Origin of the sequence: Emergencia timonensis (assembly GCF_900086585.1) — a bacterium.
Taxonomy (GTDB): Bacteria; Bacillota; Clostridia; order Peptostreptococcales; family Anaerovoracaceae; genus Senimuribacter; species Senimuribacter timonensis.
The window spans coordinates 1,557,131-1,614,801 of sequence record NZ_FLKM01000009.1; the positions used below are offsets into that span (position 1 = coordinate 1,557,131).

The window sequence follows — 57,671 nt, forward strand, 5'->3', positions numbered from 1 at the left end:
TACGCCTGATTTGTTTGCCGCATATCCGGACGCCTTTGCCCTCGGCGATGCAGATCCAGAAGAAGTCAGCAAATACATAAAGCGAATCGGCATGTACAAAACCAAATCAAAAAATATCGTCAATATGGCCAAGGTTTTGGCAGAAAAATATGACGGGCAGGTTCCTGACGACTACGATAAGTTGGTAGAACTGCCGGGTGTCGGCAGAAAAACCGCTAATGTAGTGCTGTCGGTAGGCTTTGGACATCAACGCATCGCCGTTGACACCCATGTCTTCCGGGTTGCCAATCGAATCGGGCTCGTCAATGCAAAAGACGTGCTTAAAACAGAGCTTGCTTTGATGGAAGTTTTGCCGGAGGATCGCTGGTCCAGGACACATCATTCGCTGATTTTTCACGGCAGAAATTGCTGTGCGGCTAGAAAGCCGGACTGTGAGAACTGCAGTATCGCAGAATACTGCGAAAAGCATCTGTAAAGATGAAATGGGTATTGGGGAAATAAGTTAAAATCTTTGTTCAATTTTTAAGGAGAACATATGAAGAAAAGACTTTTCATTTCCCTGATGGTAGTCGTATTGACGGTTATTGCCTTGCCGTTCAATACGGAGGAAGTACAGGCAAATAGTGAAAGTGCGAATTTTACGGGGAGCGCTTGCACAAGCGACGACAATGCGGCGGCAACGATTGATTATGTCAAAAGCGAATATAAGCATATGAGTCGTTACAACGGCCCCGGGCAGTGTTGGGGTTATGCAGAAAAAGTGAGAGAGATGCTGGCAAGTTCCAGCAGCACAAAATACTACACTGGTCTGAAAAACACCGCATCTAATTTTAAGAAGAAGTGTCTGGGCATCAAAGCCGGCTCTCATATTCGGTTTTCCCATGGAAGCAGTTTTAACGGCTGGTCGGGGCATTCTGTCGCATTATTGAAGGTCTCCAAAGATCAGGTGATCTGGGCGGACAACAATTACTACAGGAGCAATATCGTCTCCTATTATAAAGGGTCGATGAATGACTTCATGAAATGCTATGGGCAGTACGGCTATATCAATATGGTATCTGAGACGACAAAGTTTAAAACTTATACGACGCCCAAGTTATCCGTCGCAGCCAATCATTCTGCCGGTAAGATCAAACTCACCTGGTTGGCATCCACTGGGGCAGAGCGATATGAAGTATATCGAAGTTATTCCAAAAAAGGTGATTATACAAAGATTGCAGAATCAGCGTCCACAAACTATGTCGATGATTCTGTAAAACGCGGCGTCAAAGTCTATTATAAAGTGAAAGCTGTTAAGAACAACCAAAGTAAATATGGAAACGTGGAAAGCATCAGCTTAAAAGACAAGTAAAATCATAATATAAGGACTTGTCTAAAAATGAAAAACTGCGTACAGGACGATATTGAAAGGTTTCTGTACAGCTAAAAAGGGAACTGGCCCCATTAACGGAAGAAATCGTTAATGGGGCCAGTTCCTTTTGCTATACAATCTAAAAACAATCCCTCGATAAGAAGGTATTGACGATTGGACTACAAAATGTTATTATAACTATGGACTACAACTTGTAGTTAAAGGAGGATGAAAGAGAAAATGATAGGACAGGTATCTGATTCCGAGTTGGAATTGATGAAAATCATCTGGGCTGAGGATGGCAAGGCTCTATATGCCCAAATCATGGACGCACTGGCGGAAACGGGTAATCATTGGCAGAAAAACACGGTTATTACGTTACTCTCCCGATTGGTAGAAAAGGGGCTGTTGAAAACAAACAAAATAGGCCGGCGCAACGAATACACTGCTATCGTTACCGAAGCAGACTATCAGGCGACACAGGCGAAAGCCTTACTTGATAAACTGTATGAAGGTGATGCAAAGGGGCTTGTATCTACACTGATACAGAGAGAAATGCTTACCGCCACGGATTACGAGGAGTTGAAAAAGTTTTGGGAAGGCGGAAACGGCAATAGATGAATGAGATACTGAAAATTTTTTTGTCTCTGTCCCTATCCGGATCGCTGCTGATTCTTGTTCTTCTTCTTTGCAGGCCCCTATTTAAGAACAAGGTCAGTAAGAGTTGGCAGTATTATATCTGGCTGGTAGTCATTATTCGTCTGCTGCTTCCTTTTGCGCCAGAAACAAGTCCTATTGGCTCCTTATTTCAAACAATAGACAACACGACGATTCAGATAGACACCGCTGACAGTCCCGAACAAGATATCGTGTCATCGGTGCAATCAGGAAACACTATGGCAACAGAAAACGATGCTGTCTCACAGCAAGAAGAACTATCCACAGACATCACGTCATTAACAAAAAAAATTTTTGCAGGTTTGATGAGAAATCTCTGGCTCGCCTGGCTGGTAGTGGCTCTAATCTTGATGATAAGGAAAATTACAATCTACCAAGATTTTATAAAATATATCAAAGCCGGACATATGGAGATTTCCAACACAGCACTTTTAGATCGGCTGGCGATAATCGGCAAGCAATCTGGAGTTAAAAAACCCGTGGAGTTATACACAAATAGCCTGATTTCCTCGCCAATATTAATTGGTTTTTTCCGACCATGTATCGTGCTGCCCACTGCCGACTTATTGGATGCGGACTTCCAATATACGATACTTCACGAGCTGACACACTACAAGCGCCGAGATATGTTTTATAAGTGGCTGATTCAATTTACAATCTGCCTGCATTGGTTTAACCCTCTTGTTTATGTTATGGGGCGGGAAGTGGGGCGGATGTGTGAGCTTGCCTGCGATGAAGCGGTCATAAAAACATTGGACGCAAAGGGCCGTCAAGACTATGGAAACACACTGATAAACGCCATTGGAATCGCAGGGAATTACAAAGATACTCTTGCATCTGTGACGTTAAACGAAAGCAAAAATTTACTGAAAGAAAGGTTAGAAGCAATTATGGTTTATCGTAAAAAGACAAAATTGATTATGATTATTACCCTTGTATTGACAATGTCCTTAATATATGGAGCAACAGCGATGGGTGCTTATGCAATATCATCAGGTCCAACTTCTGACAAAGAAGCGAAGCAAATTGATAGCAAATCAAAATCTACCGAGGACGAATACTTAAAATGGAAAATTAAAAAGAAAAAAGACGCTTATTATTATCGAAATCAACGCATTCGAATTTTTATGGACATGAGGGCAGATCGTTCTTTTGAGAATTTTAACTATGACGAATTGGGGAAGATAGATCTTCGGTTAGTACGAGCACAGGACAATACCATAGAAAAGGTCGGATACCTTCCAAAAGCAGAGGTCAAGAAAATCCTGAAGGATTTGGATATCAAACAAAAAGAGGATGGTAAGATAAAAAGGCTGTCAAAAAAGGCGGTTTCCAAAGAAGTCCTAAATGTTATAAATTCCTGTGAGACTGGAACGTGGTATGCTATTGTAGATAACAGATATCAGTATATCTATTACAGAAATATGCCACATAATTATGCATGGACGCCAAAGCTTAACAAGAAAAGCGCAGCAATTGACATATTTGATTTAGGTAAATCATCAGGCACTTACGTACTTCTAAAGGTTCCTAAAAATTTAAAACTGACCATTCACTACAACTCTAAAAAAGTCAAATACACAAAAGTTCATATCTGATAAGGTTCTATTTTGGGTCTGCCGCATTAACGTTTTTTCCGTTAATACAGCAGACCCTGCAGCAATTCATTAGCTGTTATTCATTTTTTCCGCAGCACTTCTTATACTTTTTACCGCTGCCACATGGGCAAGGGTCGTTTCTGCCGGGCTTCTTTTCTGCGTGCACTGTCTTTGAACGTTTGAACTCTTTGATGATTTCGATGCGCTTCTCTTCGCTGAGTACGCCGTCCCAGGCAGGGAGGGTGAACAAATATTCAGCTTCGGCTTTGAGCATGTTGAAGAACAGTTTTTCGAAATCGATATCGAGATCGATGGCAGTTTCTTCTGTTACTGCATCCAGATCCATCTCAGTCTTTAAACTGGAGTTGATGCCGTCGAGGAAACCGACGAAAATCGTCTTGTTGCACTCGAACTTTGCCACTAATTCATCAACCGTTCCAGCCAGGTGTTCCTGATGATGTTCTAAAATATGCGTATAAATCTTTGTCTCTGTTTCGGAGTATTCTTTCCAAAACCCCTCAAAGGTGTCTTCGGTCTGATTCTCCATCAGTTCTTTCCAATCCTGAAATAGGCTCATCTGTCGTACCTCCTCTTTATAATGCTTTTGCAATTGCAAGAATGTCACCTACGATAGCGCTGCCTGTCGGGAGGGCGCCGGCGCCTTTGCCGTAAAACATGACTTCATCGACAGCATTTCCTGTAACGTAAATCGCATTGAACTCGTTGGATACGCCAGCGAGAGGATGTGCGTTTTCAATTTCCATAGGCTTTACATTGTATTCAACAGAATCGCCGACTTTTTTAGCCTGAGCGATCAGTTTGATTTTGCAGCCTTTGGCTTTTGCAGCCTCGATGTCGTCCATGGTGATCTTGCTAATTCCCACAGTTGGGATTTCTGTCGGCGGAACGTATTTATCGAAAGCCAGAGCCATCAAAATAGAGAGCTTGTTGGCCACGTCGATGCCTTCAACGTCAGCAGTCGGATCAGCTTCTGCAAAACCTTTTGCTTGTGCATCCTTGAGCACTTCGTTATAATCGAGGCCAAGATCTGTCATCTTGGTCAGGATGTAGTTGGTCGTGCCGTTGAGGATTCCCATAACTTCACTGAATTCGTTGCCGGCAAGGGCTTCTGTAATGGCAGTCAGGGCAGGGATGCCGCCGCCGACACTGGCTTCAAATCTGAATTCTACGTTATTTTCCTGCGCTGTCTTGTGGAGCTTGTCAAAATTTGCCGCTACGGCAGCTTTGTTCGGCGTAACGACTGACTTGCCGTTTTCCATGGCTGTCAGCATGAAAGTAGTGGACGGCTCAATGCCGCCGAGTGCCTCTACGACAATGTCAATTTCCGGATCCTTTAAAATATCATCAGGATTCTGTGTGGCCTGGCTTTCGTGGAGCCCGAGTGCTTTCAGTCTATCCATATTTTTTTCTAATACTTTTTCGACTTTGATTTCTCTGTCGATTCTTTTTTCAATCAATTCTCTGTTCATATCCAGAATCTCGTAAGTTCCACCGCCTACGGTTCCCAGACCTAGTATTCCGATTTTTACTGTTTTCATAACAGCCTCCTTGTACATATTTTTACATTGATAAAAATTATATACCAAAATTTCATTTTTGTCTTTAAATTTTAACAAAAAACCTTTATTATTAAGAAGTAAATGTAAGAGAGGTAAATAAAATGTCATTACACATCGTATTTGTAGAACCGGAAATTCCACCTAACACTGGAAATATAGCCAGAACCTGCGCGGCAACCGACACAGTATTACATCTTGTGGAGCCGCTGGGGTTTTCCATAGATGAAAAAGCGGTCAGAAGGGCGGGACTGGATTATTGGCCCTATGTAAAACTGAAAGTTCATGAGAGTTTAGACGCTTTTATGGAAAAATATGAAGGACGTACCATGTACCTGGCTACCACCAAAGGCGGGAGGATCTATACAGAACCAGAATATAAGGATGAAGATATGTTTCTCTTTGGCCGAGAGACTGCGGGTTTGCCGCGGGATTTCATCGAAGCCCATCAAGAAAAGGCAATTAGGATTCCAATGAGTGAGGATACGAGGCTTCGTTCTTTTAACCTTGCAAATTCCGCAAACATTATTTTATTTGAGGCATTAAGACAATTGGACTTTCCAGGCTTGAAATAGACTGATTCAATATGGTATACTATTTGCATAAGGAGATAGGAATTATGAAATTAGGATACGAGCTCACAATTGAACAGACCCAGAAACTATCCATGACTCCTGAATTGATTCAGGCAATACAGATATTGCAGTTCAACAACCAGGAGTTAGTTGATTATGTCCAAAATGAATTGCTTGAAAATCCTGTGCTGGAGGCCGAAAAAGAGTATGACACACAGGAAGTCGACATCAGAGAAAAAATCAGAGAAGCTGATTATGAAGAAGAGAGCTTCAAGCAGTGGGAATATTCACCGGATGAAGACGACGATTATACATACGAGCAGTACGTCTCTGAAGAAGACACTTTGACGGATTATCTCTTTATGCAGCTCCAGTTTTCCAATCTCAAGGGAAAACATGCGGCCATCGGCAAGTATATTATCGAAGCTGTCGATGACAACGGCTATCTGACCGCTTCTGTAGAGGAAATTGCCCAGGCTGTGGATGCCGAAATTGAAGATGTAGAAGATACGCTTAACTTTATCCAGACCTTTGATCCGGCCGGCATTGCGGCTAGAAACCTGAGAGAGTGCCTGATCATTCAGCTTGCCTCAAAGGGACTTTTGACAGACGAGATTGAATACATCATAGAAAACATGTTGGAGGATCTGGCGGACAACAAGATTGCACATATCGCAAAAACGCTGAACATGAAGAATCAGGAGGTTCAGCAGATTGCAGATCTGATTAAGACGCTGGAACCAAAGCCAGGCAGGCTTTTCTCATCAGGTGAGACGACCAGATATGTTATACCAGACATCTTTGTTGAAAAAATTAACGACGAATTCGTGGTTACCAACAACGATACCAGTGTGCCAAAGCTGATGGTCAGCTCCTACTATAACAAATTGTCGGCGGAAGCAGACAAAGACGAAGAACTGAATAAGTATTTAAATGATAGATTTAATGCGGCAGTATGGCTGATTAAAAGCATTGAACAGAGAAAGCAGACGATCTATAATGTAGCCAGTGCTGTTGTGAAGTATCAGCAGGATTTCTTCGATAAGGGAGAAAAGTATTTAAAGACGCTTACCCTGAAGCAGATTGCCGAAGAAGTGGGTGTGCATGAATCCACGGTAAGCCGCTCCATCAACGGCAAATATATGCAGAGTCCGAGAGGTGTTTTTGAACTAAAGTATTTCTTTTCCAGCGGCGTCTCAGGCGGAGACGGGGCCGGGGTTTCTTCCAACAGTGTAAAGTCTATCATCAAAGAAATTATTAACGGAGAAGACCCGCGAAAGCCTTACAGCGATCAGGATATGGTCGAAATTCTCAAAGAAAAGGGAATCGATATTTCCAGAAGGACTGTGGCAAAGTACAGAGAAGGCATGAACATCTTATCTTCCTCAAAGAGAAGAAGATTCTGATGATTCCGGCGGCAATATGCAGTTGGAACAAAATCTGACAAACGATATTGATTAAAATGATTAATATATTATTGTAAAACTTTAATTTTTATAAAGAGAGATATGGAGGTAAATTATGGCAATTAAAGTTGGTATTAGTGGATTCGGAAGAATTGGCAGAGTGGTGATCAGGGCGGCAATGGACATGCCGGAGATCGAAATAGCAGGGATTAATGTCCGCAACGCGGATATCGATTATCTGATCTACATGCTGAAATATGACAGTACATTCGGAAGATTCCCTAAATCACTTGAAAAGTATGAAGACGGAATTATGATGGACGGCAAAAAGGTTCCTGTATACAGTGAATCTGAAGCGAAGAACATTCCGTGGGATAAATGCGGAGCAGAATACATAGTTGAAGCGACAGGAGCTTATACTACTACTGAAACCGCGATGGATCATATCAAAGCAGGCGCTAAGAAAGTAGTCATTTCAGCTCCTGCCAAAGATAAGACGACGCCTACCTTCGTCTATGGTGTCAACTCAGACGAATACACGAGCGACATGCTGGTCGTTTCCAATGCATCTTGTACTACGAACTGTCTGGCGCCGCTTTGTAAGGTGCTTGAGGACAATTTTGGAATCGAACAGGGATTGATGTCAACCATTCACTCGGCTACAGCAAAGCAGAAAGTTGTTGATGCTCGATCCATGAAAGACTGGAGAACGGGAAGAAGCGTATTCGGCAATGTGATTCCTTCCACTACTGGAGCAGCCAAGGCTGTAGGGTTGGTGATTCCTTCCCTGGCTGGAAAGATGACAGGAATTTCTTACAGAGTTCCAATTGCAGACGTTTCTGTGATCGATCTGAATGTCGTATTGAAAAAATCCGCATCTTATGAGGCCATCTGCAGAGCAGTAAAGAAGGCTTCTGAGACGACCTTGCACGGCGTCATTGAATACGTCGATGACGAAGTAGTATCTGGTGACTTTGTTGGAGATCCGCATACTTCCATCTTCGATGCAAGAGAAGGTATTGAGTTAAACGATAAGTTCTTCAAGCTGATCGCTTTCTACGACAATGAATTTGGATATTCCAGCAAGACTTTAGAACTCATTAAGCATATGTACGAGGTAGACAACGCAAAATAACTGATACGAGAGGAAATACCGGCTAGACCGGTATTTCCTCAATATGAAACAATGAGGGGTCTAAAAAAATGAAAAAAACAATCAAAGACATCGATGTCAAAGGAAAGAAAGTTATTGTAAGATGTGATTTTAATGTACCACAGAAGGACGGCGCAATTACTGACGATAACAGAATTAAGGCTGCGCTGCCAACCATCACCTATTTAGTCGAGAAGGGGGCAAAGGTTATTTTGATGTCCCACCTGGGCAGACCAAAGGGCGAACCGAAGATGGAGTTCACATTAGAACCAGTAGCGGACAGACTGCGTCAGCTCCTAGGAAAAGAAGTCAAATTCAAAAGCTGCCCAGAGGTGATCTGTGACACGATCAAAGAAATGGCCGATTCTTTGCAAGATGGCGATGTGATGCTCCTAGAAAACGTTCGTTTCCGAAAAGAAGAAACAGAAAACGGTGCAGAATTCGCCAAAGAATTAGCTTCTTTAGGAGAAGTCTTTGTGCAGGAAGCTTTCGGCACAGCACACAGAGCCCATGCTTCTACAGCAGGAATCGCGGATTATCTGCCGGCAGTATCCGGTTTCCTGATTGAGAAGGAAGTGAAGTTTCTCGGCGGCGCAGTAGAAAACCCAGAGAGACCGTTCGTAGCAATTATGGGCGGAGCGAAAGTTGGCGATAAAATCCCAGTCATCGAGAGCCTGCTGAAAAAAGTAGACACTTTGATTATCGGCGGCGGTATGTCCTATACCTTCTTCAAGGCCATGGGACTTGAAATCGGCACATCTATTTTAGATGAAGAGAATATCGGTCTGGCGAAAGAGCTATTAAAAAAGGCCGAAACAGCGGGCGTCAAGCTGCTGCTGCCTGTGGACGTGGTCTGCGCAAAGGAATTTGCCAATGAAACAGAAACAGTAATTGTTGATAGAGAAAATATTCCGGCAGACATGATGGGACTGGATATCGGACCTAAAACCATTGACCTGTACAAAAACGCTTTGGTGGAAGCCAAGACAATTGTATGGAACGGTCCGGTAGGCGTCTTCGAAATGCCGTCCTTTGCCAAGGGAACGAAAGCCATTGCAGAGATTTTGGCCGAAAGTGATGCTGTGACAGTGATCGGCGGAGGCGATTCGGCTGCAGCAGCCGAGCAATTCGGTCTGGCAGACAAAATGACGCATATTTCAACTGGCGGTGGCGCTTCTCTGGAATTCCTGGAAGGCAAGGTATTGCCAGGTATTGCGATTATAGAAGAGAAATAAACATGAGTGGTTGACGATAAACGTCAACCAGCTAAAGGCGCATTAGCGACTGGAGCAGTGAACAAAGCGAACGATGAACCGTACGGAAATACGTCCCTTGGACGTTATTTTCGTACGGTATAAAAAGGAGTAAAAAAATGAGGATTCCGTTTATTGCAGGAAATTGGAAAATGTACAAGACAAAAAAAGAAGCGCTGGAATTTGCGGAAAGCTTCAAACAGTTATATAAGGATACCGACATCAGAGCGGCAATCTGCGCGCCGTTTACACAGCTTGAAATACTGGTGGAAGCTTTTGAGGGCACCGGCATCGGCGTGGGGGCACAAAACGTTCATTTTGAAGACGAAGGAGCCTTTACCGGCGAAATTTCAGTGGCTATGCTGAAAGAAATCGGTGTGGATTACTGTATCGTCGGTCATTCAGAAAGAAGACAGTATTTTGCAGAGACGGATGAAACCGTCAATCTCAAACTGAAAAAGCTTTTAACAGACAGCGAAATCAGACCGATTCTCTGTGTCGGAGAGACTCTTCCGCAGCGTGAAGCCAGGAGAGAGAAAGAAATCGTTGCGACACAGATCAGGAATGCTTTTGACGGCATCACAAGGGAACAGGCTGAACAAGTCGTTGTCGCATATGAACCAATCTGGGCTATTGGTACGGGTAAAACCGCTAGTCCTGAACAGGCAGAAGAAATGTGCGCTTTGATCAGAAAGGTCATTGAAGAGCTGTACGATGAAGATATCTGTGATAAAGTGATTATTCAGTATGGCGGCAGCGTAAAACCTGAAAATGCAACAGAAATTATGAATATGGATGAGATAGACGGAGCCCTTGTCGGTGGCAGCAGCCTGATTCCCTCTAAATTTATGGACATAATTAACTTTTAGCGTGAAAACTACTTGATTTTTACCATTTCTTATGATAAAGTTAAATGGTTGAAATTTAAGCAGTCAACCCTTAGCCAATCGAGCTACGCGCGGTGAGCTTGCTCTCTTGGAGGGTGGTTGCATAAGGTCTCCCCACAATTTGCGGGGCAAATTGGGACGAGAACCATTAAGCAGTCAACCTTTATCTTGTGAGACAGGCTAGCAGCCTGACTTTCAGAAGGGTTTTGCATAATCAGTTTTTATAACTGTGACAAGTCTATTAAGGAGGGATGAGATGAAAACCGCTCTAATGGTACTATTAGCAATTGCCAGCATCATTATTATTGCCAGCGTGCTATTACAATCAAGTAACAGTGACGGACTATCCGGCTCTATTGCAGGTGGTGCAGAACAGCTGTTCGGAAAAAAGAAGAGTAAAGGTTATGAAGCTATTTTGAGCAAGATAACTGTTGTATCTGCAATCTTGTTTATCGGTCTTTCATTAGCGATTGTAGCTATTTTTTAATGTGTTTATATTTAAAATTTAAATATTCGCTTGATAGTAAGAGGTGCTGATACAGTGCCTCTTAAACTTGTTCTATAAGTAAGCGAAAGAGGAGGTATTATAATTATGGAAAGCTTTATAAGCTTTGTTGCTCCTATCGCAGCTGTAGTTGGTCTAATCGTTGCTTTTTGTTTAGCATCATGGATCGGCAAAGCTGACGAAGGAACAGACAGAATGAAGGAAATTGCAGGCTTCATCAGAGAAGGTGCTATGGCATTCCTCAGAAGAGAATACAAGACGATGGTTATCGTAATCGTCGTGTTATTCCTGCTGATCGGATTTGGTCTTCAGAATTGGACAACCGCTGTACTGTATGTAATTGGCGCGCTGTTATCTGTTTTGGCTGGATTCTTCGGAATGAATGTAGCGACAAAAGGTAATGTAAGAACAGCAAACGCTGCAAAAGAAGCAGGTATGCCGAAGGCCCTAAAAATCGCGTTCAGATCGGGTGCGGTTATGGGACTTTGCGTATCAGGTCTTGGACTGTTAGGACTTGGTATCGTATTCTGTGTTCTGGATCTTGCACAGGTTGTAGATTGTGTCACAGGCTTTGGTCTCGGTGCATCGTCAATGGCGCTGTTCGGCAGAGTAGGCGGCGGTATCTACACAAAGGCTGCTGACGTTGGTGCCGACCTGGTTGGTAAAGTTGAAGCTGGAATTCCAGAAGACGACCCTAGAAACCCTGCAGTTATCGCAGATAATGTAGGCGACAACGTAGGTGACGTTGCTGGTATGGGTTCCGACTTGTTCGAATCCTATGTAGGATCCATCATTTCCGCTATCACTCTGGCAGCAGTAGCAGTCGCAAATGCACCTGAGCTTGCAACATTCTCAGAAGCAACTGCAGCTGTATTCCCTCTGATTCTTTCAGCAGTTGGTATCGTTGCCTCAGTCATCGGTATTTTGCTCGTAAGAGGCGGAGAGAATGTAAACCCTGCGAAAGCCCTGAACATGGGAACCTATATCGCAGGTGTCATCGTAATCATCGCTGCTCTAATTCTGAGTAAGCAGATGTTGGGCGATTTCACATATGCCTATGCAATTATTGCTGGTCTTATTGTCGGTATCGCTATCGGTAAGATTACAGAAATATATACATCTGCTGACTACGGTTCAGTTAAAAAGATTGCTGAGCAATCCCAGACTGGCGCAGCAACTACGATTATCAGTGGTCTTGGTGTTGGAATGATGTCAACCTTATGGCCGATTATCTGTATCTGTGTTGGTATCTTTGTTGCTTATCAGTTCGCTGGCGTATATGGTATTGCGCTTGCAGCAGTAGGTATGCTTTCTACAACAGGTATGACCGTTGCAGTAGACGCTTATGGTCCAGTATCTGACAACGCTGGTGGTATCGCCGAGATGGCAGAACTTCCAGAAGGTGTGAGAAACATTACGGACAAGCTTGATTCAGTTGGTAACACCACTGCTGCAATTGGTAAGGGTTTTGCGATTGGTTCCGCTGCTCTGACTGCTCTGGCTCTGTTCGTATCCTATGCGACTGTTGCGCAGATCAGCATCGTAAGCTTACTTGATCCAATCGTCATCGTCGGTCTATTTATCGGAGCGATGCTGCCGTTCCTGTTCTCAGCCATGACTATGAATTCTGTAGGTAAAGCTGCGAACCAGATGATTGAAGAAGTTAGAAGACAGTTCAGAGAAGACAAGGGCATCATGGAAGGAACATCTAAGCCTGACTATGCTAGATGCGTAGACATCTCAACTGGCGCTGCTCTGAAAGAAATGATCATCCCTGGTCTGATGGCCATTGCGGCTCCACTTCTCGTCGGTTTCGTTCTCGGTGCTGAAGCACTGGCTGGAATGCTGGGCGGTGCACTTTCTGCCGGCGTATTATTAGCTATCATGATGGCTAACGCTGGTGGCGCATGGGACAATGCTAAGAAATATATCGAAGAAGGTAATTATGGCGGAAAAGGTTCAGAACCTCATAAGGCTGCAGTTGTCGGCGACACAGTAGGTGACCCGTTCAAAGATACTTCTGGTCCATCCATCAACATCCTGATCAAGTTGATGACAATTGTATCAGTTGTATTCGCACCAGTATTTGGTTCCGGATTATTAGGCTAATCATATAAGTATTTCAAAAAGGCTTCGCTTCGGCGGAGTCTTTTTTGTGTTGATAGATGCGGCTGCTCCTTTAACCTTTTCCAGCGCTTGCAAAGAAATCTAAGGCTATGGTATACTAATTACAGTTTATAAAGGAGAAGAAGTGACGTTATGGCAAAAAAAGAAAAAGAACCAAAGACCAACGCAGTACGGATTGTAGCAGCGAAAAAGATTTCCTACGAGCTTCATACTTATGAGGCACCCGACGGCTTTTTAGACGGCGTTTCCGTTGCAGCCCAATCCAATCTCGATCCAAATAAAGTTTTTAAGACCTTGGTACTCATGGGGCATAGCAGAGAACACTACGTCTGTGTCATTCCCGTTGCTTGTGAATTAGATCTAAAGAAAGCCGCTAAATTTTTCGACGAAAAAAATATAGAGATGATTCACGTGAAAGAGATTACCCCTCTTACCGGATATATCAAAGGCGGCTGTTCTCCTGTCGGCATGAAAAAACAATTTAAAACAGCCATCCACAAGAGTGCACAGGAGCAGGATACCATCTGTGTCAGCGGCGGCAAAGTTGGTTTACAGATGGAGCTTTCACCACTTGAATTAGCTGAGCTGGTTAGCGCTGAATTCACCGATTTAGTAAGAGAAGGGTGACGATTGGAATCAGAATCAAACCATCAGGGAAGGTAGGTAAGGATGAAAATTAGAACTGCGACCATATTGGATTTGGAGAGAATTTTAGAAATCTATGCCTACGCCAGAACTTTTATGGCACAGACTGGGAATCCTACCCAGTGGGGAGATGGATATCCAAAGAAAGAACTATTGACCAAAGACATCGAACAAGGACAATTGTATGTCATGGAGGAAAAAAATGAAATTCACGGTGTATTCGTATTTATCATCGGTGCGGATCCTACTTATGAGGTGATTGAGGATGGTGCGTGGCCTGATAATTCACCTTATGGTACCATCCATCGGATTGCAGGAGATGGACAGGTAAAAGGACTTTTGCAGCTATGCGTAGCATTTTGTAAGACGCAAATTAAAATCTTACGCATTGATACCCATCATGACAATCGCATCATGCAGCGAGCCATAGAAAAAAACGGTTTTCAGAGGTGCGGTATCATCTATACTGCCAACGGAAGTCCAAGAATCGCTTATCAGAGCAACAAGGAGTGAAAATGGGTTTATCCGGCATTCCTGTCTGACATAGGCTAATAGAAATAACGTACAGCGTACCGTAAAGCGGTGCGTTGTTTTTCTATTTATGAACTTGATTTTTCCCACATATTCGGCTATAATCATCTTAAATACTTTTTATATTTGAAAGTATTTAAGATGAAGAGATGAAACGGAGGAAAAAACAATGGGTTTATTTGGAAAATTATTTGCCGGTCCGCAAGTTGATATGGCAAAGAGTGATGCCAACCGTAAGAAGATGCGCGAGTTGTTCAATGAAGTGGTAGAAAATGGGCAAGATTACAAGTTGATTTTCGGTTTTACCGAGGATATAGGCTGGTTTAACTATGGTTTTGTACATGGCAGTAAAACTAAAATCGGAAATCTGATCGTCGGTTGGAACGATAACAGTCAAACGATTGTTGTAGTCCCAACCGTTCCAGACCTGTCTGGCTGCGGTGATGCGACTTTTTATCGCCGCAATGAAATCCGCAAGGCATATCAGAGTAAATATCCGACAGATGCTTTTATTATCTATCCAGATCGAAAAGGTTATATTGGTATCAATGTCTGTGACTGGCTGGAAGATGAAAAGCTGTACGTCTACGTCTCCCAAGAGGAGGAAGTAAAAGAATTTACCGATTTCTTCCTAAAACGGTTTCAAACGAAATAGGGAGGCGATATCATGCCATTTGGACAGGTCGGCGCGGTACTGCTTGTTTTGGTAATCATATTTGCTGTCGGCAATGTATGGTTTCATTTTGTTGAAGCCGTAGTAAAGATTCTGAGAAATTTGTTTATTAGAAATAAGAAGCCGGCAACATGGCACACCTTGTCATCCAAAGAGGAAAGAGAGAAAAAATCAGAATCTGCGAAAAAATAGGACTGACGAGATTATCAATGATATTACATAAAAAGCAGACAGTTGATTCATAGGGATATACTGCCTGCTTTTGTTTTTGTTTATACAATGATCAAAGTTTCCGCTCTCCGTTGAAAGTTTTTTTCTAACATGGCTTTGTGGGAGAGAAAGGCCGGATCGTCAAAGTATTTGGCGTTTTCCGGGCATTTGTGTACACATGCATGGCATTTAATGCAGATGCCGGTGACTTCAGACGGTTCTTCCGGACTGATGGAACCCATAGGACAGTTTCGAGCGCAGATTCCGCAGTTCGTACACTTCGTCGTATCCGTCTCAGGTTTTGCCTTTAGAAATACGGCAGGCTGTCCGTCCAGCCCCAGAGGTCTGTAATATGCTGCTTCCGCATCTCCAGGCACGGACACGGGTTGCAGTTCGCCATCAGCAGCAAGTTTTGCGGCGGTTTTCACAGCTAATTCAGAAAGTAATTTCAAATCTTCTTGGTCTGGGCGTCCTGCCGCCAAAGAATCCGAGAAGGCATGCTGAGAAGCTACGGCAGCTGCAGAGATGATACGGAATCCATTATTTTTCAAACTCTGCGTCAGTTCTGCTAGTCCATTATCAAAACTGCGGTTTCCAAAGGTGACGACGGGAATTGCCGCGGCGCCGTTCCCCTTGAAACTGTTTTGAATAAAAGGCAGAAGCTTGTTCGGAACCTTTCCGGCATAAACCGGCGTGCCGAAGACGACCAGATCACCTGCAGCAAAGGCAGGCACTGCTTCCCGTGACGCAGGCAAAGTAAAATCGTATTTTTCGATGGGACATTTCAGCTTGTCACGGAGCGCGTCTGCTAGATGGCTGACTGCTTGATCTGTATTACCTGTAGGACTGAAATAGACTTTCCAAATTCTCGTTATATTCATTTCTGTAACCTCCTATTGAGTAGTTCCGGCAATCTGTAGAGCAAATTACTGGGAACGATATCTTAATTTTACCACAGTTTTAGAGAAAAAGGTATCGCAGTCCATATACAACACACGGCAAAAGCATGAAATAAATTGCGCGCCTTCATTAAATTAAATGCAAGGGATTATGGCACAAAACGCTCTCCGGTCCAGCATTTGCGCCTTCATTTTTGATTTTCTTGAATTTACTTGAGTGACTCCCTTTGCAAACGTGTGAAAAACAGGCATATTTGTCTTTTTCATTGGTCTGCAGAACTGCGTATGAGATAGAATATCCCACAAATGGAATATATAGTAATTTTATTCGTCCCCAATTTTTGAAATGCGTAAGAAATACGCAAGTAATCGAAAATAATTTAAAAATGAAGGCGCATTGGTTTACAATAATCAAAAAATCCGCCAGATACAAGCAAAAAAATGAAAATGAAGGCGCTTTTTTAGTCTCAACTGTCACAGCGTTATGAAAAAGGAGAACCGGATCGATTATGAATTTAGCCCAAATACGTACCCGGAATAACTGTGTTTAATAGATCTGGTTACAAAGCATTCTTTCATTGACAAATATTCAATCAAAGCGTAATATAGAACGTGAGGTGATAAAGTGCGTATATCAAAGGACCCGGAAGTAAGAAAACAGGAAATCATAGATACAGCCATGGGGATTTTTTCTGAAAAAGGCTTTGAGGCAGTGACCATGAAGGATATCGCTCAGGCAGTGGGCGTGGCTGCTGGCCTCTGCTATCATTATTTTCCTAATAAACAGGCGCTCTACGAAACGGCTGTCAGCCAGTATGCAGAAGTTTGCAGCCGTGGTTTTATCGAGGTATTTCAGCAGACAGACTTGCCCCTCGAAGCTTGTTTGAATCAACTTTGGCAGGTATGGCAGCAGGCGGAGACGACTGGGGCCTATACTTATGCCGTTTTTTTTCATAAAGAAGGAAATGAGTTTTTTCACGCACAGCTGGATACGGCGATGGCAAGAAAAGTATCTCCTTATGTGGAAAAGTATCTGAAGGCATTACAGGATAGAGGAGAAATCCGTGTTTCTGATCCTTCCGCTGCAGCAAAATTCATCATCGGCGGCCAGGCTCTGATCATCAACGATCAAAGCCTTCCGTTGGAAGAACGATTTGCAGCTGTACAGCAGCTTATTCGCAAAGTTTTAAATTAGGGCGTTTAAAATAATCCGTCAATTCAGACGGGTTTTCTTCAAAATTGTTATTGAATATGTATCAATGAAAGAAATTCAATGAGGTGTAATGATGAATTCAAGAGAATATTTCGATCGTACAGCGAAAGAATACGACGAAGGCCACGACGGGCGTTTTGTTAGATGTATGTATCCTGAAATTGTACGCCAGGTGAAGGAACTGCAGGGAGAAAATATTCTGGATATCGGCTGCGGAAACGGAAATGTCATAAAAATGTTGGAAGCACAGCGGCCTGGGCATTATCATGGGGCAGACTTTTCAAGAGAGATGCTTAAGGAAGCAAGGAAGCGGGTTTCAAAAGAAGTGGTGCTCAAATTAGCAGACGCGGTCGACTTGCCCTTTGACGATGAGAGCTTTGACATCGTCATCTGTAATGCGTCCTTTCACCATTATGAAGAACCTGAAAAGGCCATCAGCGAAATGAACCGCGTACTGAGGCCAGGTGGAGCTTTGATTTTAGGAGACCCGACCTTGCCACTGTTTCGCAGGCTTTTCAACTGGGCGCTGAAATGGGGCAAAGCTGGTGACGTTTGGATTTACGGCAAAAAAGATATCCTGCCATTGTTTAGGAGCGGCGGATTTGATATACTGAAATGGAAACGTATCAACTACAGAGCTTTTATATTTCAAGGGAGAAAGAGGGAGAATCATGAAGGTAAATAGATTACTCATACACGACTTGCAGCCGGGGTTTGCACAGAATGGCAATTTTGATGAGATTGTAGAAGATATCGGAACAATTAAGAGCTGTATCGGCTGCTTTACCTGCTGGATCAAAACGCCCATGGAATGTGTTCTGAAAGACAGTTATGAACACATGGCAGAAAAGCTGGCGGCGTGTGATGAACTGACCATCGTCAGTAAATGTACCTACGGCGGTCCATCTGCTTATGTCAAAAACGTTTTAGATCGAAGTATTCCTTATATGCATCCTGATTTTGTGATCAAAAACGGCGAGATGCATCATAAACAGAGATTTCCGCAGCACATTGCAATGAAAGTTATATTCTACGGAGACGGTCTTTCGGAAACGGAAAAAGAAACTGCTGAAGAATGGTCCGAAGCTATGGCGGTGAATTTTGATGCAGCTGCAGTGGAAACTACATTTTGCAGAGATGTTATGGAAGTCTGTCAGATGCTGTCTGAGCAGGGAATCCCACAGGATACGATCTGCGATGAAGAGCAAAAGAAAGCCTGCTTACCGCTGAACAGACAAGAAGAAGGCACCATGGCGCTGATCAGTGGCAGTCCCAAGAAGAAGTACAGCACTTCGGGACAAATGCTAGAAGAGTTGAAATCTCTCTTGTCCAAAGATCAGGCAGTGACAGAGCTTCGTTTTTCGGACAACGGATTAGCGGAGAATCATCTGCAGGCTCTCGCAAAAGCGGAGACCTTTGTAATCTCCTTTCCGTTATATGTGGACAGTATCCCGAGTCATCTGCTGCGGTGTCTGACAGAGATAGACACTTATTTTGCTGGGCAATCCTGTACTAAATCGGTTTATGCTATCATCAATTGCGGATTTTACGAAGGAGAACAGGCGAAGACCGCTATGAAAATGGTAGAAAACTGGTGCGTGCGCTGCGGTTTTACTTTTCGAGGCGGCCTCGGCGTCGGCGCAGGGGGCATGTGGCACTCCATCAAAGACGTACCGCCGGGACATGGACCGAAGAAAGACTACGGAAAACACCTTTCGGAGTTAGCAGAGAAAATGGAACAACAGGAAGATTATGGATGTGTTTTTACCACAGTCAACTTCCCGCGATTCGCTTACAAAATGGCTGGAGAGTCTGGATGGAAACAGGCTGCCAAGAAGAACGGAATCACACTGTAGTTTCCATCAATTGCTATCCGGACAGTACATAAAATGAGAGGTAAAACTCCTTTTGCTATGATACAATGTTCTTACCTACAGAGCTTAGAGCTTATGGTGCAATAAAATATCATGAAAAAAGGGGAAAGACCATGAAATGGAATGAAAAACTGCAGAGGATCATCGACTATGTGGAACTGCATCTGCAGAGGAAGCAGGAGAAGGTTGATATGGCGGAAATCCAGCGGATCGCTGGCTGCTCCGGTTCTTTTTTTCAAAAAGTATTTTCCTATACTACAGGCATCAGTTTTGCCGAATATCTTCGCTTTCGGAAGATGACTTTGGCTGGTTATGATTTGCAGAGCAGCGATATCAAAATCATCGACTTGAGCTACCGATACGGCTACGATTCACCGACATCCTTTACCAGGGCGTTTCAGCAGTTTCACGGCGTTTCGCCAAAAGATTCAAGGGCTGCCGGTGCTAAGCTGCGAGTATTTCCAAAGATGCAAATTGCTTGCGAAGAACAGTATGCGTGGGAAATCAGACGGATGCCGGAACTGCGCATGGTCGGTAAAAGCATCACAATTACTAGAGACGACGAGCACAATGCTACAAAGATACCTGGGTTTTGGAATACATGCCAAAGGGATGGCAGTTTTTCAACAATGATCGCCATGGATCAGGGAAATCCCAAAGGGCTGTTCGGTCTCTTTGAGTCCTGCGACGAAGGCGCAGAGGAAGAGCAGTATTTCATCATGACAGCCACCGACTATGAGACACCGGAGGGTTTTGTTGAGAAACTGCTGCCAGCCTCCACTTGGGCCGTATTCGACTGCATCGGCAGCGTTCCAACTGCCATCCAGAAAGGATGGAGGTATTTGGAGCAGGAGTGGATTGTAAAATATCCATTTCGCCATGGCGCTCTCCCCGAAATTGAATGGTATAGCGACGGAAATCCATATGCCAGAGACTATCTGAGTCAGATATGGATTCCGATTATAGAGGAGGAATGATAAAATGGTGCATTTAGTATATTGTGATAATACGGGCAAAAAAGGGGAACGAGTGCTGGATAAAATTCTGAATGGGACGAAGACCATGGTAGTGCGGGGTGCTGCTGGAAGAAAAATTCCTCACAGCAGAGTCTTTGCCGGTGAGACCCTATACTTTATGGAAAAGGGGAGTCTCAAGATCACGGCTTCTGCGAAGGTGAAGGACGTGAAAAATTATGTAAAGCTTACAGACGAAGAGATTACAGCTGTGCTGGAAGAAAATCAGCCAAAACTCAACTTATCTGAAAAGCAGAAAACCCGTTGGCACAAGAAATGTCTCTGCCTTGTGGAATTTGAAAATGTACAAGCGATAGAGCCGATGGACTTTGATCACCAGGGCAACATGGACGACTGGCTCATCATCGAAAAAATCGAGGATGTCGTCGTGGGTACGAGCATTGACTACAATTATGAAAAGTCTAAGTTCAAGAAATAATCGAGTCCTTGTCTTCAAACTGAACTTTTGATATAATTTTCTGTATTAGAAAACGATTTGGAGGTTTGAAGAGATGGAATACGGTCTGATTGCGTGCATTCCGATGATCGTCCTGATTGTCGGGGCGCTGGTAACAAAACGAATTGCGGAAATGATGGTACTCGCTTCCTTCATTGCCGCAATTTTGGTATATAAGGAACAATTTTTTACCGGCTATATCGAACTGATGTATGGTGTTCTGTCAACGCGTTCCTACCAGTTTGTACTGATCGTTTTGATGGGATTCGGCGGTATGATCAGGCTGCTGCAGCATTCCGGAGCCATCGTCGGTTTTGGAAATCTGCTGACTAAAGGCGCAAAAGGGCAAAAGCGAACCTTGATGACTGCCTGGATCATGTCCTTTTTGATTTTTGTCGACAACTATCTGAGCACACTGACCATCTCTTTTTCTATGAGAGAAGTGACCGATCGAAACAAAATTCCCAGGGAACATCTGGCTTTTCAGGTCAGCACCATGGCATGCTGCCTATGTGCGCTGATTCCTTTCTCCAGTTGGACGGCCTATACGGTAGGGCTGATTTCAGAGCATGGTCTGACCTTTGCTGATTACACAGCAGCGATTCCTTACATGTTCTATCCCCTCATCATCGTCATAACCTGTATTTTGCTCGATGCCGGCATGTTACCGAAGATTGGCGCTCTCAAAGAGTCCTATGACAGAGTGGCTGGCGCAGGTCCTGTGGTGATTACTGAAGAATCCGGAACATCCATGGTAGATATGGAAATGCCGGAGGAGGACAAGGAAACTTCGCCGCTGAATATCATCATTCCCATCGTCACCTTTATCGCGGTATCCCTATACTTTGACAATGACTTGACCTGCGGTATATTTGCGGCCATCGGGGTGCAGGCGGTCTTGTATCTGGCGCAGAAGATCATGACATTGACGGAATTTGTAAATCACATATTTGACGGCGCAAAATCCATGACAAACCTGGCCATCGTCATCTGTTTTGCCTACATGCTCAGTTCAGCCAACGAATCCCTGGGTTTTCTGGAATTCCTGATTGGCGGCATCAGCAGTATGGTATCTCCAAAACTGCTGCTGGCTTTGATTTTTCTCGTCGTGGGCTTTGCTGTCTTTGCCACAGCAGGATACTGGAGCATACAAGTTATCGCTATTCCGATCTTCATACCCCTGGCGCTTTCCATGGGCGTCAATCCTTCCCTGGCCATTGCAGCAGTGATGTCAGGCATCGTCTTTGGATGCAATATCTGCTTCTATGTGGATACGGTGTTCATGACCTCTGCAGGAACCGGCGTTTCCAATCTGCGGCAGATCAAAGTGACGGCGCCCTATGCCATTGCCGGGGCGGTCCTTACGGTAATCGGGTATCTTATCGTCGGAATTTTTGTAATATAACTAGTTAAAAACGAAAAGCAAGGAGAGATTATGGCACTCAAAGTCAGAGAGATTCCAGATTTAATGGATAAAAATAAAATTACGTTAGTTGCAGGCAGAAATGGTCTCGAAAGAGATATCTTTTCAGTGGGCATTGCCGATTATGAATTTTTAGATGGGTTTGACTACAGTGTTGAGGATGAGTTTGAGCCGGATTGTTTTGTCATATCCAGTCTGATTTTCGCACAGGGGCACCCGGAGAAAATCCTTTATGCATTGAAGATTCTTTTTCATAGCGGTGTATCAGGTCTTGCTTTTAAAGAGGCTCTTTTTCAGAAACTGCCGCCGGAAGCAATCTCTTTCGCGAATGCCAATGATTTTCCTATTTTTTCTTTTCGCAAAGACGTGCACTCTGAGGATTTTATTTTTCAGATTACAGAGGCTGTGCTGAAAGACGATCACCAATTGTTGTCTGAAGAGAATTTGGAGCTGATGATTCAAAAGAGACTTTCAAATTACGACTTACAGAAAATAACTCGTGGCATTTCACTCATTCTAAAGCGCTATGCGATGGCGGCATATATTACTTCTATGGATAGTATGAATATCGGCCGTATCCTGCGCAGTGTCTATATGAGTAAACAGATTCGATCAAAAGCGATAATGGCAAGATACGGAGATGGGATTTTTCTCATCGTAACCGGGCAGGCAAAGGATGAAAAACAGTTTGACATTTTGATGAAAAATGTTTTAGAAAGCTGTCCAATCGATGCAGACAAAATCAGTATTTATCAAAGCAGTATACATTCTGCCCATGAAGAACTTGATGATTGTATTCGTGAAAGTTATCATGCATATACCGCCAGTGCAGCTTCTGGGAAAAAGTTCGAGAGCTATAGCAAAATCGGCACGTACAGTTATTTGATCCCTCTTCTTGAAAGCACTGCGTTAGAAAGCTTTTCTAAGAGAATATCTGATGCAATTGCAGATAAAAAGGAGCTGCTTGAGACTGCAGAAGCTTTTATTCTGAAAGGGGGAGAAGTAGCCGCAGCCGCTGCGGAGTGCGGCTGCCATCTGAATACCATACGCTACCGTCTGGGCCGGATACGTGAGATTACAGGAATGGAAGAGATGACGGACTTTGAGTTCTACGAAGCCTTGTCGACCGCAATCAAGGTTCGCTGCCTGAAAGATTTGTAGGAAACACAAAAACTGATTTGTCTGCTTTGTGAATCGTATAAAAAAGACATTGAATATTCCGATTATAATATGGTTAAACAGTTATAAAGGAGGATATTCAAATGGATTATGGAATAATCAGTTTACTTCCGGCAGTCATAGCCATAGGTTTGGCGATTGCAACAAGGCAGGTTGTCATATCCCTGCTGACAGGCGTGTTTGTCGGCGCCCTGATTATCGACAATGGAAATGTTGTCAACGCATTTATGGATACTTTTGCAACCTATGTCACAGGTGCAATTACAGATGCCAGTCACGCTTCCATTTTGATCTTCACTTTGACCATTGCAGGCATGGTAGCGATTTTAAATCTGACTGGTGGAACCAGTGCCATTGCCGCTTCCCTGAGCAAAAGGGTAAAGTCTTCTCGTGGTGCACAGGTAATCACTTCGCTGATTGGCTGTCTTGTATTCTTTGACGACTATGCAAATATTCTTATCGTAGGTCCAACGATGCAGCCACTTTGTGACAGGCTGCACGTATCTAGGGAAAAGTTGACGTATATCGTACATACCACAGCCGGCATTGTAGCGGGTATTGCACTGATGACCACCTGGATTGGCTTTGAGATTGGCCTCGTAACGGATGCATTTAGCAATATGGGATATGAAAACGTCAATGGCTTTATGATGATTGTAAAAAACATCTCATATATGTTTTACAACATCATGGCCATCATCATTTCTTTTGCGGTGGCACTGATGATGCGTGACTTCGGCCCAATGTATAAGGCTGAACGAGCTGCAAGACTGGGGAAAAAACTGGAGCCAGGTGATTCATCAAAAAACGTTGCCGAGGATAACACTGTTGAGATTGGGGAAAATGGAAAAGTTTGGTATGCGCTAGTTCCAATTTTAACGATGGTGCTTACAATCTTCTTTGGCATTTGGTACAGTGGTGCAAAGAGCCTGGGCAGTGATGTCGATCCGTTTACACTGACTGGCTTCAGAGATTGTATCGGGGAAGCTGACCCGATGCCGCCAATTGTATGGGCAGCCATGTTGTCAACCCTGGTGGCTTCTGTAATTGCAAAAATATTTGTAAAAGTTCCTATTAAGAAAGTCTATAGCACATGGCTCAGTGGATTCTTTGGCTTATGTGAAGTGGGTATCGTCATTGTCATAGCCTGGTCTCTGGGAATGGTAATTACAGATCTGCACACTGCTGATTTCTTGGTAGGCATCGTGTCAGACGGTGTTGCTGTCGGCGTTCTGCCAGCATGTGTTTTCTTGATTTCCTGCATTATTTCCTTCTGTTCAGGAACATCCTGGGGAACGATGCCAATTGTATTCCCAATCGCCATTCCTTTGGTGGCTGCTTTTGTGGAGGATCCTGCCAACTCTCACCTTGTAATTGCAACGATTGCGGCAGTTCTATCGGGAAGCACCTTTGGCGATCAGACCTCACCGATTTCAGATTCTTCGATTTTGTCATCGGCAACTTCGGGATGTGATGTGATTTCTCATGTCAAAACACAGATTCCATATGCACTGGTTCCGGCCAGCATTGCATTCATTGGCTATCTGCTGATTGGATTTATGGACATCGGTGCTTTATTGCCTCTGATTGGCGGTGCGGCTGTCGTGCTTCTCATCGTGCGCTTTGTGGGAAAATCCACGGACCCTAAGGATCTTTTAGAAAGTGAACAGCGCTAGAAAGGATGGGTGCGGTGATGAATCAGTTCACATCTACGGATGTAGTAGATGCATATGCAAGAATTGCAAATCTAATTTATCAGACTCCACTGGAGGAAGCGCTCTATTTGGGTGATGGCAGCAGGAAGTATTATTTTAAGCTGGAATGTCAGCAGAAGAAGGTAAAGGCGTTCAAACTTCGCGGTGCGCTGAATAAAATGGCGACCTTGACAGATGAGGAGAAGAGTAAGGGCGTTGCGACGATTTCCTCTGGAAATCATGGAGCTGCAGTGAGTTATGGAGCAAGCCTCATGAATATTGAAAAAGCTGTTATCGTCGTTCCGGAAAATTGTCCGCAGTCAAAGGTGGATAAGATCAGAAGATATGGCGGGCAGGTTGTGAAGCTAGGCCGGAATTATGATGAAGCCCATCATCTGGGTCTGCAGTACATCGAAAATCAACAGATGACTTATGTCGATTCCTATGACAAGGATCCTTTGGTATATGCAGGGCAGGGCACAGTAGCTTTGGAAATACTGAAGCAAAATCGCGAAATTGACACCATTGTTGCCCCAGTAGGCGGTGGTTCCCTGATCACGGGTACGGCTGTGATTGCGAAGTCTATAAATCCGGATATTCGCATCATCGGCGTTCAGACTGAAGCCTGTCCTGCTATGATTCGCTCCATCGAGGACAAATGCTGTTATAGAGAATACCCGATGCTCGAAGAGTCGGTTTGTGACAGCCTGGTAGGCGGTGTGGGAGAACTTGCCTATGCCATGCTCCCTCAGCATTTGAGTGGTATGATTTCTGTTAGCGAAGAATCCATTCGCCGTGCTGCCAAATACATGATGTCAAGAGAAAAAATCATCGTTGAAGGAGGGAGCGCTACGGTGGCCGCTGCCGTGATGGAACATCCCGAAGAGGTGGGGGGCAAAAATGTAGCTCTCATCATGAGTGGCGGAAATATCGACGAAGACCTTATGATAAAGCTCCTTTGTGAAGCATAGACATCAATCGAACCTAAAGCGGGTGTTTGCTTAAAATAGTACGAGCTGCCAGTTCCGATGAATGCCATCGAAACCGGCAGCTCGTTTTGATTGATTATAGAAAGAATGCTTCCACTGCGTAGACAGCGATACAGGAGGATAGTGCCACCTTGAACAGGTTGCCGTCGATCCAGGCGACGATGATTGCAGTAACGAAGGCCACGGTTCCCGAAATCCAGCTGCTGGTAGCAGAGATGATTGCCGGAAAGGTCATGACCGAAAGGGTCACATAAGGTACATAATAGAGGAAAGAACGAATAAATCGATTCTTAATTTCTTTCTGTATCAGAGTGAGTGGCAGGGCGCGGATGGCGAAGATGGTCAGTGCCGCCACCAGCAAGTAGATATAGGTATTATTGCTCACCGCTGCACCTCCTCTTCGTCCTCAGCAAGCTTCTGCCCCAGTTCTTCGTGAGTCTCTGCCTCGTCCAGCTGTCTGTCGTCTACAGGGCGGACGATGGCAGCAATGGATGCGATGACGATGGTCAAAATGATGATCCTGGTGCTGGCTGCAAAATCTTTGATAAAAGGCATCGTGGAAAAACCCAGGCTGCCGATCATAGAAATCACCACCACTGCGGCGATGGTCTTGTCCTTCTTTGACGGAGGAATGACCACGGCCAGGAACATGCCGTAGAGCGCTACGCTGAGGGCGCTGGACAGGCTGCCCGGCAAGATGTTTCCGATGGCGGCGCCGAGCACCGTGCCAAGAATCCATCCCGGAGATGCGATGGTGGCCGCACCGAAATTATAGAATGGATTCAGGGGTTCTTTTTTGGAGACAGAGATACCGAAGATTTCGTCTGTGACAAAGTAGCCCAGGAGGAGCCGCTTTGGCAGAGAAGTGTCTCTGTCGATTTTCTGTGATAAGGAGCAGGCCATCAAAAAATAGCGCATATTGATGACAAGCTGTGTGATAATCATGGACAGATATCCCGATTGGCCTGCGATGACGGTAAGCACTGCAAATTCGCCGGCGGACGCGTGCATGGTTGCAGACATCAGTCCCGCTTGGAAAGCTGTCAGCCCCATGGCCTTGGCAGCGATGCCTAAGGTAAAGCCTACAGCAAAATACCCCAGGGAAATCGGGGTTCCATCTCTCAGTCCTTGTAAGTAGTTTTTCTTGTTTTGCATAATTAAAATCGCCTCTTTAGTTTTGTATGTCGTATACTATTGTAATATATCTTTTTGGCGTAGTAAACCGATAATTCACAGTATTTCTGTAAGATTTTTTGTGCAGGCGTCAGGCTCTAGCGGGATTTGCGGCTTTTTGCGAACTGGCTGCGGCTCTCATCGATTTGATAGCTGTAGGTTGCAGCCGGCCTGCCAAAAATGTCCGGGCAAGGTGTTTCCTTAAAAACAGCAATATCTTTTTCGATGTCCAGCATCATCTCCTCGTAGGCCTTTGCCGCGGCTTTGTTGTACTCATCTATGGGGTCAAGTCCGCCGAGGATGACCAGATGAATACTGTTTCTGATATTTTCCATTGTCTGGAGGTAGTCGCTCCAATGTTCATTGATACAATGAAGGGCAGCCGCCTGCGGCATTGACGGCTGGGCAAAGAGAAGGTTTTCACGGTATTCTGTAATCTGCTGTCGGTGCAGTTCCTGTACGTGAGAATATTTATCAAGCAGATACCGGTATTCTGCATTTTTCCCTTCCAATATACGTTGTGCATGGCGGGGATTCATGTTGTACAGCGGACTCAATTTTACATCTTCCAGACTGATGAAAAACTGGCTTATGCCTGGGTCACCCTGCCTGCCGCTGCGGCCGGCAAGCTGCTTGTCGATGCGGCGGCTTTCGTTGATTCCTAGCCCCATGACAGATAGGCCGCCGGCGGCTCGGGCTTTGTCATCTAATCTGATATCCACACCTCGTCCTGCCATGTTGGTAGAGACGGTGACTGCAAAGGCTCTGCCCGCATCTGCGATGATTGCCGCCTCTTGTTCATCGTTACAGGCGTTGAGCACCTGGCAGGGGATGTTCTTTTCTCTGAGAAGCAGCGAGAGCTTCTCTGATTCCTCCACGCTCTGTGTTCCGACCAAAACAGGCTGCCCTTTGCTGTGGCAGGTGGTGATTTGTCTCAGAATTGCCAGGTCCCTGGCGGCATCTGTATCAAAGATTTGATCCGGCAGATCCTTTCGAACGCAGGGCAGGTGGGGAGGGATGATTTCCACCTTTAATCCATAAGAGAGAGCAAGAGATTTTTCCGCATCTTCTGCTGTTCCAGTCATTCCACAGATTTTATCGTACTGCATGACAAAAAAACGCAGAGGCATGGAATTGCAGACGGTCGTAATCTGTCCCGGCTGTAAATGCTCCTTTAACTCTACAGCCAGGTGAAGCTGTGCCGGGAATCTCCGGTTTTTTGGTGTACGCCCTGTAGTCTGGTCAACGACGAAGATCTGTCTATCTTTGATAATATAATCGACGTTTTTCCTCAATCTGTAATGTGCTTCCAGCGCATCGTTTATGGCGGTAAGCAGCTCGATATTTTCTAAGGCATATAAGTTGTCAACCTGGAAGAAGGCTTCGGCTCTGTTGATACCGCTTTCTGTAAGGGAGAGTGCGGCAAAATCGAGGTTCTCTTCATCCAGATCTCTGACAAAGGAATCGGCCTGTACCGCAAACTGCTGCGAAGCAGTGCTGTCTGCGGCGATAACCAGAGGTATAGCCGCTTCATCGATCAAAATAGAGTCTGCTTCGTCGATAAGTACCATATCGAAGGGATTTCTCAAATAGTCACAGCGATCCATACAGAGAAAATTTCGAAGGTAGTCAAAGCCTGCTTGCTTTGCTGTGATATAGAGAATTTCGCTTTCGTATGCTTTTTTCTTATCTGATAAGCTGGACCTCTCGATAATACAGCTGCTGGTAAGACCGCAGCGGCAGAAAATCTCACAGCTTGTCTCGTAATCCCGTATTGCCAGATAATCGTTGACTGTAAAAATGTGCACATGGCGGCCCTGCAATGCCGACGCTGCGGCTACCAGTACGGCAGCCAGTGTTTTCCCTTCGCCGGTGGGCAGTTGGGCGATTTTACCGCTTTGCATAGCGTATGCGGCAACGATTTGGGAATCGAAGAGGGTGAAACCGGTCATTCTTTTGATAATCTCTATGATGAGACTGTAGAGCAGAGGTAAATCGGATGGTTCGGCTTGCCTGAGCCTGGCGGACAATTCGTGTACATCAAAAGTATCCCAAGAGTAGCTGTGTACCTTGGAAAGGAATTTTTTATATATTCTTTTCATTTTTTATTTCTCCTTTGTATTTGTCAGTTTACAAGGGAGAAATCATTCGATTTTACATACCGTTCGCAGGGAGAATAGGAAATTAGAATGAATTGCCGTTAGAATGGCAAAGAGAAAGAGCACAGTGATGAGGGCGGGAAGGAAAAAAACATAGGCAGGAAAAAGAAATGCAAACGCAAAAGCGACTGCAATCAGCAAATTGAAAATATGATGTAATCTCTTTCTGTTTTCCCTTTTCATCTCTTCACCAGCTTTAGAAATCTTTGCGTTCAGTATACCATAAAGTAAGCTGAACGCAAAGAGCTTTTACAGGTTAGTTTCATTTCGGTCTCCTTTTTCATCCAGGCGCTGGCGTATCTGCAGTTTTGCTCTGCAAGGTCGTGAAGGATCTGATGAATCTGCAGGGCAGTTTCTTTACTGACAAAGGCTGCTTCCAAACTTTCTGTGGTTGAGGCTGCTTCATCTGGTAATGCGCCTTTTCTCTTTTCTTTCTCTAAATACGTAAAGTAGCAATTTTTGGCAATCTGACAGAGCCAGACTGATAATTTACATTGCCCTTTAAAGGTATTTAGATTTTTCAGTGCTTTGAAAAATGTCTCCTGTGTAATCTCATCTGCAACGCACCCATCCCTAGAAAGTCCAAGTACATACCGATATACAGTATCAAAATAGTCGGTATATACTTTTTCGATGTCTGTCATTTATTTCACCTCTTTTCAATGATAAGACCGGGATCATGAGAATTCGTTACATATAAGTTTAACATATTTTAAAAAATGTGATACACTTATGGGAAGGAAGGTGATACTATGCTGAAATATTTTGATATGCTGAAAGAAGCAGGGTCTGTAAAAGCGGCTCAAATTGACACGTCAACCATTGTAACCGCACCGTGGACAATCTATAAATGTAGATATGGCTGCGATTTCTATGGAAAGAGTTATTGCTGTCCGCCTCACGTGCCGACATGGAAAGAAACGCAGGAAATCATTGACTGTTATCATTATGGGATTCTTTTTAATTTGAATGAGGACAGCTGCACAGGTGTCACACCCTTGGCCGTAGAAATAGCGAGAGAAGCTTTTCTTGACGGCTATTATAAAGCGATTGCTTTTGGCAGCGGTCCCTGCTGCATCTGCAGAGAGTGTGCGCTGGAAAACTGCAGATTCCCGAAAAAAACAGTACCGTCAATGGAAGGCTGCGGTATTGACGTATTCAAGACCGCGAGAAACAACGGATTCGAGATTCAGACCATCAGAGAGCGGGAAGAAGTACATAATTATTTTGGACTTGTTTTATTCGAATAATTAAAACAGTCTCATTGTATTTGTAACAATAAAGGTGTATCCTCACTACAGAAAGCGGAGGTGAGGAAATGGCAAATGAAGATAAAAAAGACTTTAACGCAATGCTGAAAAGAGATAACGGTATGCCGAAGATTCAAGTTGTAACAGACCCAAAGACTATAGAGAAATACGGCGGTGAAAAAATGTATTTTGCACCGCCCACGGATTATGACAAGATAATGAAGACAATTCCTTTTGGCAGAGTGGTGACAGTGGGAAAGATTAGGGAATACTTTGCAGCACATAATGACGCTGACTTTACCGATCCTATTACGGCGGGTATTTTCGTTTCAATTGCTGCTTGGGCCAGCTACCAGCGCAGAGAAGATGAAACACCTTATTGGCGGACGCTGAAGGCGCATGGAGAACTGAATCCGAAGTATCCCGGCGGCGTTGCTGCGCAGAAAGAGAAACTGGAAGCGGAGGGACATACCATTATACAAAGAGGGCGGAAGAACATCCGCTATTATGTCAAAGACTATGAGGCGGCACAAGTAGTTCTATAGCATTCATGTTATTATTTGACTAAAACGAACTAGTCCGAAATCGGACTAGTTCGTTTTTGCTTTATATATATGCAACTTATCGAGGCTGTAATAATTTCTTAATAAAATCATTAACAAATCTTAATCTTGGGTTAAGTGGCACTTAAGAAATGTGCGTTATGATATATCTATACTAAATCAAAAGGGGATAGGATTATGAATATTATAATTTTGACAGGACGTTTCGGTATGGGGCACATCAAGGCCGCTGAAGCAATTAGAGAAGAAATTTTAAGAGATAACGAAGCAAACAATGTAGAAATAATTGATTTTATGGATTATATGTTTCCAGCAATCAGCAAATATATTTATAAGGGATTTAATTTCCTGGTAAGCAGCTGTTCTGGCCTATATAATTCGCTGAACAAGGCTGCGGGCAATAACGGTACCGTCCCTCTAAAGGTTGCCGTTACGAGAAAGATTGACAGACTGATTTCGCAGCACGAGGCAGATGCCATCGTAGTAGCTTTCCCGGTTTGCTCCCAGTACATTTCAGCATATAAGAGAATGAGACGATGCAGTATCCCTCTTTACACATACGTGACAGACATTACTGCTCATGAAGAGTGGATCGCACCTGGAACTGACAAATATTTTGTAGGGGATACCGTAACAAAGAATGCTTTGATTTCAAAAGGGGTTTTGGAGGAGAAAATTATTGTTAGCGGTATTCCAGTCAGACAGTGCTTTTACACAGGCCATACGCAAAAGAAATCCTCTCAAAAAGAAATCCTGATTATGGGTGGAGGATTGGGACTCATTCCTTCATCCGGGGATTTCTTAAGATCCTTAAATGACAATCCTGATATCAAGGTCACTCTCATCGCGGGTAAAAACGAAAAATTGCTTACGTCTATCAGAGAAAAATATGACCATATCGAAGCGATTGGCTACACGGACCGAGTTGACTATTATATGAAAAAAGCGGATATTATTGTGACCAAAGCCGGAGGCATCACGACCTTTGAGGCTATCGCATCAAAGACGCCGCTTTACGTCATCAAGCCATTTCTGGAACAGGAATTCGGCAATGCAAAATACATTGAAGAACATAATATCGGCAGAGTTCTTTGGAACAAAGATAGTGATGAAATAGAGGACATTGTGAATCTAATTCATAACGACAAATTATTAGAGACTATGAAAGAAAATATGTCCAAACTCATTGAAGAATTTGAGCATAGCGACCTATACAAAGACACAAAGAAGGAGATGGAAAAATGCAGCTAAGTAAGACACAAAAGGGCATAATCGGCCTGCTTGCCGTTGCAGCGGCTGGATACAGCTATATTCCTTCAGTCTGCAGCAAAGCAAAATACTTTTCTTTGCCAGGGGAAAAAGATAAAACTTTATACCTGACCTTTGACGACGGTCCCAGTGCAACTCATACAGGAAAACTTTTAGATTTGTTGGCGGAGTATCATGTAAAGGCGACATTCTTTGTGGTTGCAGACTTTGCAAAGAAAAACCCGAAGCTCATTGAGCGGATGAAAGCGGAAGGCCACCTGATTGGACTCCATTCTCTCGAACACAAGAGCGCCATGTTGCAGACGCCGTTTTACACTGATTATGAATTTAAAGAAAGCATCAAAATCATGAAAGCGCTGGGCGTTGATGTAAAGTATTACAGACCCCCTTGGGGCCATGTGAATTTGTTTACACTGAGAAATCTAAAGAAGTACAATCTGAAAAAAGTCATCTGGCATGTGATGGCAGAGGACTGGGAAGAAGATACGACGGAAGAAGAAATACAATATAAGTTACTGAAGAGAGCTGGAAAGGGCGACGTCATCTGCCTTCACGATGGAAGAGGCAAAAAAGAGGAAGCGCCAGAGAAAATGATTGCGGCATTGGAAAAGACCATTCCGATCTGGCTGGAGGAAGGCTATCAGTTTAAGCTGATCGACGAAAAGGAAGAACATGAATCATAAAATATTACAGATTTTGAAAAACGGCGGTCTATTTGTACTGCTTTTGGGGCTGACTTTCTATATCATACTGAAGGACAACAGTCTCAGTCAGATTGCCAGCGCAGTTTCTGACGTGGAGCTGCCCTATATTTTTCTAGGAATTGGGGCAATGGCAATCTTCCTGTCCTGTGAAGCGCTGAATATCATGCGATGTCTGAAGCTCTTCGGTTATGAAGTCAGCCCGCTTTCTGCAATGAAATATGCAGCTGTCGGGTTCTTCTTCAGTTCCGTGACACCTTCTGCGTCCGGTGGACAACCTATGCAGGTGTACTATATGTATAAAGATCACATCGAGGTATCCCATTCCACTTTGGCACTGCTCTTTGAACTGCTCAGTTTCGAGACAGTAACCGTCACATTGTCGATCATCGGTTTTTTGTATCAAAGAAATACAATCTCGGCATCTATGGGGAATTTAAAATATCTGCTGCTCATTGGAGTAGGGCTGAATTTAATAGTAATGCTGCTTTTAATCATGGCTATTTTTTCGAGAAATGCCATCAAAAAAGCGGCAAAGGCAGTTACACGCCTCGTTGGCTTTTTCAGCAAAACCAAGGCAGATGTCTTGGAAGAACTGTTTACAGAACAGATTACAGAGTATCAGCAGAGTGCAAGATACTTTAAAGAGAATAAGATGATTTTTGCCAAGACGCTGACAACGACATTAGTTCAAATTATGGCTATGTACAGCGTTCCGTTTCTTGTCTATAAAGGATTTGGATTAGGAGATTTCAACGTTTTAGAAGTCATCGCCCTGCAGGCAGTTCTTTATGTAGCCGTATCAGCGCTTCCGCTTCCGGGAGCTCTTGGCGTCAGTGAAAGTGCATTCATGATTTTGTTCAGAACTATGTTTCCGGCTGGCATTTTATCCAGCGCTATGGTATTATCAAGAGGTATTAGTTTTTACCTGTTCGTGCTGGTCACAGGACTCTGTGTAGCAGGACTTGTTTTGATAAAAAAGAAAGGGGCCAGTTATGGCTTATACCATACTAATTGCTGAAGATGACAGAGATATCGTCAATTTGTTGAAATTATATTTAGAAAGTAACGGTTATCGAACCGTGACAGCAGAAAACGGCACAGATGCCTACAAACTGATATTAGAAGAGAAGATTGATTTAGCCGTGCTGGATATCATGATGCCAGAAATGGACGGCTATGAATTAGCAGTGAAAATACGGGAAAAGCACGATTTTCCCATTATTTTCTTATCCGCAAAAAATCAGGATAATGATAAAATATTAGGTCTGAACTTGGGCGCTGACGATTATATGACAAAACCTTTTAACCCGCTTGAAATAATAGCGAGGATTAACTCAAATCTGCGTCGTGCCTACGAACTCGGATATGAAGTCAAGGACGTGTCCTCTCAACTGCAGAATGGGGGATTGGTGTTGGATATGGATGCGATGACCGTAAAGCGGGATGGAGAAAGTATTTTTCTAACTCCTTCAGAATTTAAAATTCTCGCGCTCCTCATGAAAAATCCAGGGAAGGTATTTACAAAAGCGCAGATTTATCAATCCATCAATGGGGATTTCTATGAGTCAGATGAGAATTCCATCATCGTTCATATCTCAAAAATCCGGGACAAGCTGGGCGATAATTCAAAGAATCCGCAATACATAAAAAATATCAGAGGGCTGGGTTATAAAATTGAAAAGAAATAAGGACAAACGTATTAAAGGAAGATTTGTAACTATGATATTGGGCAAGTACGTGTTTTTTTCTATCGTACTTGTCATTCTTTTGTTTGTGCTGCTTTTCGCAGCAATCTGGAATGCAGGGAAGTATCAAAATGTTCCTCATATCAAAGAACTGTCAAAAAAGTTCAGTGAGACAAAGGTAGAAGAATACAATCAGATTGATGTGGAAAAGCTGTTAGGCGACAAGGGATATGTACAAATTCTCGATGACAAACATCACGTCATCTATTCTAACAGCAAAAAGCATGCGAAAGAAAAATACACCGATTACGAATTGAGTTACGTATCAGAGTACAACAACTTTGCCATGGTCACGATTGAAAAGTACAAAAACGATGATGGAACTACGGATCGGGTCGTTTCCAGTGTGATTTATACCGCTACTGGAAAGGAGGTTAAAAACGTCATGTACGTCGTTGACGAGGGACTCAACATTCTCTATTCCACGGAGCATCAGGACAAGAAGAAACTGACGCGCCGTGAATATGACTTGCTGACGAGAAACGCTACCTCGAAATATGTGCTGTCAAAATGCAATTTTAAAGATGACGAAGGAAATAAGCGAACCCTGCTGGCTTTCAGCCCCAAAACCATCGGCAACGATCTAAAGCGGATGAGACAAGCTTTCCTGGCTCTGATTATTGAATTCTTTGCAGTATATATTTTATTGCTGCTGCTATTCTCCCTGTGGGTCAGTGTCAGAGTAAAAAAACCGCTCAGACTGCTCAATCAAGCCATGCAGGATATTTCCTCGGGAAACAAAGGAACGATACTTGAATATAAGGGCCCGAAAGAATTTGTGGAAATCTGCGATAACTTTAACGAGATGTCAAAAGCCCTCGACTTGGCAGAGCATGAAAATCTGAGGCTGCAGGAAGAAAAGCAGAAGATGATTGCAGACATTTCTCACGATTTGAAGACGCCGATTACCGTAATCAAAGGGTATGCCGGCGCAATCTGTGACGGTGTTACGACGCCGGAAGAGCAGAAAAAATATTTAGAAACGATCTATCTGAGATCAGAAGAACTGACGGAACTGATTAATGAATTCCACGAGTATGCAAAGATTGATCATCCGGATAACACCTTTCATTTTGAACAAGTGGATTTGTGCGAGTTTACGAGAGAATACTTTGCGGAAAAATACAATGAGTTTGACCTCGGCGGATATGCGCTGGAAATTGAGATTCCAGAGAAAAAAATTATGGTAAACCTGGATCAGAAGAAGTTTAAACGCGTTTATGATAACATCACTGGCAATTTCTTCAAATACAGTCCTCCTGGCGCCACCTTCTTTTGCTCTATAATCAGTCAAGATCATCAGGCAAGAATCATTTTAGCCGACAACGGCAACGGGATTCCTTTGGCGATCAAAGATTCCGTGTTTGAACCTTTTGTAGTAGGGGAAAAGGCCAGAAATCAAAATGGATCGGGATTGGGACTGCCACTAGCAAAGAAAATCGTTGAGGCGCATAACGGTTCGATAGAATTGTCAAAACTGCCGAAACAGGGACAGGGTACAGAATTTGTCGTTCAATTAAATACGATATAAAAACGTCCTATACAATAAAAAAGGCTCTCGCGTAAAGGCACAGTCCCATAGGGACAAAATAAGAAACGCAAATTGAATATGGTAAAATGAGCGATTGCTAAATATGCAGTTGCTCATTTTTTATTTATCGCAATTTATCAAATAAACATCTTGTATTTTTCTATATTTTGAAATATAATAGAATATCTATAAATTGGAGGTGCATCGTTTGATTGAATATTTAACTGTAAAAGAAGCTGGTGAGCGTTGGAATGTTTCCGGCAGAATGGTCACTATTTACTGTAATAATGGAAAAATTGACGGTGCAATTAAAAAAGGAAACCTTTGGTTAGTCCCAATAAATGCAGAAAAACCACTTGATGGGAGAACCATAAAGGCGAAGAAAGCGAGGAGTAATAATGAACAAAAAAATGATGTCTGAGCAAGACATACGAACAAAATATATTACTCCGGCTATTCTTGCTGCTGGCTGGGATAGGGATTTGCAACTACGTGAAGAAGTGTCATTTACTAAGGGTAAAATAACAGTTCGCAGGAAAACCGTTAAGCGTGGAGAACAAAAGAGAGCTGACTATATCCTTTACTATAAACCCAATATACCTCTTGCTATTGTTGAAGCTAAGGACAATAATCATAATATTGCTGATGGTATGGAGCAAGCTTTAAACTATGCAGAAATTTTGGACATACCATTTGTATTTACTTCAAACGGAGATGGTTTCTGTTTTTATGATAAGACATTTAAAGATACAAATATCCAAGCTGAGCTTACTTTAGAACAGTTTCCTTCACCGGATACACTTTGGAATAAATATAAGCAGTATAAAGGCATAACAGAAACATCTGAAAAGATAGTAGAACAGGATTATTATTTTAATCCAAATGATGATAGAAAGCCTCGTTATTACCAATGTAATGCAATAAATCGTGCTATAGAATCTATTGCAAATGGACAAAATAGAATTCTTCTAACCATGGCAACTGGTACAGGCAAAACATATACAGCTTTTCAAATAATATATCGTTTATGGAAATCAAGAACAAAGAAAAGAATACTGTTTTTGGCAGATAGGAATGTGCTTGTTGATGACCCAATGCGTAAAGATTTTAAATTCTTTAATGCTGACAGTAACAACCGCAAAATGATTAAAATCAAAAGCAAAACAGTAGATAAAGCCTACGAAGTTTATTTTGCCATCTATCAAGGTGTAACAGGTCAAGAGGGTTTTGCAGATACTTATATGGAATTTTCACCCGACTTTTTTGATTTAATCATAGTGGATGAGTGTCATAGAGGTAGTGCAAAAGATGATTCTGCATGGCGTAAAATCCTTGAATATTTCAAAAACGCTACTCAAATTGGTATGACAGCAACACCAAAAGAAACCAAACAAACTTCAAATATTGAGTATTTTGGTGAGCCTATCTTTACATACTCATTAAAACAAGGTATAGAAGACGGCTTCCTTGCCCCTTATAAAGTTGTGCGTGTGGGTATAGATAAAGACCTTGAAGGCTATCGCCCCACCAAGGGTAAAAAAGATAAATATGGCAACGAAATTGAGGATAGAGAATATAACATCAAAGACTATGATAAAAACTTAGTGCTTGAAAAACGAACTGAGCTTGTAGCAAAACGTGTATCAGACTTTTTAAAGAAGAACAATTCTCGATTTGCAAAAACCATTTTTTTTTGTGTCGATATTGACCACGCAGGCAGAATGGCACAAGCTCTTAGAAACGAAAACAAGGATTTAGTATTACAAAACTCTAAATATGTTGTTCAAATGACAAGCGGCAGTGAGGGTGTTGCTGAATTGGAAAACTTTATGACAGCAGATGAACCATACCCTGTTCTTGTAACAACCAGCAAGCTATTAACAACCGGTGTTGATGCCGATACTGTTAAATTCATTGTGTTAGATAGCAACATTAACAGCATGACAGAGTTTAAACAAATCATTGGTAGAGGAACTCGCATCAACGAAGAACACGACAAGCTGTATTTCACAATCATTGATTTTAGGAATGTTACAAAGCTCTTTGCAGATAAAGATTTTGATGGTGAACCTGTAAAGGTAAAGGAAACCGAGGGAGATATTCCAACAGAAGACACCGAAGACCCTGTTACCGAGGATGGACAAGATTTCCCTCCTGAAGATGAACAAGAAATTCCGCCGGACGTAACTTTTGACACCGATGATGGTGAAAGTAAACGAGTGAAATACTATGTGAACGATGTACCCGTGTCGGTTATCAATGAGCGTGTGCAGTATTTAGATGCAAGCGGAAAGCTAATCACAGAAAGTCTTGTGGACTATACAAAGAAAAATATTCGTAGCGAATACGCAAGCCTTAACGAGTTTTTGCAGTGCTGGAACAATGCTGAAAAGAAAACTGCAATTATTGAGGAATTAGAACAAAAGGGCATTTTCTTTGATGAACTCAAAGAGGAGGTTTCGAAAGATTTAGACCCATTCGACCTTATTTGTCATGTTGTCTTTGATATGCCACCGTTGACTCGCAGAGAACGAGCAAACAACGTGAAAAAGCGTGGTTACTTTGGCAAGTATAGCGAAACAGCAAGACAAGTGTTAGAAACATTGCTTGAAAAATATGCTGACGAGGGTTTAGCAAATTTAGAAAGTTTAGAAGTCTTAAAAGTGCCAGATGTTGCAAAATTCGGTACACCGGTTGAGATTTTAAAGCACTTTGGAGATAAGAAAAAATTTATGGAAGCTATTGCAGAACTGGAAAATGAACTGTATGTAGCGTAGGAGAATAGAAAATGAGTATATCAGCTACAATCAAATCAGTGCAGGACATTATGCGTCAAGATGCCGGAGTAGACGGCGATGCACAAAGAATATCACAACTTGTATGGATGTTGTTTTTAAAAGTGTTCGACTCTAAAGAAAAAGAGTGGGATGCCATTTCCGACAACTACACATATATTATTCCCGATGGTCTGCGGTGGTCTGATTGGGCTGAAAACGATGAGGGTATTACAGGGGACGAGCTTTTAGATTTTGTGAACAACAATCTTTTTAAAACATTTAAAGATTTACAGCTTACAGAAAAAAGTGACCCTAAAACCCAGCTTGTAAAATCCTTGTTTGAAGATAGCTACAACTATATGAAATCTGGCACACTCATGCGGAGCGTCATCAACAAACTAAATGAGATTGATTTTGACAAAGCATCTGATCGCCATTTATTTAATGATATTTACGAAAATATCCTAAAGGATTTGCAAAGCGCAGGTAACTCGGGAGAATACTATACCCCAAGAGCAGTTACTCAATTTATGGTGGATATGGTAAACCCACAGCTTGGAGAACAAGTGCTTGACTTTGCTTGTGGAACTGGTGGGTTTCTTGTGTGTGCCTTGGAACACTTACGTAAGCAGGTAAAGAATATTGATGATGAAGCAAAGCTACAAAATGCAATATTAGGTGTAGAGAAAAAGCCTTTACCCCATATGCTTTGCACCACTAATATGATTTTGCACAACATAGACAACCCGCAAATAAAGCATGACAACTCTCTAAGCTACCCAGTAAAAGACATTAAAGCAAAAGATAAAGTGGACATTATCTTAACTAACCCTCCTTTTGGTGGGATTGAAGAAGATGGTGTACAGGACAACTTCCCCACTAATTATAAAACCAAGGAAACAGCAGACTTATTTCTTGTTCTGCTGATGTATAAGTTAAACCAAACAGGCAGAGCAGCTATTGTTTTACCTGATGGGTTTTTATTTGGCGAAGGTGTTAAAACGACCATTAAAGAAAAACTTTTAAGTGAATTTAATCTACACACCATTGTAAGGCTTCCAAACGGCGTATTTGCACCATATACAGGCATTAACACAAACCTGTTGTTTTTAGAACGTGGCAAAACAGAGCATATCTGGTTTTATGAGCATCAACTGCCACAAGGTTATAAAAATTACACCAAAACAAAACCTATAAAGATAGATGAGTTTGGAGCTGAAAAAGCATGGTGGTGTGCCGAGGATAAAAGCAAAAGAGAAGAAACCGATTGTGCATGGAAAGTAAGCATTGAAGATATTAAGGCAAGAAATTATAATCTTGATTTCAAAAATCCGAATAAAGAGAATGAGGATGAAATTTTAGATATTTCTGAAGTGATTGGCAAATTAAACATCTCATTTGACAATGCTAAAAATATTATGCTTAAGATTGATGAGGTGTTAAACAATGATTAAAATAGGAGATTTGTTTGACATTGAGAAAGGTTCTGTTCAAAGCTCGAAGTGCGTTGAGGGTGAATATAATTTTATTACAGCAAGCGAAAAATGGAAAACACATAATGAATACACACATGAATGTGAGGCTTTAATTTTTGCAATGAGTGCATCAGGCTCTCTTGGAAGAACACATTATGTTAACGGAAAATTCGTCACAAGTGACCTATGCTTTATATTAACACCTAAAAATAAATATAAAGACAAATTAAACCTTAGATTTTATTATTATTACTTCAACACATTTAGAGAGAAAATAGTTTCTGCCACAGCAACAGGAACATCAAAACTTGCTATAAACAGAAAAATTTTGTCAAATCATAAAATTCACTATATAGATATTGACAGGCAAATAGCTTTAATCGGAAAAATAGAAGCTATGCAAGAAGTGTCAAAGAGCATTATTGAAGAGATAGCTGTTCAAGAAAAATATGTTTCCTCTCTCCGTCAAGCAATTTTACAACAAGCAGTTGAGGGCAAGCTATGTGAGCAAGACCCAACTGATGAGCCAGCAAGTGTGCTTTTGGAGAAAATAAATGCAGAAAAAGAAAAGTTGATTGCCGAAAAGAAAATTAAAAAGCAAAAAGAACTACCACCAATCACAGAGGAAGAAAAACCTTTTGTTCTGCCATATGGGTGGGAATGGTGTAAATTGGGAACCTTATTGAGCGATTTAAAATATGGTACTTCTTCACCTTGTGACTACAATTCTACAAATACACCTGTACTACGCATACCTAACATTGACACGACGAGTAATAGTTTAGATCTCGGCGATCTTAAATACGGCAAGTTAAAGGAAAGTGAAGTGTTAGAATATCAACTTAAAAATGGCGATATATTGATTATTAGATCTAACGGTAGTGCATCTTTGGTTGGCAGAGCAGCACTGGTAAATAATATTAAGCACCAATTATGTTATGCGGGGTACTTAATTCGAATCCGGACATTTGAAAGAGTGATTGATGCTCGTTTTTTAATCAATGTGTTAAACTGTAGGTTTTTAAGATCATCAATTGAAATACCAATTAGAACAACTACTGGAGTAAAAAACATTAACTCGTCTGAAGTATCAAACCTACTCATCCCCCTCCCTCCACTTGCCGAGCAACAACGCATTGTAGAAAAGGTGGACAAGCTTATGGCTTTGTGTGATGAACTTGAACAAGAAGTAACCAGTGCAAAAAAATATGCCTCCCAGCTTATGGAGGCGGTGCTACAAGAGGCATTTAGTAATGAGCAGGCAGAAACAAAGGATAATGTTATTGTATTCTCTCCTCAGCCACAGCAAGCTAATACCCATAAACCACTACTGGCTGCTGCCGCCCGTGGTAAAATGAGCGAAGCTACATGGCAAAGAATTGCAGATGAAGCTATGAAGCTTGCAAGCGAGGAAAGCTGATGGACTGGAAAAGACGTAATCAAATAGCGAAATTCGTCGATGGAATTTTAGAATGTAATGTCTTAAATCGACCACCTGTAGAATTGTTTGATGATATAATGAAACAGCGTGGCATAAAATTTAAAGAGCTTAATGAAGATGATGAAGAATTTTGCGGTGTTTATATAGTGCTTGAAAATACGAAAATCATTTTTGTAAATTCAAATCTATACACACCACGTAAAAACTTTACGATTGCCCATGAGTTAGGACACCACTTTTTAGCACACTCATTGCATGATGGGGCAATTATTTGCAATAAAGATGTGCTTTTTGGCAATAATAAACCCGAACCGGAAAAAGAAGCAGACCATTTTGCCGCCTGCTTCCTAATGCCACCAAAGCTTATGAAACAAAAGAAAGCTGAGTTTGAAAAGAATTACTCTCAGCAAATGAACTTATTTAACAGCACAGATAAACAGGCAAAAAAAGATGAATTAATAAAATACTTATGTGACTTTTTCAAGGTGTCTAAAGAATCAATGAGCATACGCTTGGAAGAGTTGAAAATAATATGAACGGAGGGATATAATGCTCTTAAAATATAACGTAAGCAATTTCAAGTCAATAGGTCATACTATTGAGTTCTCAATGTTGCCTTTGCAAAATGATGTTGAAGAACGTTTTTTAAAAACTATAAAAACTAAGGCAGGAGATTGGAAAGTTCTTCGTCGAGCTGGATTTTTTGGTCCAAATGCATCAGGAAAATCCACATTTGTTGAATCGATCGACTTTGCAAGAGATTATATTGTAGAGGGACAAAAAAGCGGAAAAAACACTGGGGTCAATCAGTTTAAGGGAAAATTTTTAGATATTGGAAATATTTCTACATTTCAGTTCATGTTCTATTTGAATGAGGAAGTTTATGAGTATGGATTCACTTTAGACCGCAAACAAATTTACGAAGAGTGGCTAATGATTTTAACGGAAAAAGACTTTGTACCATTGTTTACCAGAGTTACCGATACAAATGGTAAAACAACAATAGATATCGAGTCTAAGTTTGCAAGAAAAGATTCTAAGGAACGTAAGTTGGCTGAAGTGCTAAAGGATAGCATACAAGAAAATCAAAAAAACCAGCTTTTTTTATATAAACTTCATGACAATGGAATAAAAAAAGCTGAAACAATCGTAGAGTGGTTTAAAGGCTTGCAAATAATTTTTCCATCAACGACAATTCAAGGGCTACCAATTCGTATGCAAGAAGATTCAGAGTTCCGGAAGTTTATTGCTGATAGCCTACACAGATTAGATACCGGTGTATTTGATATTTCTGTAGTTAGTGATCAAATTGACTTTCGTGAGTTTTCAGAAAAAATTGATCTCCCCCAAGAAATAATTGATAAAGTTGAAGAAATAAAAAATGGTATCGTAAACCTTAACGGAAAATACTTTATTTTTTCTGAAAACAAACAAAAGAGAACTGTTTTGGTACAGATAAAATTCGATCATAAGCTGAATGGCGAAACCATAAAGTTTAATATTGATGAAGAGTCAGATGGAACGCAACGATTATTAGACTTGCTCCCCATTTTATTCGCTATGGATAAAAAAAGTTCTGTAATTTATTTAGTTGATGAAATAGATAGAAGTTTGCACACTAAACTTTCTCAACACTTATTGAATGAGTTTATTTGTAAATCTGAAAACACATTGAATCAAATTATTTTCACTGCACACGATGTTAGTTTGTTGAATCTAAATGATTTCAGAAAAGATGAAATTTGGTTTGTTGAAAAGAATACATTGGGTGAATCTAAACTTAAACCATTATCGGATTTTAATGTGCAAGAAGGTCAAGATACTCTTAAAGCATATTTGAATGGAAGGTTTGGTGCAGTGCCCGTGATAAGGGGGGATTTGTAATGCCCCTTATCACAAGTAGAATTCCATTTACCCCTGAAAATCCTTATAGATCACAGAGACCATCTACAGAAAAGATCATCTTCTTGTCTTGTGAGGGAAGTGTTACAGAAGAAGAATATTTTCAAATTGTTACTGATGTTTTTAGTGAGATTAGAAGTCGAATTAAGTTTATTTCTGTTGCCGAAGACGAAGTTCATACTCGACATAATTGCAGAACCCAAGAACAAGTCGAGTTGTTAAGCAAAACTCGTCCAAAACAATTAGTTCAGAGAATCGAAAGCTTCAAAGCGAAAAATGCAGAAAAGTATGAATTTGAAAAATATCCTGAAGATGAATTTTGGATTGTAACAGATGTAGACAATAACTGGTCAAATACAATTATAAATCAGGGCAAAACTTTATTGGATGAGTGGAATGAAGCAATAGCGCTATGTGAAGAAAAAAATTATAATTATGCTGTAAGTAATCCATTTTTTGAAATATGGCTGTTATTACATCATGATGATTGCTCTGATGAGGATAAAAGGTATGCAGTAACAGATGTACACAACTACGAACCCACATCTCATTTTAGAGATAGGTTACGAACACTTGAATTTCCTTTAAAAGATAAAAAGCACATTAACTCCGATCATTATACAAAAGAAAAAATTATTGACGCCATTACACGAGCAAGGCAGTTACATACTTTACAAGATGATTTGCAACCGCACTATTTAGCAACAACCGTTTATATTCTTATTGAAAAAATTACATCGTTAATCTAATTAAAAAATATATTAGCTATTCTCATCTTTTTGTGGTATCCTTTGTGCTTACAAAGGAGGTGCGACCATGCCAAAAAGATTAGAAGACTTATACCATGAATTCTTCACACCACTGCAACTGCCAGAGCTAAAATCTTCCATAGAGGAAAATCATAAAATACTGATTGACCATCTATCCAAAAAAGATCGAAAAATTGTACTGAGAATCATTGATGCTTTAGAAATGATTTGCAACTATCAAACAAAATCAAGCTTTATCCAAGGTTTCAAATTAGGCTTTGAAATGACAACTGAATTACAAACTTACGATGCCCACAGTGCTGAGATTGACTCTCAAAACTGTGGGCACTCTTTTATGCCAAATGGAGGTGAAAGACGATGAAATATAAAAATAAAATTGCAATAGCAACCACAGCAGTAGCTATTACTGCTATCATGCTAATAGCCTACCGCACCGAGCCAGCAATTTCGCCGGTGTCGCCACAAACTGCCCCCGTGTCGGAGGTTGTGGCGATTGGTAGGACTTATACCCTACCGATGGTAACTGAACCGATTGTAGCCCAAAAAAACGCAGAAATCAGCACCTTAACATAGGAAATAACACAACCTGCCACAAGAGAACAGCAAGAAGTCGCTTAGAAACAGCAAAGGGCAGACAGCGAAAATTCACTGTCTGCCCAATACCGCACCGCTTAGCCGTAGTTTAGGAAAATGTCCCTATGGGACTACGGCTAACAGCGGAGCCTTTTTATGTAATTTATTTGTTCTTAAATTCCGGCGCTCTTTTCTCTAAGAAAGCAGCCATTCCTTCTGTCTTATCTTCTGAACCAAAGGCGGCTGTGAAGGTTTCGATTTCAAATTTACTTGCCGATTTCATATCCATATCAAAGCCGTTGTTGATTGCGCTTTTCGCTGTTGCGATGGCAATTGGAGCTTTAGAAGCGATCGTCTTTGCTACCTTAACAGCCTCGTCCATTAACTCTTCTGGAGCGGCCACTTTTTCAACCAGGCCGATTCTATAAGCTTCGGCTGCTGAAATCATTTCGGCTGTCATGATCATGTATTTTGCCATGCCTTTGCCGACGAGTCTGGCCAGTCTCTGTGTTCCGCCAAATCCAGGGATAATGCCGAGACCTACTTCTGGCTGTGCAAATTTTGCTTTTTCGGAAGCGATTCTGATATCGCAGGCCATAGCCAGTTCGCATCCGCCGCCCAAAGCAAAGCCGTTAACGGCAGCGATAACAGGTTTTTCAACTGCTTCGATCAAATTCATAACCTTGTGGCCCATAATCATCATTTCACGTCCTTCGAGGGCGTTGAGCTGACTCATCTGCGCAATATCAGCACCGGCGACAAAAGCTTTTCCTTCTCCTGTGACGATAACAGCTTTGACTGTCTCGTCAGCTTCAATTTCAGTAAATGCAGCATAGAGATCTGTTAAAACATCCATGTTCAGTGCGTTTAGAGCTTTTGGTCTGTTGATAGTAACGTATCCGATACCTTCGCTTACTTCATATTTGATATTCTCGTACATTTTCAAGTCTCCCTTTCTTTTAGAAAAATATTCTATTGTTAATAATATAACATTTTACATTTGTTTTTTCAACCCTTCTAACGCTTTCTTTACTGGTGGAAGAGAAATTATTATCACGGTGATGATTCCTTCTATACCTAAGTAGGTTAAGTTGTACCATACGGACCAGGTCAACGGGCTGAATCCCTCTGGCGCATAGGCTCCAAAAAAGACGGTGCCGGAGAAGACAGCGCACAGATATCTTCCAAATAAGCCGAGAAGGTATCCTTTTACCAATCCATTTTTATGATCCCGCAAGATACCGCCGATACCCAGGGCGCCAAAGGCGAAAGGGTAGTCCACGAGAAACTGTACAGGATGGATTACATACGAATGGAAGATGAGATCCAGAAGACCCAAACAGATGCCGGCCATGATGCCGCGTCTGGTTCCCAGCAGGTAAGCGCAGATAGCGATGGGCAGCATGGATAAGAGGGTGATGTTTCCTCCCTGAGGCATCCTGAACAAGGTGAGCTGATTGAGTCCCATGGCCAGCGCAACCATTAAGGCAGAGACGGTCAGAGCCTTAGCGTCTGGTTTTTTGCTTTTTTGCCCCTTGCCAGGAATCAGTATCAAAGCGAAGAAGACGACGATCATACCGACGGTAATCATTTGTCCAGTCGTGGACGCAAAGAATCCTTGTAAATTTTCAAACATACAGCAGCCCTTTCTATTGGTCAGCATCCTTTGACAGGACGATCAGAAGTTTTCCACTGGTAAAGGTAATAGAAGCGATTTTCGCGATGATTTCATTGCTTACCCCTAAAGTAGTAGTATTCGTAAGGTGGTAATCCGTCAGAGGGTATTTTACACCTCGCAGAGTGACACCAGCGGCATTGTCACCGTAACTGATGAGACCTAAAAAAGGATATCGGTTTCTTGGTATTTTGATTGTACCTGGTTCTGTCATAAAGACATAGTTCTGACCGTCCACAAAGGCCATGTGATCCAGTTTGCCGCAGTATTTCGCCAACATCCCCATATTTCCCATAGTGTGATCAAAACGTCCGCCGAGGCCGCCCAATACGGTAATGTGTCCTGCTCCTTCAGATACGGCCAGGTCTATGGCGGCCTCACTGTCGGTCATATCCTTTTCCATAGGCAGCTTGATGACATTGAGGTCATCAGGCTGGTCCATAGAGTCGTAATCTCCAATTAAAATGTTGGGTGCAAGGCCTAACTTCTTGGCAATCAAATATCCGCCATCGGCGCAGATGATGGTATCAAAAGTCGTAAAATCTATGTCGATTTGCTCCAGCTTTTCTACATGGGAGGTGATGATTAAGGTTTTTAACATGTGAATTCTCCGATTTCATTTGTATTTGTTCCGTAATTATTATATAATATTTTTGTTAGTATTAAAATAAGGAGTTTAGAGATGAATAATATTATAGTAAGAGAAACATCTTCGGAGATCAGAGCAATCGCTAGAAATGCTTTGAGGGGAAGCTGGCCGATGGTGGTTGTGGGATATTTTGTGTATTATGTGATGACGTCAACCATTCCAGCGCTATTGGCAATGCTGTTGCCCAGTGCGTCAATGTACTACTATAACGAAATTTTGGAACAAAACATCGCCCTTTCTTATGTAGCGAACCTATATACGACTATTTTGATCGGTGCCTTTACCCTGGGATTGTGCAGCTTTATGCTTGCTTTTTTCAGAAAGAAGGACATCAATCCGGGATATATTTTTAACGGATTTGAATACTTCATCAAGGCTTTTGGTCTGATGATTGTGGTCGGTTTTTTTACATTCCTATGGTCGCTGTTGTTCCTCGTACCTGGCATCATTGCAGCTGTTCGTTACAGCCAGGCATTTTACGTCCTGGCAGACCATCCTGAAAAGGGAATTATGGAATGCATGAATGAGACGAAATATCTGATGAATGGAAATAAGAGCAAGTTTTTCTGCCTGTGCCTGTCCTTTATCGGCTGGCTGATTCTCGCCGCCATTCCTGGAACCTTTATACCTTACACATTTTTTAACAGCGGTATAATGGGTATCATTTTAACTGTGATTTTTGACATTCCAAATATGTTCGTCATGGCCTACCTATATACGGCTAGAACCGCATTTTACGATCTGGTCACCGGCAATTTGGTAGCAAAACCACAGTTCTCAGAAGATAACTACAACTTTTAACTAGCATTTTGAAAACGCTCTGTGAGAGATTCGCAGAGCGTTTTTTTCTTTGCTGTAACAACTGACAAGCAAGCGCACATATTATAAATAGAGAAAAAGGAATGGAGGAATGAATTTGTCTATTGAACGTCACTATTTCCCTGGAAATAACACACCTGAGGGATTTTTTTCTTACTATGGATATATTCTCGGTCAAAGAGAAGCTGAAAAAATAATCTGCATTAAAGGCGGCCCTGGTACGGGCAAATCTACTTTTTTAACGAAGGTAGGAGAACGCCTTGCAGAAGCTGGAGAAAACGTCGATTTTTTACATTGTTCTGCCGATGAAAATTCCCTTGATGGGATTGTTGTTACAGATAAAAAAATTGCATTTATTGACGGAACCAGCCCGCATATCATCGATCCGATTACACCAGGAGCGGTTGATTCCATCATTAATTTCGGTGATTTCTGGAATGACAAGAAAATCGCAGATCAAAAAGAAGATATCATCAGTTACAATGAAGAGTGTTCCAGATGGTATAAGATCGCTTATAACTACATGGCGTCGGCAAAGTGTATTTATGACAATCTTTCAAATATCACCGATGAAGGAATCGAAATATCAGAGATTTACAAGTTGGCTGCAGATATTATCGCAAGGGAGTATAAGAAATACGATATTTCCATTAAAGCTGGAAACATCAAACGATTCTTTGCTACGGGCATCACACCAAACGGTACCGTTTCTTATGTGAAGTCCCTGCTGCAGACGATGAAGAAAATTTACTTAATCAATGTGCCAGAAGGATACAGCAATACCAGCTTTATGAATATTCTGCTGGATGGCGCAGTCTACAGAGGTTTTGATGTAGAAGCCTATTACTGCCCGATGGATCCAAAGAGAAAAATCGAGCACTTGCTGATTCCGGAAATCGGCGTGGCCTTCACGACTACCAACAAATGGCATGATCTGGAGCCGTGGGAAATCTACACTGGAGAAGAGGATCGTCGTGAAATCACCATGATCGATATCAACGATTATCTCAGCGCTTATTATGCAGAAAAGAATGCCGGCATCCTTGAGAAGCTATCAAAACTCTACAGTATGATGCTGAATGAAAGTATTTCCGCTCTGTCAAGAGCAAAAGAAAATCACGATCTGGTAGAAAAAATGTACGTTAGAAACATGAATTTTGAAAAAATTGACACTTTAGTTGAAAAGACAGTGGATAATATAGTATAATTGTCCTAACGACAAAATTACGTATGGAGAAAAACATTGGATTTACAATCACTACTTACGATGCTTGGAGGCGTTGGTTTATTCCTTTACGGAATGAAATTGATGGGGCAGTCTTTGGAAAGATTTGCCGGAGCCAAGATGGAAAAGACCTTAGAGAAATTGACTAGCAACCGGGGGAAGGGGGTTCTGTTGGGGGCAGGCGTAACGGCCGTCATTCAGAGTTCATCGGCCACCATCATCATGGTCATCGGCTTTCTCAATGCGGGAATTCTCAAACTGATGCAAGCTGTACCAATCATCATGGGTGCCAACATCGGTACGACGATTACCGCCCAGATCTTGAGACTGGGTGATATCAACAATGATAATCTCATACTTCAAATGCTGAAACCAGCTTCATTTGCGCCTATCTGCGTTGTCATAGGCGCATTTGTAATGCTTATTTCTAAAAAGAACAAGACCAAGGATAAGGCCGGCATTGCAGTAGGGCTGGGAATCTTATTTATCGGAATGAGCATGATGGAGTCCAGTTTCAAACCGCTGGCAAGCTCTCCGGAATTCATGGAATTGTTCTTAGTGCTGACTAACCCGGTGCTCGGCGTACTTGCCGGTATGTGCGTGACTGTTCTGCTGCAGAGCTCTTCTGCTTCTGTCGGCGTGCTGCAGGCTATGTCGGCAACAGGTGCGATTACTTTTTCCATGGCGGCGCCTATCGTCATCGGACAGAATATCGGCAAATGTGTGACTGTTCTGCTCGCCAGCATTGGAACCAACAAGAATTCGAGAAGAGCCGTCTGCATTGACATCACCATGTCTATTGCGGGAGCCATCCTCTTTTTAACTGCAATCTATCTTTATCAAGGGATAATCGGCTTCAGTTTTTGGGACGAGCCCGTAAACAGAGGGCGAATTGCTGACTTCCACACGCTTTTTAACTTGGTGACTTGTATCGTCATGCTGCCTTGTATTAATATACTGATTACCTTTGCTAAGAAAGTAGTCAAAGACAAAAACGTATCAAAGATAGACGAAGAATTGGCGTTGCTGGACCCCATCTTTATACAGAATCCATCTGTGGCGCTGGAGCAATGCAAAAAAGTTATGGTATCCATGACAGATGCAGTGATGGAAAACTATAAGCTTTGTACAGCCTGCTTGTACCAGCACGATCCGCTCAGTGCCGAAAAAATCAGAGAGAACGAAAGCTTTCTGGACAAGACGGAAAGCGTCTTAGGGGAATATCTTGTTAAGATTACGGAGCAGCATTTGGTCGGAGAGGACAACCGACTGGCTACGGAATTTATGCATACGGTAGGTGATTTTGAGCGAATCGGGGATCATTGTATGAACCTTCTTGAAGTCTCGGAATATAATATGGAACAGGAGATTGGATTTTCAAAAGACGCTCTCTTTGAGCTGAATTTCTTGTCAAGGGCTGTAGGTGAAGCGCTTGACACCACAGTTACTGCTTATCAGCAGGAAAAAGAAAGTGTATGTCACAAAATAGGTCCTCTGGAAGATGTAGTTGACGATATGGTGGATACGCTGAAGTCAAAACGAATTATCAGGCTGCAGACTGGAGCTTGTACGACGGAAGGCGGCATCTCATACATAGAAGTTCTGACAAATATGGAAAGAATCTCAGATCACTGTATCAATATTTCCATGCATCTCCATCAGAGGATTATCAGAGAGAGTCTGGACACTCATAAGAGCGAAGTCTTTGACCGAGAAGCTGATGAATACAAAGCGATGAAGGTTTATTACGAAAAACAGTATCTGGACCCAGTAAAGTAAAATTCATCGCATGTTTAAGGATTAGGAGGTAAATGGATATGGCATTTTTCGACAAGCTGAACGACCTTGCAAATACTGCGACAGAGAAAGCCTGCAGTGCGATTGAAAGTGGGAAGACCGCAATCAGTGTGAACCGTGAAGAAAAGAAAATACAGGACTTTACCTGCCAAATTGGTGAAGTGATAGTGAACAGACTGGATAACGGCATGAAGCCGGATCCCGAACTCAGTGAACTGTATCACTGCATACTGGCTGCCAGACGGGAGATAGAGAGGCTGCAGTCAGAACAGTGTGAGCCGCCCTGTCAGGAGTGCTGCCCAGAAGAGCGGCCGATTTTTTGCTGCCATTGCGGGCAGAGCAATCCGCCGGGGACACTTTTTTGCGGCGGATGCGGAGCAAGGCTAGAAGAATAAAAATACGGAACTTTAAAGAGCAAGCTTTTCTTTGTTGAAAGCTTGCTCTTTTTGTTGCCTATACACAGACATCTCCCTCTCAGTGCTGACATAGTTTAGAGGGTCTCTGTTATTTTTTAAACAAAATAATAAAAGTGTCGGCACGCTGACAGGTATAAAACAATATCCCTGTTATAATTTTAACTAAACAAGGCCTTTTGCCTGGAGGTGGTCATCATGAATGAAAAGCCGAAATTGATTTTCTGGAAAAGTCAAGTCTTTGCAATGCTGCCCTTCTGTCTTTATATTTTCCTTGGCGGCGTCTTTTCCATTGGTTTTCACTACTATTCGATGAAGGGATTGATTTTCTCCGCAATGCTTTCCCTAATTACAGGGTTTTTCCTCTGCAAGAACAGAAGTAAGTACTGGGATTCCGTTATTCACGGTCTTGCTCAATATGCAAATGCGCGTTTAATTTTTATTTTCCTGATCATCGGTATTTTTTCAAAAGTGATGAGTACGGGAAACATCGGCGGAGGATTTGTCTGGCTCAGTCTGCGTCTGGGAATCGAAGGCAGCGGTTTCGTCGTCTTCAGCTTTCTCGCATCTGCAATCATATCCATGGGGGCAGGCGCGCCCATTGCAGCGCTGTTTGCGGTCATTCCGATTTTTTATCCGCCTGGAATTTTGCTGGGAGCAGGTCCGGCTATGCTGACAGGCGCCTTGATCAGCGGCATTTTCTTCGGAGATGCACTTTCGCCCAGCTCGCAGGTCATCAATACCACCATCATGATTCAGCACGACAAAGCTACTGGCAGACCGGCAGATCTCCTAAATACCATGAAAAAGAGAACGCCGTATATTCTGGCGGCTGGCGCGGTTTCCATATTGATTTACTATTTCTTTGGCGCTTCTAACGGGAACCCTGGCGATATCAATGAGATTGGAAATTATTCTCAAGCCGCAGGGCTTTTGATGCTGATCCCGATTGTAGTTCTTTTGACGATCTGCTTCAAAACAAGAAATCTGTTTATGGGATTATCCTTTGGCATTGTGACAGGGCTTTTGATTGGGCTCGTCAGTGGGCTGTTCAGCTTTTCTGATATCGTCGATATAGATTATGAAACGGGATCGTTAACTGGCGTGATCTTTGAAGGCATCTACGGCATGTTGGATGTAACAGTATCCACGATCTTGCTTTATGGTCTGATTGCGGTTGCAGTAGACGGCGGCATGCTGGAGAAGTGCTGCGATTTCATTTTGTCACGAGACTTCACCAAAACAAAGAGAGGCGCGGAATCGGTACTGATGGCCTGCACGATGATCATCAATGTTCTGCTGGCAGGCTGCGTATTACCGTCGATACTCATGTTCGGTGATGCAGCAGACCGCATCGGCCAGGCCAGCAATATTACGCCGGAGCGGCGAAGCATCCTCCTGATGGCAGGTGCCACCAACGTCAGTTCAATCATTCCCATTAACAGCGCTTTTGTCATGGGAAGCGTAACCATTATCAATGAAATAGTACAAAATAACAGCTTTTTACCCCATGTTACACCTTTTCAAGTTTTCAGCACAGCGTTTTACTGCCTGATTCTAACCGGAGTTTGTATATTCTGGGTGCTGGCAGGGGATAGAAAAATAAATAAAAGGATTTAGGAGATGAGAGTATGGAGAAAATTTACGATCTGATTATTGTCGGAGGCGGTCCGGCTGGTTTATCCGCTGCAATTTATGCCGGAAGATCAGAACGCCAGACTTTACTTCTGGAGAAGGGGAGTTACGGCGGCAGAATCAATGATACCTATGAGGTTCGCAACTATCCCGGGACAGTGGTAGACAGCGGACAGCATCTGATGGAAAGATTTCACGAACATGCCTTGAGCCATCCGACAGTAGAGTTAAAACGAACCACAGTGACTGGCATAAAAAAAGAAGAGGATCTGTTTACCGTCAGCACCAAGCGGAGAGGTGACTTTCTAGCCCGCAGCGTCGTTTTGGACTTAGGGACCAAGCCGAGAGAGCTGGGAATTGAGGGCGAAAAGGAATTCACCGGCCACGGCGTCGCTTACTGCGCAACCTGTGACGCAGAGTTTTTCAAGGGAAAGGAAATCTATGTGCTGGGATCAGGCGACCAGGCGGTGGAAGAGGCAGATTATCTGACTGGCTTTGCCTCCAAGGTTTCCATCATCGTGCTCCATGAGGAAGGACATCTGGACTGCAACGAAGTAGCGGCAGAACATGCATATAAGAATCCGAAGATTGGATTTATCTGGAATACGACAGTAGCGGCAATTAAAGGGAATGATCATGTAGAATCCCTTGTGTTAAAGCGAGTGGATACTGGCGAAGAGAGAGAGGTTCCTAGTGAAGGGCTGTTCCTGTTTGTCGGCATGGTTCCTCAGACGGATCTGGTTCGTGATCTGGTGACCTGCGATCACAGCGGTTATATACAGGTCAATGAAAAGATGGAAACCAGTCTGCCCGGTCTATATGCTGTAGGTGATTGTACGCAGACTTTCTTGAGGCAGGTAGTTACTTCTGCAGCAAATGGCGCTGTGGCAGCAGTTGCCTCTGAGCGTTATGTGAAGGAATTGAATCAGATACAGGGGATCCTCAGCGAGGATTCAGGCAATATCGTCTTTCTCTTTTATAATCCTTATCGTAATGAGGAGATTGAGAAAGCGGGAGAACTGGAGCAGCAGCTTAGTGGACAATGGAAGGTATATCGTCAGGATATCACGCGCCAAAGCCTGCTGTATCAAAATTTAGGTGTAGAACAGACAGTGTCGGCAGCCTTTTACAGAGATGGAAAATTGATCGAGGTAAAGCCTGCAGACGATTGTTTGTCTATGATATCATGTTAAGGAGGAGAATACTATGGGACAGCCACTTATCTTTCCACACGGAGTAACCGTGTATAACCCAGAAAAATGCTGGAACGGCTATACGATCGTTCCGCTCATCAACGACGGGGTGCTTTTGTTCGACATGAACGGCAATGAAATCCGCCGCTGGAACATGCATGCAATGCCGCCAAAACTGCTTCCAGGCGGATATGTCATGGGGCTTTCCGGCTACCGTCATCCAGATTACGGTATGCAGGACGGTGTCAATCTGATTGAAATCGATTACGATGGCAATATCGTATGGGAATTCGATCACCTGGAAGAAATCGACGACCCTGGACGCGACCACCGGTTTATGGCTCGTCAGCATCACGACTATCAGAGAGAGGGCAACCCAGTCGGGTATTATGTACCGGAAATGGATGCCGAGCCACTGTCAGGGAACACCTTGATTCTCTGTCACCAGACCATACATAATCCGAAGATTTCTGATAAGAAGCTGCTGGATGACGTTATGATCGAAGTGGACTGGGATGGCAATATCCTCTGGAGGTGGTCTGCCAGCGATCACTTTGACGAGATGGGCTTCGACGAAGCGGCGAAGAACGTGCTCTTCCGTGATCCCAACATGCGCTCCTCCGACGGCGGAGTAGGGGATTACCTGCACATCAACTGCATGAGCTACTTGGGACCGAACAAATGGTATGACCAGGGCGATCAGCGCTTTAAACCGGAGAATATCATCTTTGACTGTCGTGAAGCCAATATCCTGGCCATCATCGATAAGGAAAGCGGCGCCATCGTCTGGCGCATCGGACCTGATTTCAACGCGTCACCAGAGCTGAAAAAGCTGGGCTGGATCATCGGTCAGCACCATTTCCATATGATTCCGAAAGGACTGCCGGGAGAAGGGAATCTATTGGTATTCGACAACGGCGGCTGGGGCGGTTATGGTGTTCCAAATCCATCATCAGCCATCGGCAGCAAGAATGCACTGCGAGATTACAGCAGGGTATTGGAGTTCAATCCTGTCACTCTGGAGATCGTGTGGAAATTGACTCCGAAAGAACTGGGGCATGCGATTCCTACAGATGCAAGTAAATTCTACAGTCCTTATGTCAGCAGCGCCCAGCGCCTGCCGAACGGAAATACTTTGATCGACGAAGGTTCCGATGGCCGTCTGATTGAGGTGACGCCGGACCACGAAATCGTCTGGGAGTGGATTTCGCCGTACTACACCCACAACGAGAAGGGTCCGAAGAACAACATGATCTATCGTGCTTATCGCTACCCTTACAGCTATGTGCCGCAGGAACCGAAGCCGGTAGAAGTTGAAATCAAACCGATTGATAATATCACTTACCGTGTTCCAGGGGCTGGAGCTTTTGGTGCGAAAAAAGTGATTGATGTGGAAGGCACTTTGCCGTATTATGAAGATGTGGCACTTTGCGTCGCGACGGACGATGAAGAAGATGTGACAAAACGAGAAAAAGTGTTCTCTGTAGACACTTCCTTCTTTAAGCCAGTAACCATGTCAAATTGGAACGAAGATGTGCTGAAGGTCAAGGAACAGCCTGTCCTCGTATTGTTTGGAGCGGAACGCTGCACCCATTGCAAGGCGCTGCATCCAGTTCTGGAAGAAGCCCTGCGGGAAGAATTTGCAGAACAATACGAAGTGCGTTACGTGGACGTAGATCAAAATGCAGATCTGGTAGATACCTATCATATAGGCGGTATCCCGGTTGTCACTGTATTTAAGGATGGGAAAGAACTATTGAGATTTAACGGAGAAAAGGATTACGACGATCTGTGCGATATCCTGGATAAACCGTTTGCTTAATAAAGATATCAAAGTTGAAAGTGATGCAAAAAAGGGCTGTGAAAATCAGCCCTCTTTGCAGTATCTAAAGCAAGATCAGAAACTGTGACGAACACCACTGAGGGAGGTTTTTATGGGAGATTATTTTTCTATCAGAGGTAATGAGTATCATGTACCTTTTGCAGACCGCTGCCTGGACAATAAGGCTTATCGGTCGTACTTTATTCACAAAACGTATCAGTCGGCTGCATGTATTCAACAGCAGGGGACACCCATCGAACATTTTGGAATTGTAACGAAAGGTATTTTGAAAGCCGTCAATGATACAGTGAACGGTATGGAACTTTGCCATACTTATTTTCAGGTAAAAGACATTTTTCCTGAATTTCTTTACTTTTCGGGCAGACAGCATTATACTTATGACCTCTATGCGGTAAAAAAGTCAGAAGTCGTATGGGTGCCTGTCAATGTGATGGAAGAGATGCTAGCCGCTGATCCGCAGTTAATGTATTCGCTGATTTTATACATATCCCATCGAGGTTTGAAAAATCAACTGTTTCTCAACTGTCTCAATTACCATACCATCAGGGAACGAATCGCTTTTTGGATCACAGGGATGCACAACATCACCATAGGTGAGACCATTACCTTACCGTCCTCTCAGTCCATTTTGGCCAACATGCTTCATGTCAGCCGTTCTTCTCTGAATAAAGAACTGAAGCTGATGGAACGAGACGCTTTTTTTACCATAACTGAAAGGGAAATTCATGACCTTGATATCAATCGTCTCAGTGAGCTGCTCTGAGGACGAGGTTCTATGCAAAAACTGTATGCTCTAACAAGATCTTAGTTCCGAGGAGTATGAGGATGATGCCGCCGGCTAATTCTGCCTTTGATTTAAACTTACAGCCGAAGATGCCGCCGATTTTGATGCCGGCAGCGGAAAAGGCAAAGGTCGTGATGCCGATGAGGGCAGCAGACAAGAAAATATTCACCTTCAAAAAGGCGAAGGTAATTCCAACTGCAAGAGCGTCGATACTGGTTGCTACTGCCATGACCAACATGGTCTTAAAGGCAAAAGAACTGCTTACGGCCTCTTCCTCTGCCGCAAAGGATTCTTTTATCATGTTGAGACCAATCAAAAATAGAAGGATAAAGGCTACCCAATGGTCAAAGGCAGATATGTACTTCATGAATGTGCTGCCGAGGAAGTAACCGATGA

General features: G+C 42.8%; 59 protein-coding genes (2 of these 59 running past the window's edge). 48 read left to right on the forward strand and 11 right to left on the reverse strand.

Annotation, left to right across the window (positions count from 1 at the left end; genetic code table 11):
* From nth to BN6539_RS18250, 4 genes are all read left to right on the forward strand, one after another.
* Nucleotides 1-475, forward strand: the 3' portion of a protein-coding gene (gene nth / locus BN6539_RS18235; RefSeq protein WP_067543528.1) for an endonuclease III. The gene continues 149 nt to the left of window position 1, outside the view; the window shows 475 of its 624 coding nt (coding positions 150-624); the start codon falls outside the window, past its left edge; its stop codon occupies nt 473-475.
* Between the two features lie 60 nt (nt 476-535).
* The gene (locus BN6539_RS18240; protein ID WP_067541639.1) at nt 536-1,351 is read left to right on the forward strand and encodes a hypothetical protein; all 816 of its coding nucleotides are present in this window, start codon (nt 536-538) and stop codon (nt 1,349-1,351) included.
* A 228-nt stretch (nt 1,352-1,579) separates the two neighbouring features.
* On the forward strand, nt 1,580-1,972 hold the full coding sequence (locus BN6539_RS18245; RefSeq protein WP_330385105.1) for a BlaI/MecI/CopY family transcriptional regulator: 393 nt from the start codon (nt 1,580-1,582) through the stop codon (nt 1,970-1,972).
* Entirely contained in the window at nt 1,969-3,627 is a 1,659-nt protein-coding gene (locus tag BN6539_RS18250) for a M56 family metallopeptidase (RefSeq protein WP_067541641.1), read from the forward strand. Before BN6539_RS18245 ends, BN6539_RS18250 begins: the two co-directional genes overlap by 4 nt.
* Nucleotides 3,628-3,703: 76 nt before the next feature.
* Here the strand turns inward: BN6539_RS18250 and BN6539_RS18255 are convergent, their stop codons facing one another.
* Complete coding sequence (locus BN6539_RS18255) at nt 3,704-4,204, reverse strand: SEC-C metal-binding domain-containing protein (protein ID WP_067541643.1); 501 nt, start codon at nt 4,202-4,204, stop codon at nt 3,704-3,706.
* Between the two features lie 16 nt (nt 4,205-4,220).
* A complete protein-coding gene (locus tag BN6539_RS18260) occupies nt 4,221-5,186 on the reverse strand; it encodes a homoserine dehydrogenase (protein ID WP_067541645.1) in 966 nt (321 codons plus the stop codon).
* Nucleotides 5,187-5,308: 122 nt separating this feature from the next.
* Between BN6539_RS18260 and BN6539_RS18265 the strand changes: the two genes are divergently transcribed.
* The 11 genes from BN6539_RS18265 to BN6539_RS18315 all read left to right on the forward strand — a co-directional run bounded on the left by BN6539_RS18265 (nt 5,309) and on the right by BN6539_RS18315 (nt 15,151).
* Nucleotides 5,309-5,779: a tRNA (cytidine(34)-2'-O)-methyltransferase gene (locus BN6539_RS18265; protein WP_067541647.1), complete on the forward strand. Its 471-nt coding sequence runs from the start codon at nt 5,309-5,311 to the stop codon at nt 5,777-5,779.
* 44 nt (nt 5,780-5,823) lie between these two features.
* Nucleotides 5,824-7,185, forward strand: coding sequence for an RNA polymerase factor sigma-54 (rpoN, locus tag BN6539_RS18270; protein ID WP_067541649.1), 1,362 nt, complete (start codon nt 5,824-5,826; stop codon nt 7,183-7,185).
* A 115-nt stretch (nt 7,186-7,300) separates the two neighbouring features.
* Nucleotides 7,301-8,320 (forward strand): type I glyceraldehyde-3-phosphate dehydrogenase, encoded by a 1,020-nt coding sequence (gap, locus tag BN6539_RS18275; RefSeq protein WP_067541651.1) that lies wholly within the window; start codon nt 7,301-7,303, stop codon nt 8,318-8,320.
* Between the two features lie 68 nt (nt 8,321-8,388).
* The gene (locus BN6539_RS18280) at nt 8,389-9,573 is read left to right on the forward strand and encodes a phosphoglycerate kinase (protein WP_067541653.1); all 1,185 of its coding nucleotides are present in this window, start codon (nt 8,389-8,391) and stop codon (nt 9,571-9,573) included.
* A gap of 137 nt (nt 9,574-9,710) precedes the next feature.
* On the forward strand, nt 9,711-10,460 hold the full coding sequence (gene tpiA, locus BN6539_RS18285) for a triose-phosphate isomerase (RefSeq protein ID WP_067541655.1): 750 nt from the start codon (nt 9,711-9,713) through the stop codon (nt 10,458-10,460).
* 274 nt (nt 10,461-10,734) lie between these two features.
* Nucleotides 10,735-10,965: a preprotein translocase subunit SecG gene (gene secG, locus BN6539_RS18290; protein ID WP_067541657.1), complete on the forward strand. Its 231-nt coding sequence runs from the start codon at nt 10,735-10,737 to the stop codon at nt 10,963-10,965.
* 105 nt (nt 10,966-11,070) lie between these two features.
* Nucleotides 11,071-13,092, forward strand: a complete 2,022-nt coding sequence (locus tag BN6539_RS18295) for a sodium-translocating pyrophosphatase (protein ID WP_067541659.1) — start codon at nt 11,071-11,073, stop codon at nt 13,090-13,092.
* A 150-nt stretch (nt 13,093-13,242) separates the two neighbouring features.
* Nucleotides 13,243-13,737 carry a Cys-tRNA(Pro) deacylase gene (gene ybaK, locus BN6539_RS18300; RefSeq protein WP_067541661.1) on the forward strand — a complete coding sequence of 165 codons (495 nt, stop codon included), beginning with the start codon at nt 13,243-13,245 and terminating at the stop codon, nt 13,735-13,737.
* A 42-nt stretch (nt 13,738-13,779) separates the two neighbouring features.
* Complete coding sequence (locus BN6539_RS18305) at nt 13,780-14,268, forward strand: GNAT family N-acetyltransferase (RefSeq protein ID WP_067541663.1); 489 nt, start codon at nt 13,780-13,782, stop codon at nt 14,266-14,268.
* Between the two features lie 187 nt (nt 14,269-14,455).
* A complete protein-coding gene (locus BN6539_RS18310; RefSeq protein WP_067541665.1) occupies nt 14,456-14,941 on the forward strand; it encodes a hypothetical protein in 486 nt (161 codons plus the stop codon).
* 12 nt (nt 14,942-14,953) lie between these two features.
* Nucleotides 14,954-15,151: a hypothetical protein gene (locus BN6539_RS18315; RefSeq protein WP_067541667.1), complete on the forward strand. Its 198-nt coding sequence runs from the start codon at nt 14,954-14,956 to the stop codon at nt 15,149-15,151.
* An 80-nt stretch (nt 15,152-15,231) separates the two neighbouring features.
* On the opposite strand, the gene BN6539_RS18320 is transcribed toward BN6539_RS18315, so the two are convergent.
* Nucleotides 15,232-16,050, reverse strand: a complete 819-nt coding sequence (locus tag BN6539_RS18320; RefSeq protein WP_067541669.1) for an EFR1 family ferrodoxin — start codon at nt 16,048-16,050, stop codon at nt 15,232-15,234.
* Nucleotides 16,051-16,693: 643 nt separating this feature from the next.
* Here BN6539_RS18320 and BN6539_RS18325 point away from each other — a divergent pair.
* The 9 genes from BN6539_RS18325 to BN6539_RS18365 all read left to right on the forward strand — a co-directional run bounded on the left by BN6539_RS18325 (nt 16,694) and on the right by BN6539_RS18365 (nt 25,892).
* Entirely contained in the window at nt 16,694-17,263 is a 570-nt protein-coding gene (locus BN6539_RS18325; RefSeq protein WP_067541671.1) for a TetR/AcrR family transcriptional regulator, read from the forward strand.
* 88 nt (nt 17,264-17,351) lie between these two features.
* Nucleotides 17,352-17,966, forward strand: a complete 615-nt coding sequence (locus BN6539_RS18330; protein WP_067541673.1) for a class I SAM-dependent methyltransferase — start codon at nt 17,352-17,354, stop codon at nt 17,964-17,966.
* Complete coding sequence (locus BN6539_RS22490) at nt 17,953-19,137, forward strand: flavodoxin family protein (protein ID WP_148484506.1); 1,185 nt, start codon at nt 17,953-17,955, stop codon at nt 19,135-19,137. The genes BN6539_RS18330 and BN6539_RS22490 overlap by 14 nt, the downstream gene beginning before the upstream one ends.
* Nucleotides 19,138-19,268: 131 nt before the next feature.
* Nucleotides 19,269-20,132, forward strand: coding sequence for an AraC family transcriptional regulator (locus BN6539_RS18340; RefSeq protein WP_067541675.1), 864 nt, complete (start codon nt 19,269-19,271; stop codon nt 20,130-20,132).
* Nucleotides 20,133-20,136: 4 nt separating this feature from the next.
* On the forward strand, nt 20,137-20,607 hold the full coding sequence (locus BN6539_RS18345) for a hypothetical protein (RefSeq protein ID WP_067541677.1): 471 nt from the start codon (nt 20,137-20,139) through the stop codon (nt 20,605-20,607).
* A 73-nt stretch (nt 20,608-20,680) separates the two neighbouring features.
* Complete coding sequence (locus BN6539_RS18350) at nt 20,681-22,030, forward strand: Na+/H+ antiporter NhaC family protein (protein ID WP_067541679.1); 1,350 nt, start codon at nt 20,681-20,683, stop codon at nt 22,028-22,030.
* A gap of 30 nt (nt 22,031-22,060) precedes the next feature.
* Complete coding sequence (locus tag BN6539_RS18355; protein WP_067541681.1) at nt 22,061-23,209, forward strand: PucR family transcriptional regulator; 1,149 nt, start codon at nt 22,061-22,063, stop codon at nt 23,207-23,209.
* Nucleotides 23,210-23,310: 101 nt separating this feature from the next.
* The gene (locus BN6539_RS18360) at nt 23,311-24,903 is read left to right on the forward strand and encodes a Na+/H+ antiporter NhaC family protein (RefSeq protein WP_082907608.1); all 1,593 of its coding nucleotides are present in this window, start codon (nt 23,311-23,313) and stop codon (nt 24,901-24,903) included.
* 17 nt (nt 24,904-24,920) lie between these two features.
* Nucleotides 24,921-25,892, forward strand: a complete 972-nt coding sequence (locus BN6539_RS18365) for a threonine ammonia-lyase (RefSeq protein ID WP_148484507.1) — start codon at nt 24,921-24,923, stop codon at nt 25,890-25,892.
* A 94-nt stretch (nt 25,893-25,986) separates the two neighbouring features.
* On the opposite strand, the gene BN6539_RS18370 is transcribed toward BN6539_RS18365, so the two are convergent.
* From BN6539_RS18370 to BN6539_RS18390, 4 genes are all read right to left on the reverse strand, one after another.
* Nucleotides 25,987-26,295: an AzlD domain-containing protein gene (locus BN6539_RS18370; protein ID WP_067541684.1), complete on the reverse strand. Its 309-nt coding sequence runs from the start codon at nt 26,293-26,295 to the stop codon at nt 25,987-25,989.
* Nucleotides 26,292-27,065, reverse strand: a complete 774-nt coding sequence (locus BN6539_RS18375; RefSeq protein WP_067541686.1) for an AzlC family ABC transporter permease — start codon at nt 27,063-27,065, stop codon at nt 26,292-26,294. The genes BN6539_RS18370 and BN6539_RS18375 overlap by 4 nt, the downstream gene beginning before the upstream one ends.
* Nucleotides 27,066-27,181: 116 nt before the next feature.
* Nucleotides 27,182-29,185, reverse strand: coding sequence for a preprotein translocase subunit SecA (locus tag BN6539_RS18380; RefSeq protein ID WP_067541688.1), 2,004 nt, complete (start codon nt 29,183-29,185; stop codon nt 27,182-27,184).
* 269 nt (nt 29,186-29,454) lie between these two features.
* The gene (locus tag BN6539_RS18390; RefSeq protein WP_067541692.1) at nt 29,455-29,886 is read right to left on the reverse strand and encodes an RNA polymerase sigma factor; all 432 of its coding nucleotides are present in this window, start codon (nt 29,884-29,886) and stop codon (nt 29,455-29,457) included.
* Nucleotides 29,887-29,994: 108 nt separating this feature from the next.
* Between BN6539_RS18390 and BN6539_RS18395 the strand changes: the two genes are divergently transcribed.
* The 16 genes from BN6539_RS18395 to BN6539_RS18470 all read left to right on the forward strand — a co-directional run bounded on the left by BN6539_RS18395 (nt 29,995) and on the right by BN6539_RS18470 (nt 45,242).
* Entirely contained in the window at nt 29,995-30,492 is a 498-nt protein-coding gene (locus BN6539_RS18395; RefSeq protein ID WP_067541694.1) for a DUF2284 domain-containing protein, read from the forward strand.
* A gap of 68 nt (nt 30,493-30,560) precedes the next feature.
* Nucleotides 30,561-31,037 carry an MGMT family protein gene (locus BN6539_RS18400; protein WP_067541696.1) on the forward strand — a complete coding sequence of 159 codons (477 nt, stop codon included), beginning with the start codon at nt 30,561-30,563 and terminating at the stop codon, nt 31,035-31,037.
* Nucleotides 31,038-31,232: 195 nt separating this feature from the next.
* Entirely contained in the window at nt 31,233-32,306 is a 1,074-nt protein-coding gene (locus BN6539_RS18405; protein WP_067541698.1) for an MGDG synthase family glycosyltransferase, read from the forward strand.
* Nucleotides 32,297-33,007, forward strand: a complete 711-nt coding sequence (locus BN6539_RS18410; RefSeq protein WP_067541700.1) for a polysaccharide deacetylase family protein — start codon at nt 32,297-32,299, stop codon at nt 33,005-33,007. The genes BN6539_RS18405 and BN6539_RS18410 overlap by 10 nt, the downstream gene beginning before the upstream one ends.
* Entirely contained in the window at nt 32,997-34,046 is a 1,050-nt protein-coding gene (locus BN6539_RS18415; protein ID WP_067541702.1) for a lysylphosphatidylglycerol synthase transmembrane domain-containing protein, read from the forward strand. The genes BN6539_RS18410 and BN6539_RS18415 overlap by 11 nt, the downstream gene beginning before the upstream one ends.
* The gene (locus BN6539_RS18420; protein ID WP_067541704.1) at nt 34,021-34,716 is read left to right on the forward strand and encodes a response regulator transcription factor; all 696 of its coding nucleotides are present in this window, start codon (nt 34,021-34,023) and stop codon (nt 34,714-34,716) included. Before BN6539_RS18415 ends, BN6539_RS18420 begins: the two co-directional genes overlap by 26 nt.
* Before the next feature lie 31 nt (nt 34,717-34,747).
* Nucleotides 34,748-36,304, forward strand: a complete 1,557-nt coding sequence (locus BN6539_RS18425) for a sensor histidine kinase (RefSeq protein WP_067541706.1) — start codon at nt 34,748-34,750, stop codon at nt 36,302-36,304.
* A 208-nt stretch (nt 36,305-36,512) separates the two neighbouring features.
* Entirely contained in the window at nt 36,513-36,725 is a 213-nt protein-coding gene (locus tag BN6539_RS18430) for a DNA-binding protein (protein WP_330385106.1), read from the forward strand.
* On the forward strand, nt 36,703-39,081 hold the full coding sequence (hsdR, locus tag BN6539_RS18435) for an EcoAI/FtnUII family type I restriction enzme subunit R (RefSeq protein ID WP_067541708.1): 2,379 nt from the start codon (nt 36,703-36,705) through the stop codon (nt 39,079-39,081). The genes BN6539_RS18430 and hsdR overlap by 23 nt, the downstream gene beginning before the upstream one ends.
* A gap of 11 nt (nt 39,082-39,092) precedes the next feature.
* The gene (locus BN6539_RS18440; protein ID WP_067541710.1) at nt 39,093-40,535 is read left to right on the forward strand and encodes a class I SAM-dependent DNA methyltransferase; all 1,443 of its coding nucleotides are present in this window, start codon (nt 39,093-39,095) and stop codon (nt 40,533-40,535) included.
* Nucleotides 40,528-41,976 carry a restriction endonuclease subunit S gene (locus BN6539_RS18445; RefSeq protein WP_067541712.1) on the forward strand — a complete coding sequence of 483 codons (1,449 nt, stop codon included), beginning with the start codon at nt 40,528-40,530 and terminating at the stop codon, nt 41,974-41,976. Before BN6539_RS18440 ends, BN6539_RS18445 begins: the two co-directional genes overlap by 8 nt.
* Nucleotides 41,976-42,533: an ImmA/IrrE family metallo-endopeptidase gene (locus BN6539_RS18450; RefSeq protein WP_067541714.1), complete on the forward strand. Its 558-nt coding sequence runs from the start codon at nt 41,976-41,978 to the stop codon at nt 42,531-42,533. The genes BN6539_RS18445 and BN6539_RS18450 overlap by 1 nt, the downstream gene beginning before the upstream one ends.
* Before the next feature lie 13 nt (nt 42,534-42,546).
* A complete protein-coding gene (locus BN6539_RS18455) occupies nt 42,547-43,881 on the forward strand; it encodes an AAA family ATPase (protein WP_067541716.1) in 1,335 nt (444 codons plus the stop codon).
* On the forward strand, nt 43,881-44,648 hold the full coding sequence (locus BN6539_RS18460; RefSeq protein WP_067541718.1) for an RloB family protein: 768 nt from the start codon (nt 43,881-43,883) through the stop codon (nt 44,646-44,648). The genes BN6539_RS18455 and BN6539_RS18460 overlap by 1 nt, the downstream gene beginning before the upstream one ends.
* 67 nt (nt 44,649-44,715) lie before the next feature.
* A complete protein-coding gene (locus tag BN6539_RS18465; protein WP_067541720.1) occupies nt 44,716-45,030 on the forward strand; it encodes a DUF6809 family protein in 315 nt (104 codons plus the stop codon).
* Nucleotides 45,027-45,242 carry a hypothetical protein gene (locus BN6539_RS18470; protein WP_067541722.1) on the forward strand — a complete coding sequence of 72 codons (216 nt, stop codon included), beginning with the start codon at nt 45,027-45,029 and terminating at the stop codon, nt 45,240-45,242. Before BN6539_RS18465 ends, BN6539_RS18470 begins: the two co-directional genes overlap by 4 nt.
* A gap of 163 nt (nt 45,243-45,405) precedes the next feature.
* Here the strand turns inward: BN6539_RS18470 and BN6539_RS18475 are convergent, their stop codons facing one another.
* From BN6539_RS18475 to BN6539_RS18485, 3 genes are read right to left on the reverse strand one after another with little or no spacing between them, the layout of a single operon-like run.
* A complete protein-coding gene (locus tag BN6539_RS18475; RefSeq protein ID WP_067541724.1) occupies nt 45,406-46,182 on the reverse strand; it encodes an enoyl-CoA hydratase-related protein in 777 nt (258 codons plus the stop codon).
* A gap of 54 nt (nt 46,183-46,236) precedes the next feature.
* Nucleotides 46,237-46,905: an energy-coupled thiamine transporter ThiT gene (gene thiT, locus BN6539_RS18480; protein WP_242869435.1), complete on the reverse strand. Its 669-nt coding sequence runs from the start codon at nt 46,903-46,905 to the stop codon at nt 46,237-46,239.
* Entirely contained in the window at nt 46,892-47,518 is a 627-nt protein-coding gene (locus tag BN6539_RS18485; RefSeq protein ID WP_067541728.1) for a thiamine diphosphokinase, read from the reverse strand. The genes thiT and BN6539_RS18485 overlap by 14 nt, the downstream gene beginning before the upstream one ends.
* 81 nt (nt 47,519-47,599) lie before the next feature.
* Between BN6539_RS18485 and BN6539_RS18490 the strand changes: the two genes are divergently transcribed.
* From BN6539_RS18490 to BN6539_RS18525, 8 genes are all read left to right on the forward strand, one after another.
* Entirely contained in the window at nt 47,600-48,367 is a 768-nt protein-coding gene (locus BN6539_RS18490; RefSeq protein ID WP_067541730.1) for a DUF975 family protein, read from the forward strand.
* 115 nt (nt 48,368-48,482) lie between these two features.
* Nucleotides 48,483-49,592 carry a hypothetical protein gene (locus BN6539_RS18495; RefSeq protein WP_082907609.1) on the forward strand — a complete coding sequence of 370 codons (1,110 nt, stop codon included), beginning with the start codon at nt 48,483-48,485 and terminating at the stop codon, nt 49,590-49,592.
* 36 nt (nt 49,593-49,628) lie between these two features.
* On the forward strand, nt 49,629-51,389 hold the full coding sequence (locus BN6539_RS18500; RefSeq protein ID WP_067541734.1) for a Na/Pi cotransporter family protein: 1,761 nt from the start codon (nt 49,629-49,631) through the stop codon (nt 51,387-51,389).
* Nucleotides 51,390-51,427: 38 nt separating this feature from the next.
* Nucleotides 51,428-51,802 carry a hypothetical protein gene (locus BN6539_RS18505; protein ID WP_067541735.1) on the forward strand — a complete coding sequence of 125 codons (375 nt, stop codon included), beginning with the start codon at nt 51,428-51,430 and terminating at the stop codon, nt 51,800-51,802.
* A 216-nt stretch (nt 51,803-52,018) separates the two neighbouring features.
* Nucleotides 52,019-53,440 carry a hypothetical protein gene (locus tag BN6539_RS18510; RefSeq protein ID WP_067541737.1) on the forward strand — a complete coding sequence of 474 codons (1,422 nt, stop codon included), beginning with the start codon at nt 52,019-52,021 and terminating at the stop codon, nt 53,438-53,440.
* 11 nt (nt 53,441-53,451) lie between these two features.
* The gene (locus tag BN6539_RS18515) at nt 53,452-54,648 is read left to right on the forward strand and encodes an NAD(P)/FAD-dependent oxidoreductase (protein WP_067541739.1); all 1,197 of its coding nucleotides are present in this window, start codon (nt 53,452-53,454) and stop codon (nt 54,646-54,648) included.
* Between the two features lie 13 nt (nt 54,649-54,661).
* Nucleotides 54,662-56,470, forward strand: coding sequence for an aryl-sulfate sulfotransferase (locus BN6539_RS18520; protein ID WP_067541741.1), 1,809 nt, complete (start codon nt 54,662-54,664; stop codon nt 56,468-56,470).
* Nucleotides 56,471-56,582: 112 nt separating this feature from the next.
* Nucleotides 56,583-57,254: a Crp/Fnr family transcriptional regulator gene (locus BN6539_RS18525; RefSeq protein ID WP_067541743.1), complete on the forward strand. Its 672-nt coding sequence runs from the start codon at nt 56,583-56,585 to the stop codon at nt 57,252-57,254.
* A gap of 10 nt (nt 57,255-57,264) precedes the next feature.
* Here the strand turns inward: BN6539_RS18525 and BN6539_RS18530 are convergent, their stop codons facing one another.
* Nucleotides 57,265-57,671: the 3' portion of a manganese efflux pump MntP gene (locus BN6539_RS18530; protein ID WP_067541745.1), read on the reverse strand. 154 nt of this gene lie beyond the right edge of the window; 407 of the gene's 561 nt are visible here — the last part of the coding sequence; its start codon lies beyond the right edge, outside the window; the stop codon is at nt 57,265-57,267.

Excerpts from the sequence above, each read along its gene's own strand:
- BN6539_RS18345 (WP_067541677.1), top strand. The coding sequence starts at position 20,137 with ATGGTGCATTTAGTATATTGTGATAATACGGGCAAAAAAGGGGAACGA.
- BN6539_RS18360 (WP_082907608.1), top strand. The coding sequence starts at position 23,311 with ATGGATTATGGAATAATCAGTTTACTTCCGGCAGTCATAGCCATAGGT.
- BN6539_RS18355 (WP_067541681.1), top strand. The coding sequence starts at position 22,061 with ATGGCACTCAAAGTCAGAGAGATTCCAGATTTAATGGATAAAAATAAA.
- BN6539_RS18250 (WP_067541641.1), top strand. The coding sequence starts at position 1,969 with ATGAATGAGATACTGAAAATTTTTTTGTCTCTGTCCCTATCCGGATCG.
- BN6539_RS18340 (WP_067541675.1), top strand. The coding sequence starts at position 19,269 with ATGAAATGGAATGAAAAACTGCAGAGGATCATCGACTATGTGGAACTG.
- BN6539_RS22490 (WP_148484506.1), top strand. The coding sequence starts at position 17,953 with ATGAAGGTAAATAGATTACTCATACACGACTTGCAGCCGGGGTTTGCA.
- BN6539_RS18455 (WP_067541716.1), top strand. The coding sequence starts at position 42,547 with ATGCTCTTAAAATATAACGTAAGCAATTTCAAGTCAATAGGTCATACT.
- ybaK (WP_067541661.1), top strand. The coding sequence starts at position 13,243 with ATGGCAAAAAAAGAAAAAGAACCAAAGACCAACGCAGTACGGATTGTA.
- BN6539_RS18410 (WP_067541700.1), top strand. The coding sequence starts at position 32,297 with ATGCAGCTAAGTAAGACACAAAAGGGCATAATCGGCCTGCTTGCCGTT.
- BN6539_RS18395 (WP_067541694.1), top strand. The coding sequence starts at position 29,995 with ATGCTGAAATATTTTGATATGCTGAAAGAAGCAGGGTCTGTAAAAGCG.
- gap (WP_067541651.1), top strand. The coding sequence starts at position 7,301 with ATGGCAATTAAAGTTGGTATTAGTGGATTCGGAAGAATTGGCAGAGTG.
- BN6539_RS18375 (WP_067541686.1), bottom strand. The coding sequence starts at position 27,065 with ATGCAAAACAAGAAAAACTACTTACAAGGACTGAGAGATGGAACCCCG.
- BN6539_RS18365 (WP_148484507.1), top strand. The coding sequence starts at position 24,921 with ATGAATCAGTTCACATCTACGGATGTAGTAGATGCATATGCAAGAATT.
- BN6539_RS18505 (WP_067541735.1), top strand. The coding sequence starts at position 51,428 with ATGGCATTTTTCGACAAGCTGAACGACCTTGCAAATACTGCGACAGAG.
- secG (WP_067541657.1), top strand. The coding sequence starts at position 10,735 with ATGAAAACCGCTCTAATGGTACTATTAGCAATTGCCAGCATCATTATT.
- BN6539_RS18390 (WP_067541692.1), bottom strand. The coding sequence starts at position 29,886 with ATGACAGACATCGAAAAAGTATATACCGACTATTTTGATACTGTATAT.
- tpiA (WP_067541655.1), top strand. The coding sequence starts at position 9,711 with ATGAGGATTCCGTTTATTGCAGGAAATTGGAAAATGTACAAGACAAAA.
- BN6539_RS18295 (WP_067541659.1), top strand. The coding sequence starts at position 11,071 with ATGGAAAGCTTTATAAGCTTTGTTGCTCCTATCGCAGCTGTAGTTGGT.
- BN6539_RS18245 (WP_330385105.1), top strand. The coding sequence starts at position 1,580 with ATGAAAGAGAAAATGATAGGACAGGTATCTGATTCCGAGTTGGAATTG.
- BN6539_RS18310 (WP_067541665.1), top strand. The coding sequence starts at position 14,456 with ATGGGTTTATTTGGAAAATTATTTGCCGGTCCGCAAGTTGATATGGCA.
- BN6539_RS18525 (WP_067541743.1), top strand. The coding sequence starts at position 56,583 with ATGGGAGATTATTTTTCTATCAGAGGTAATGAGTATCATGTACCTTTT.
- BN6539_RS18420 (WP_067541704.1), top strand. The coding sequence starts at position 34,021 with ATGGCTTATACCATACTAATTGCTGAAGATGACAGAGATATCGTCAAT.
- thiT (WP_242869435.1), bottom strand. The coding sequence starts at position 46,905 with ATGCTGACCAATAGAAAGGGCTGCTGTATGTTTGAAAATTTACAAGGA.
- BN6539_RS18320 (WP_067541669.1), bottom strand. The coding sequence starts at position 16,050 with ATGAATATAACGAGAATTTGGAAAGTCTATTTCAGTCCTACAGGTAAT.
- BN6539_RS18475 (WP_067541724.1), bottom strand. The coding sequence starts at position 46,182 with ATGTACGAGAATATCAAATATGAAGTAAGCGAAGGTATCGGATACGTT.
- BN6539_RS18510 (WP_067541737.1), top strand. The coding sequence starts at position 52,019 with ATGAATGAAAAGCCGAAATTGATTTTCTGGAAAAGTCAAGTCTTTGCA.
- BN6539_RS18445 (WP_067541712.1), top strand. The coding sequence starts at position 40,528 with ATGATTAAAATAGGAGATTTGTTTGACATTGAGAAAGGTTCTGTTCAA.
- BN6539_RS18450 (WP_067541714.1), top strand. The coding sequence starts at position 41,976 with ATGGACTGGAAAAGACGTAATCAAATAGCGAAATTCGTCGATGGAATT.
- BN6539_RS18305 (WP_067541663.1), top strand. The coding sequence starts at position 13,780 with ATGAAAATTAGAACTGCGACCATATTGGATTTGGAGAGAATTTTAGAA.
- BN6539_RS18255 (WP_067541643.1), bottom strand. The coding sequence starts at position 4,204 with ATGAGCCTATTTCAGGATTGGAAAGAACTGATGGAGAATCAGACCGAA.
- BN6539_RS18520 (WP_067541741.1), top strand. The coding sequence starts at position 54,662 with ATGGGACAGCCACTTATCTTTCCACACGGAGTAACCGTGTATAACCCA.
- BN6539_RS18280 (WP_067541653.1), top strand. The coding sequence starts at position 8,389 with ATGAAAAAAACAATCAAAGACATCGATGTCAAAGGAAAGAAAGTTATT.
- BN6539_RS18405 (WP_067541698.1), top strand. The coding sequence starts at position 31,233 with ATGAATATTATAATTTTGACAGGACGTTTCGGTATGGGGCACATCAAG.
- BN6539_RS18440 (WP_067541710.1), top strand. The coding sequence starts at position 39,093 with ATGAGTATATCAGCTACAATCAAATCAGTGCAGGACATTATGCGTCAA.
- hsdR (WP_067541708.1), top strand. The coding sequence starts at position 36,703 with ATGAACAAAAAAATGATGTCTGAGCAAGACATACGAACAAAATATATT.
- BN6539_RS18315 (WP_067541667.1), top strand. The coding sequence starts at position 14,954 with ATGCCATTTGGACAGGTCGGCGCGGTACTGCTTGTTTTGGTAATCATA.
- BN6539_RS18470 (WP_067541722.1), top strand. The coding sequence starts at position 45,027 with ATGAAATATAAAAATAAAATTGCAATAGCAACCACAGCAGTAGCTATT.
- BN6539_RS18425 (WP_067541706.1), top strand. The coding sequence starts at position 34,748 with ATGATATTGGGCAAGTACGTGTTTTTTTCTATCGTACTTGTCATTCTT.
- BN6539_RS18400 (WP_067541696.1), top strand. The coding sequence starts at position 30,561 with ATGGCAAATGAAGATAAAAAAGACTTTAACGCAATGCTGAAAAGAGAT.
- BN6539_RS18415 (WP_067541702.1), top strand. The coding sequence starts at position 32,997 with ATGAATCATAAAATATTACAGATTTTGAAAAACGGCGGTCTATTTGTA.
- BN6539_RS18240 (WP_067541639.1), top strand. The coding sequence starts at position 536 with ATGAAGAAAAGACTTTTCATTTCCCTGATGGTAGTCGTATTGACGGTT.
- BN6539_RS18350 (WP_067541679.1), top strand. The coding sequence starts at position 20,681 with ATGGAATACGGTCTGATTGCGTGCATTCCGATGATCGTCCTGATTGTC.
- BN6539_RS18515 (WP_067541739.1), top strand. The coding sequence starts at position 53,452 with ATGGAGAAAATTTACGATCTGATTATTGTCGGAGGCGGTCCGGCTGGT.
- BN6539_RS18260 (WP_067541645.1), bottom strand. The coding sequence starts at position 5,186 with ATGAAAACAGTAAAAATCGGAATACTAGGTCTGGGAACCGTAGGCGGT.
- BN6539_RS18485 (WP_067541728.1), bottom strand. The coding sequence starts at position 47,518 with ATGTTAAAAACCTTAATCATCACCTCCCATGTAGAAAAGCTGGAGCAA.
- BN6539_RS18465 (WP_067541720.1), top strand. The coding sequence starts at position 44,716 with ATGCCAAAAAGATTAGAAGACTTATACCATGAATTCTTCACACCACTG.
- BN6539_RS18330 (WP_067541673.1), top strand. The coding sequence starts at position 17,352 with ATGATGAATTCAAGAGAATATTTCGATCGTACAGCGAAAGAATACGAC.
- BN6539_RS18460 (WP_067541718.1), top strand. The coding sequence starts at position 43,881 with ATGCCCCTTATCACAAGTAGAATTCCATTTACCCCTGAAAATCCTTAT.
- BN6539_RS18490 (WP_067541730.1), top strand. The coding sequence starts at position 47,600 with ATGAATAATATTATAGTAAGAGAAACATCTTCGGAGATCAGAGCAATC.
- BN6539_RS18265 (WP_067541647.1), top strand. The coding sequence starts at position 5,309 with ATGTCATTACACATCGTATTTGTAGAACCGGAAATTCCACCTAACACT.
- rpoN (WP_067541649.1), top strand. The coding sequence starts at position 5,824 with ATGAAATTAGGATACGAGCTCACAATTGAACAGACCCAGAAACTATCC.
- BN6539_RS18380 (WP_067541688.1), bottom strand. The coding sequence starts at position 29,185 with ATGAAAAGAATATATAAAAAATTCCTTTCCAAGGTACACAGCTACTCT.